The organism is Bifidobacterium sp. AGR2158, from assembly GCF_000424225.1.
Classification (GTDB): Bacteria; Actinomycetota; Actinomycetes; order Actinomycetales; family Bifidobacteriaceae; genus Bifidobacterium; species Bifidobacterium anseris.
Map to the genome: position 1 here is coordinate 403,701 of NZ_AUJM01000012.1, position 57,671 is coordinate 461,371.

General features: G+C 64.4%; 43 protein-coding genes, 1 tRNA gene and 1 pseudogene (2 of these 45 cut by a window edge). 16 read left to right on the forward strand and 29 right to left on the reverse strand.

Going from position 1 to position 57,671, the window contains the following annotated elements; all coding sequences use genetic code 11:
• From gyrB to dnaA, 5 genes are all read right to left on the reverse strand, one after another.
• Positions 1 to 1,906: the 5' portion of a DNA topoisomerase (ATP-hydrolyzing) subunit B gene (gene gyrB, locus G606_RS0104415; protein WP_423734418.1), read on the reverse strand. The gene continues 146 nt to the left of window position 1, outside the view; the window shows 1,906 of its 2,052 coding nt (coding positions 1–1,906); its start codon is at positions 1,904 to 1,906; the stop codon falls past the left edge of the window.
• A 230-nt stretch (positions 1,907 to 2,136) separates the two neighbouring features.
• Entirely contained in the window at positions 2,137 to 2,637 is a 501-nt protein-coding gene (locus G606_RS0104420; protein ID WP_026644931.1) for a DUF721 domain-containing protein, read from the reverse strand.
• The gene (gene recF, locus G606_RS0104425) at positions 2,637 to 3,806 is read right to left on the reverse strand and encodes a DNA replication/repair protein RecF (RefSeq protein ID WP_026644932.1); all 1,170 of its coding nucleotides are present in this window, start codon (positions 3,804 to 3,806) and stop codon (positions 2,637 to 2,639) included. The genes G606_RS0104420 and recF overlap by 1 nt, the downstream gene beginning before the upstream one ends.
• Before the next feature lie 94 nt (positions 3,807 to 3,900).
• Positions 3,901 to 5,025, reverse strand: coding sequence for a DNA polymerase III subunit beta (gene dnaN, locus G606_RS0104430; RefSeq protein WP_026644933.1), 1,125 nt, complete (start codon positions 5,023 to 5,025; stop codon positions 3,901 to 3,903).
• 524 nt (positions 5,026 to 5,549) lie between these two features.
• Positions 5,550 to 7,172, reverse strand: a complete 1,623-nt coding sequence (gene dnaA, locus G606_RS0104435; protein ID WP_026644934.1) for a chromosomal replication initiator protein DnaA — start codon at positions 7,170 to 7,172, stop codon at positions 5,550 to 5,552.
• Positions 7,173 to 7,524: 352 nt separating this feature from the next.
• Here dnaA and rpmH point away from each other — a divergent pair, with 352 nt between their 5' ends.
• From rpmH to G606_RS0104460, 5 genes are all read left to right on the forward strand, one after another.
• Positions 7,525 to 7,659 (forward strand): 50S ribosomal protein L34, encoded by a 135-nt coding sequence (gene rpmH, locus G606_RS0104440; RefSeq protein WP_024540161.1) that lies wholly within the window; start codon positions 7,525 to 7,527, stop codon positions 7,657 to 7,659.
• A 23-nt stretch (positions 7,660 to 7,682) separates the two neighbouring features.
• On the forward strand, positions 7,683 to 8,039 hold the full coding sequence (gene rnpA / locus G606_RS0104445; RefSeq protein WP_026644935.1) for a ribonuclease P protein component: 357 nt from the start codon (positions 7,683 to 7,685) through the stop codon (positions 8,037 to 8,039).
• 23 nt (positions 8,040 to 8,062) lie between these two features.
• Positions 8,063 to 8,347 carry a membrane protein insertion efficiency factor YidD gene (gene yidD / locus G606_RS0104450; RefSeq protein ID WP_034523712.1) on the forward strand — a complete coding sequence of 95 codons (285 nt, stop codon included), beginning with the start codon at positions 8,063 to 8,065 and terminating at the stop codon, positions 8,345 to 8,347.
• A 10-nt stretch (positions 8,348 to 8,357) separates the two neighbouring features.
• A complete protein-coding gene (gene yidC / locus G606_RS0104455) occupies positions 8,358 to 9,362 on the forward strand; it encodes a membrane protein insertase YidC (protein WP_026644937.1) in 1,005 nt (334 codons plus the stop codon).
• Positions 9,363 to 9,570: 208 nt separating this feature from the next.
• The gene (locus G606_RS0104460) at positions 9,571 to 10,113 is read left to right on the forward strand and encodes a Jag family protein (RefSeq protein ID WP_026644938.1); all 543 of its coding nucleotides are present in this window, start codon (positions 9,571 to 9,573) and stop codon (positions 10,111 to 10,113) included.
• Positions 10,114 to 10,298: 185 nt separating this feature from the next.
• Here G606_RS0104460 and G606_RS0104465 read toward each other — a convergent pair whose 3' ends face one another.
• From G606_RS0104465 to G606_RS0104510, 10 genes are all read right to left on the reverse strand, one after another.
• On the reverse strand, positions 10,299 to 11,588 hold the full coding sequence (locus tag G606_RS0104465) for a metallophosphoesterase family protein (RefSeq protein WP_081664030.1): 1,290 nt from the start codon (positions 11,586 to 11,588) through the stop codon (positions 10,299 to 10,301).
• An 8-nt stretch (positions 11,589 to 11,596) separates the two neighbouring features.
• A complete protein-coding gene (locus G606_RS09920; RefSeq protein ID WP_081664018.1) occupies positions 11,597 to 12,730 on the reverse strand; it encodes an ABC transporter ATP-binding protein in 1,134 nt (377 codons plus the stop codon).
• 2 nt (positions 12,731 to 12,732) lie between these two features.
• A complete protein-coding gene (locus G606_RS09925; RefSeq protein ID WP_051198533.1) occupies positions 12,733 to 13,683 on the reverse strand; it encodes an ABC transporter permease in 951 nt (316 codons plus the stop codon).
• Positions 13,671 to 14,576: an ABC transporter permease gene (locus G606_RS0104480; protein WP_081664020.1), complete on the reverse strand. Its 906-nt coding sequence runs from the start codon at positions 14,574 to 14,576 to the stop codon at positions 13,671 to 13,673. The genes G606_RS09925 and G606_RS0104480 overlap by 13 nt, the downstream gene beginning before the upstream one ends.
• The gene (locus G606_RS0104485; RefSeq protein ID WP_231371409.1) at positions 14,573 to 15,715 is read right to left on the reverse strand and encodes an ABC transporter substrate-binding protein; all 1,143 of its coding nucleotides are present in this window, start codon (positions 15,713 to 15,715) and stop codon (positions 14,573 to 14,575) included. The genes G606_RS0104480 and G606_RS0104485 overlap by 4 nt, the downstream gene beginning before the upstream one ends.
• Positions 15,716 to 16,220: 505 nt before the next feature.
• Positions 16,221 to 16,835 carry an HAD family hydrolase gene (locus G606_RS0104490; RefSeq protein ID WP_026644942.1) on the reverse strand — a complete coding sequence of 205 codons (615 nt, stop codon included), beginning with the start codon at positions 16,833 to 16,835 and terminating at the stop codon, positions 16,221 to 16,223.
• Between the two features lie 161 nt (positions 16,836 to 16,996).
• Complete coding sequence (locus G606_RS0104495) at positions 16,997 to 17,746, reverse strand: GntR family transcriptional regulator (protein ID WP_026644943.1); 750 nt, start codon at positions 17,744 to 17,746, stop codon at positions 16,997 to 16,999.
• Positions 17,740 to 19,104 carry an aspartate aminotransferase family protein gene (locus tag G606_RS0104500; RefSeq protein WP_026644944.1) on the reverse strand — a complete coding sequence of 455 codons (1,365 nt, stop codon included), beginning with the start codon at positions 19,102 to 19,104 and terminating at the stop codon, positions 17,740 to 17,742. Before G606_RS0104500 ends, G606_RS0104495 begins: the two co-directional genes overlap by 7 nt.
• A 268-nt stretch (positions 19,105 to 19,372) precedes the next feature.
• Entirely contained in the window at positions 19,373 to 20,863 is a 1,491-nt protein-coding gene (locus tag G606_RS0104505; protein WP_026644945.1) for an amino acid permease, read from the reverse strand.
• A 125-nt stretch (positions 20,864 to 20,988) separates the two neighbouring features.
• Entirely contained in the window at positions 20,989 to 22,068 is a 1,080-nt protein-coding gene (locus G606_RS0104510) for a phosphotransferase enzyme family protein (RefSeq protein ID WP_034523605.1), read from the reverse strand.
• 232 nt (positions 22,069 to 22,300) lie between these two features.
• Here G606_RS0104510 and rsmG point away from each other — a divergent pair, with 232 nt between their 5' ends.
• The 3 genes from rsmG to G606_RS0104525 all read left to right on the forward strand — a co-directional run bounded on the left by rsmG (position 22,301) and on the right by G606_RS0104525 (position 25,674).
• Complete coding sequence (gene rsmG / locus G606_RS0104515; RefSeq protein ID WP_034523606.1) at positions 22,301 to 23,074, forward strand: 16S rRNA (guanine(527)-N(7))-methyltransferase RsmG; 774 nt, start codon at positions 22,301 to 22,303, stop codon at positions 23,072 to 23,074.
• 259 nt (positions 23,075 to 23,333) lie between these two features.
• Positions 23,334 to 24,278, forward strand: a complete 945-nt coding sequence (locus G606_RS0104520; RefSeq protein WP_034523608.1) for a ParA family protein — start codon at positions 23,334 to 23,336, stop codon at positions 24,276 to 24,278.
• Between the two features lies 1 nt (position 24,279).
• On the forward strand, positions 24,280 to 25,674 hold the full coding sequence (locus tag G606_RS0104525) for a ParB/RepB/Spo0J family partition protein (protein ID WP_026644949.1): 1,395 nt from the start codon (positions 24,280 to 24,282) through the stop codon (positions 25,672 to 25,674).
• Positions 25,675 to 25,678: 4 nt separating this feature from the next.
• Here the strand turns inward: G606_RS0104525 and trxB are convergent, their stop codons facing one another.
• The 4 genes and pseudogenes from trxB to G606_RS0104545 form a co-directional block, all read right to left on the reverse strand.
• Positions 25,679 to 26,629, reverse strand: a complete 951-nt coding sequence (trxB, locus tag G606_RS0104530) for a thioredoxin-disulfide reductase (RefSeq protein WP_026644950.1) — start codon at positions 26,627 to 26,629, stop codon at positions 25,679 to 25,681.
• A 138-nt stretch (positions 26,630 to 26,767) separates the two neighbouring features.
• Positions 26,768 to 30,757 (reverse strand): annotated as a pseudogene (locus tag G606_RS10695) (lipid II flippase MurJ).
• Positions 30,754 to 33,066 (reverse strand): DUF6049 family protein, encoded by a 2,313-nt coding sequence (locus G606_RS0104540; protein ID WP_026644951.1) that lies wholly within the window; start codon positions 33,064 to 33,066, stop codon positions 30,754 to 30,756. Before G606_RS0104540 ends, G606_RS10695 begins: the two are co-directional and overlap by 4 nt.
• 1 nt (position 33,067) lies before the next feature.
• A complete protein-coding gene (locus tag G606_RS0104545; protein ID WP_026644952.1) occupies positions 33,068 to 33,733 on the reverse strand; it encodes an NUDIX hydrolase in 666 nt (221 codons plus the stop codon).
• A 127-nt stretch (positions 33,734 to 33,860) separates the two neighbouring features.
• On the opposite strand from G606_RS0104545, the gene G606_RS0104550 reads away from it, so the two are divergent.
• Entirely contained in the window at positions 33,861 to 35,285 is a 1,425-nt protein-coding gene (locus G606_RS0104550) for a CCA tRNA nucleotidyltransferase (protein ID WP_026644953.1), read from the forward strand.
• A 120-nt stretch (positions 35,286 to 35,405) separates the two neighbouring features.
• Here the strand turns inward: G606_RS0104550 and G606_RS0104555 are convergent, their stop codons facing one another.
• From G606_RS0104555 to G606_RS09940, 8 genes are all read right to left on the reverse strand, one after another.
• Positions 35,406 to 36,032, reverse strand: coding sequence for a LytR C-terminal domain-containing protein (locus tag G606_RS0104555; RefSeq protein WP_026644954.1), 627 nt, complete (start codon positions 36,030 to 36,032; stop codon positions 35,406 to 35,408).
• A gap of 45 nt (positions 36,033 to 36,077) precedes the next feature.
• Entirely contained in the window at positions 36,078 to 37,010 is a 933-nt protein-coding gene (locus tag G606_RS09935) for a 4-(cytidine 5'-diphospho)-2-C-methyl-D-erythritol kinase (protein WP_051198535.1), read from the reverse strand.
• Positions 37,007 to 37,939 carry a 16S rRNA (adenine(1518)-N(6)/adenine(1519)-N(6))-dimethyltransferase RsmA gene (gene rsmA / locus G606_RS0104565; RefSeq protein ID WP_051198561.1) on the reverse strand — a complete coding sequence of 311 codons (933 nt, stop codon included), beginning with the start codon at positions 37,937 to 37,939 and terminating at the stop codon, positions 37,007 to 37,009. Before rsmA ends, G606_RS09935 begins: the two co-directional genes overlap by 4 nt.
• Positions 37,940 to 38,144: 205 nt before the next feature.
• Positions 38,145 to 39,713 carry a ubiquitin-like domain-containing protein gene (locus G606_RS0104570; RefSeq protein ID WP_026644956.1) on the reverse strand — a complete coding sequence of 523 codons (1,569 nt, stop codon included), beginning with the start codon at positions 39,711 to 39,713 and terminating at the stop codon, positions 38,145 to 38,147.
• Between the two features lie 440 nt (positions 39,714 to 40,153).
• Positions 40,154 to 40,227, reverse strand: a tRNA-Thr gene (locus G606_RS0104575).
• Positions 40,228 to 40,384: 157 nt separating this feature from the next.
• The gene (locus G606_RS0104580) at positions 40,385 to 41,347 is read right to left on the reverse strand and encodes a DsbA family protein (protein WP_026644957.1); all 963 of its coding nucleotides are present in this window, start codon (positions 41,345 to 41,347) and stop codon (positions 40,385 to 40,387) included.
• Positions 41,348 to 41,452: 105 nt separating this feature from the next.
• A complete protein-coding gene (locus G606_RS0104585) occupies positions 41,453 to 43,633 on the reverse strand; it encodes a serine/threonine-protein kinase (RefSeq protein ID WP_026644958.1) in 2,181 nt (726 codons plus the stop codon).
• 38 nt (positions 43,634 to 43,671) lie between these two features.
• A complete protein-coding gene (locus tag G606_RS09940) occupies positions 43,672 to 44,706 on the reverse strand; it encodes a potassium channel family protein (protein ID WP_081664021.1) in 1,035 nt (344 codons plus the stop codon).
• A 341-nt stretch (positions 44,707 to 45,047) separates the two neighbouring features.
• Here G606_RS09940 and G606_RS0104595 point away from each other — a divergent pair, with 341 nt between their 5' ends.
• The 4 genes from G606_RS0104595 to G606_RS0104610 all read left to right on the forward strand — a co-directional run bounded on the left by G606_RS0104595 (position 45,048) and on the right by G606_RS0104610 (position 50,250).
• On the forward strand, positions 45,048 to 46,184 hold the full coding sequence (locus tag G606_RS0104595; protein WP_026644959.1) for an ABC transporter ATP-binding protein: 1,137 nt from the start codon (positions 45,048 to 45,050) through the stop codon (positions 46,182 to 46,184).
• A gap of 140 nt (positions 46,185 to 46,324) precedes the next feature.
• Positions 46,325 to 47,752 carry a DUF4032 domain-containing protein gene (locus tag G606_RS0104600; RefSeq protein ID WP_026644960.1) on the forward strand — a complete coding sequence of 476 codons (1,428 nt, stop codon included), beginning with the start codon at positions 46,325 to 46,327 and terminating at the stop codon, positions 47,750 to 47,752.
• A gap of 135 nt (positions 47,753 to 47,887) precedes the next feature.
• On the forward strand, positions 47,888 to 49,321 hold the full coding sequence (locus G606_RS0104605) for an Eco57I restriction-modification methylase domain-containing protein (protein ID WP_231371411.1): 1,434 nt from the start codon (positions 47,888 to 47,890) through the stop codon (positions 49,319 to 49,321).
• Positions 49,303 to 50,250 (forward strand): BsuBI/PstI family type II restriction endonuclease, encoded by a 948-nt coding sequence (locus G606_RS0104610; RefSeq protein ID WP_026644962.1) that lies wholly within the window; start codon positions 49,303 to 49,305, stop codon positions 50,248 to 50,250. The genes G606_RS0104605 and G606_RS0104610 overlap by 19 nt, the downstream gene beginning before the upstream one ends.
• A gap of 53 nt (positions 50,251 to 50,303) precedes the next feature.
• Here G606_RS0104610 and rlmB read toward each other — a convergent pair whose 3' ends face one another.
• Positions 50,304 to 51,293: a 23S rRNA (guanosine(2251)-2'-O)-methyltransferase RlmB gene (gene rlmB / locus G606_RS0104615; protein ID WP_026644963.1), complete on the reverse strand. Its 990-nt coding sequence runs from the start codon at positions 51,291 to 51,293 to the stop codon at positions 50,304 to 50,306.
• Positions 51,294 to 51,563: 270 nt separating this feature from the next.
• On the opposite strand from rlmB, the gene G606_RS0104620 reads away from it, so the two are divergent.
• Positions 51,564 to 54,554: a cation-translocating P-type ATPase gene (locus G606_RS0104620; protein WP_026644964.1), complete on the forward strand. Its 2,991-nt coding sequence runs from the start codon at positions 51,564 to 51,566 to the stop codon at positions 54,552 to 54,554.
• 163 nt (positions 54,555 to 54,717) lie between these two features.
• On the opposite strand, the gene G606_RS0104625 is transcribed toward G606_RS0104620, so the two are convergent.
• On the reverse strand, positions 54,718 to 55,470 hold the full coding sequence (locus G606_RS0104625) for an alpha/beta hydrolase (protein WP_026644965.1): 753 nt from the start codon (positions 55,468 to 55,470) through the stop codon (positions 54,718 to 54,720).
• 183 nt (positions 55,471 to 55,653) lie between these two features.
• Here G606_RS0104625 and dcd point away from each other — a divergent pair, with 183 nt between their 5' ends.
• Positions 55,654 to 56,235, forward strand: a complete 582-nt coding sequence (gene dcd, locus G606_RS0104630) for a dCTP deaminase (protein WP_026644966.1) — start codon at positions 55,654 to 55,656, stop codon at positions 56,233 to 56,235.
• A 69-nt stretch (positions 56,236 to 56,304) separates the two neighbouring features.
• Positions 56,305 to 57,671, forward strand: the 5' portion of a protein-coding gene (locus tag G606_RS10700) for a hypothetical protein (RefSeq protein ID WP_026644967.1). Its footprint extends 382 nt past the window's final position; 1,367 of the gene's 1,749 nt are visible here — the first part of the coding sequence; its start codon is at positions 56,305 to 56,307; its stop codon lies off the right edge, out of view.

Genomic DNA, 57,671 nt, shown 5'->3' on the forward strand with positions numbered 1-57,671 from the left:
GATCCATCGTCGTCTCCCACAGCTCTTGGTAGCTCATCTCGCCGAGGCCCTTGTATCGCTGGATGCCTTCGCCCTTCGGTAGCTGGCGGCCGTTTTCGCGGCCCTCCGCAAGCACGCGGTCGCGTTCGGCGTCGGTGTACACGAAGTCGTGCGGTCCCTTCGTCCACTTGATGCGATACAGCGGCGGCATCGCCACGTAGACATAGCCGGCGTTGATCATTGGACGCATGTAGCGGAAGAACAGCGTCAGGTTGAGCGTCGCGATGTGCGCGCCGTCGACGTCGGCGTCGGCCATGATGATGACCTTGTGGTAGCGCACCTTGTCGAGGTCGAAGTCGTCGCCGTAGCCGCCGCCGATTGCCGTGATGAGCGATTCAATCGTGTCCGACTTCATCATGCGGTCGAGGCTCGCGCGCTCGGTGTTGAGAATCTTGCCGCGCAGCGGCAGAATCGCCTGCGTGTTCGGGTTGCGTCCCTGGATCGCCGAGCCGCCTGCCGAATCACCCTCGACGATGAACAGCTCGCACTCGCTCGGGTCGTTTGACTGGCAGTCCTTGAGCTTGTCCGGCATGCCCGCCGATTCGAAGATCGATTTGCGGCGCGTGTTCTCGCGCGCCTTCTTCGCGGCCATGCGCGCGCGGGACGCCTCGATCGCCTTCTGGATGATGTTCTTCGCCTCGTTCGGATGGGCGTCGAACCAGTCGCCGAGCCGGTCGTTCATGATGCGCTGCACGAAGGTCTTCGCCTCGGAATTGCCGAGCTTCGTCTTCGTCTGGCCTTCGAACTGCGGGTTCGTGAGCTTGACCGAGACGACGGCCGTCAGGCCTTCGCGCACGTCGTCGCCGGAGAGATTCTCGTCCTTGTCTTTGAGGATGTTCTTCTCGCGCGCGTAGCGGTTGACCATGCTCGTGAGCGCCGCGCGGAATCCTTCCTCGTGCGTGCCTCCCTCGGTCGTCGCAATCGTGTTCGCGAAGGTGTGCACCGACTCCGAATAGGCAGTCGTCCACTGCATCGCGATCTCGGCGGAGACGCCAATAGAGAGGTCCTCGGCCTCGATGTCGATGACGTCCGGCTCGATCGGCTGCGCCTTGCGCATCTTCACCATGTACGCGACGTAGTCCTTGATGCCGTTCGCGTACTGGTAGGTGACGCTCTGGTGCAGTTCGTCGCTCGCATCGCTTTCACCGGTGACCTCGTCGCCGGTCGGCTCGGTCTCGCGCATGTCGGTTAGCGACAGCTTGAGTCCTTTATTGAGGAAGGCCATCTGCTGGAAGCGCGCGCGCAGCGTCTCGAAGTCGTAGATCGTCGTCTCGAAGATCTTCGGATCCGGCCAGAACGTGACCGACGTGCCGGTGGATTCGCCGTCCTCCATCGCGCGTCCACGCTCGAGCGGCGCCGTCGGACGCTGGTTGATGTAGGTCTGCGTCCAGTAGTAGCCCTGGCGGCGCACTTCGATGTCGACGCGCGTCGAAAGCGCGTTGACGACCGAGATGCCGACGCCGTGCAGACCGCCGGAGACCGCGTAGCCGCCGCCGCCGAACTTGCCGCCCGCGTGCAGCTTCGTCATGACCGTTTCGACGCCGGAGACGCCTTCGCCGGGGACTTCGTCGACCGGGATGCCTCGGCCGTCGTCGACGACGCGGATGCCGTTGTCCGGCAGGATCGTCACCTCGATGTGCGTCGCGTAGCCGGCGAGCGCCTCATCGACCGAGTTGTCGACGATTTCGTAGACGAGATGGTGCAGGCCGCGCGGACCCGTCGAGCCGATGTACATGCCCGGGCGGATGCGGACCGCCTCAAGGCCTTCGAGGACACGCAGGTCGCTAGCGTCGTAATGTTCGGGGGAGAGGGTGTCGTCCAGCTGGCCGTCGATGACCTGACCGTCGTCGTTCGAGGATGCGTCCACCGCATCAGCCGTGAGATCTGCCACAGAGTATCCTTTCTGTGCTCGTCGCGAGGGTGTTTTCGCGATGCGATATGCCCTATAACACGAATAAAACGCCCTTGTAGGCGCTTGAGTACACTACTAGATATCTTACTCATGCTTAGGGACGGAATGCAATGGCGGCCCGTTCTGCATCGTTGTTCTCCTTCGGCGAACAACGGCGTCGCCGATGACGACTTTCGACGTCTCTATCAGCCGCGCGGACGTCGTGTATTCCGCTGCACGTATTTCATCATGCGCACGCCGCGGCCGTGTGTCTGCGGCCCGGTGACGCGCACCTCATCGATGCGCAGGCCGCCGAGGCGTTCGCGCAGCGTCTCAGTGAGCATCGGCGCGATCGCCGTGAGCTGTTGCGTCCACGACGGCGAATCGGCGGCAATCGTCAGCACGCCGTCCACGTAGCTGGCGACGCGAGAATGGCGCGCGTTGACTTCTCCGACGACGGACGCCCAATCCGATTCGAGCGATGCCATCTTGAGGTGCGGTCCCCATCCTGACTGTTCGACGATCTTTGTGAGCACGTCGCCGAGTTCGTGCGGGTCGCGTCCCGGTTTGCCGAAGTTGTCGAGCGCCTCCTCGCGGCGCACGCGCAGTTCCCTGATGAGGCCGGCCTTCGCTGCCACGCGTTGGAATTCCTGGGCGCCGAGCTTGCCCTCGTCAAGCTTGAGCGTCACGGCGATTGGCGTATGCATCAGCGTGCCTCCTCGTTGTATGACTGCTCGCGCAGCGTGGCCACGTCGATGATCCGCGCATCGGCGAAGGCGTCATCATCAGAGATGTCATCAGTAGGGATGTCGCTCGCCGCGGCGACGGTGATGAACACCTGCCGCTGCGCCGCCGCGAAGCGCAGAATCTGCGTGCGCCGCGTCTCGTCGAGCTGCGCAAAGACGTCGTCGAGGATGACGATCGGTTGCGTGCCGAAGCGTTCCTCGAGCAGCCGGTAGACGGCCATCTTCAGTGCAAGGCCGAGCGTCCACATCTCGCCGTTCGACGCGAATTCGCGCGCCGGGAAGCCGTTGAGTTCGATGAGCAGGTCGTCGCGCTGCGGACCGATGAGGTTGCGTCCGCGTGCCACCTCGCCGGCGTAGAGCCGTTGGAAATGCTCGCTGATGAGCCGCGGGGCGTCCCCGCCCTGCGCGATCTCGTCGAAGGAGGGTTCGTAGTCGAGCGTTGCGTCGTTGCCGGGGCCGGCGAGTTCGTGCACGAGCTTCCGGAACGGCTCGCGCACCCGCTCGACGACGGCCATGCGGTCGCGCGTCAGCTGCAGGCCAAGGTCGATGTACTGGCCGGTCCAGATTTCCAGACCGCTGAGCGTCGCGTCGCGGGACGCGTCGAAGCCTTCGGATGCGCCGAGCTGCTTGAGCAGCGTCGCACGCTGCTTGGCGACGTGCGTGAAGCGCTGCAACGTGTCGGCGTAGCCGCGTACAAGCAGCGAAGCCGTCTGGTTGAGGAACTGCCGTCGCGAGGCCGGATCGGCCGAGACGAGCCGCTGGTCATCGGGCGTGAACGCGACGAGGGGGATGTCACCGACGATGTCGCGAAGATACATCGACGGGCCGCCGTTGACGCGTGCGCGGTTCGCACCCTTCGCACGGATCGTCGCCTCATAGGTCGTCGTGCGGCCCGATTCGTCGTCGGTCAGGTTCGCGCGGATCGTCGCCGCGTCGAAGCCGCGTTCGACGAGCGGCGCCGACGACGAGGCGCGGTGGCTCGCGCCGGTCGCCAGGAACTCGATGGCTTCGACGATGTTCGTCTTGCCAAGCCCGTTCGCACCCTGCAGGATCGTCACGCCGGGCGCGAAGTCGAGCAGGCAATGGTCCCACGAACGGAAGTGGTCGAGGGCGAGGCGGGAGATGAACATCGGTTTCCAACGGTTCGGCGGGTGGATGGAAAAGGAAAGCGGAAGAAAAGGCGGCCGGGGCGTCTCCATGCGGCAAAGACGCCACGGCCATGACTCAGCTGTTGAAGCGCATCGGCACGAGCAGATAGCGGTAGGCGAGCGATTCCTCGGAATCCGCCTCCTGCTGGCCGTCGAACTCGACCGGCTTGACGGCCGTCGTCATCTTCATGCGGACAAACGGTTCGGTGATCGCGCTCAGGCCCTCGCGCAGATAGTTCGGGTTGAACGCGACGGTGATGTCCTCGCCGTCGAGGTCCACGTCGAGCACTTCGCTCGCCGAGGCTTCGTCGGTGGCGCCTGCCGTCAATGTGACTTCCTGGCCGGCGAAGACCATGCGGATCGGCGCGTTGCGTTCAGCGACGAGCGCGACGCGCTTGATCGCGTCGAGCAGGTTCTGCTTGTCGAGCACGGCGTGGATCGGGTAAGAGTCGGCGTACAGGCGGTCGACAGCCGGGAAGTCGCCGTCGATGAGCTGGACTGTGGATATGCGGCCAGCGTTTTCCACACCGAGCAGCGTCGGGTTCTCGACGTCCAGATACAGATTGACGTTCTGGCGTTCGTCGAGCGAACGGGAGATGTCGCGCAAATGAGTGCCCTTGACGAGCGCGACAGCGTCGAGGCCGTCGTCGGCCGGCGACCAGTGGAAGGTCGAGCGCGACAGGCGGAAGCGGTCAGTCGACGAGAGCGTCACCGTGTCGCCGACGAACTTCATCTGCACGGCCGTGAGCACCGGTCGGTCGTCGGTGCGCGCAATCGCTACTGCGGCCTGGATGATCGACTGTGTCAGCGTCGGCGCGTCCACCTGACCGAGCAGTGGCGGGAGCTGTGGCAGATCCGGGTATTCGCTTTCCGGCATGAGCTGCAGCGTGAACGTCGACTTGCCAGAGGAGATGCGCAGCGTCGAGCCGTCGGTCTGCAGGTAGGTCTTCTCGAAGGGCAGCGACTTGCTGATGTCGGCGAGCAGCTTGCCGGGCACAACGGCGGCGCCGGCTTCGTCGACGCCCGCCTCGATGTGGTCACGCGACGAAAGTTCATAGGTAAATGTGGACAGTTGGAGCGCACCATCCCGAGCCTCGAGTTTGATACCGGAGAGCAGTGGGTTGAGCTGCTTGGCGGACAGGATGCTGGTGGTCCAGGACACAGCATCGGCGAACGAGGTGGAATTAACTTCTACTTTCATGCGCTTTCCTTGACTGTTGACGATTGTGTGAGTCTGGCATTCATTCTAACTGCTTCTTGCTTGCTTCGTCGAGAGAAAGCGTGCTTCAGCGCGAACGTGCGTTGATGGTCATGATGATTACTTAAGTATGTAAGCTTTCATCACCATCATAAGGACGGTGGATATGTGGAAAACCTCTGGAAGCCTTACAGGCCAGCGGTTTATCCACAATTGGGGCATGTGGATAACTTCTGCATCGGCTGTGGATAAAGTGGCGGTTTTTCCACAGGATGATTGGGGACTACTCGCTATCCACATTTCGGCTGCTCCTCTCCACGAGTTATCCACAGCTGATTTCGGCGTTTTCCTCGCGTTGTCCACGAGCTTTGCCAACAATTGTGGATAACCATGTGGAAAACTTTGTTGCGAAATCGGCATGCTTGAGTGTGTCGCGCGTGTGCCGTATCCACACTGGACGCTGCCGAGATAGGCCCCGGCAGCTCGGCGAAACGCGGGCGCGCGTTCCGATTGCCGTGGGTTCCCGGCTACTTGTTATTGCGCTGGCGCAGCAGCACCGTCAGCTCGGTGACGTAGTTGTAGATCTCCTGCTTCTGCTTCATGCCGTCCGAGACGATCTTGATGTTGTGCATGACCGTCGTATGGTCACGGCCGCCGAACACCTGGCCGATGTTGACGAGGCTCATGCTCGTCAGATCGCGCGTCAGATACATCGCGATCTGCCGGGCGAGTGTGATGTTGCGGTTGCGCTGCGGGCCGACGATGTCGTCGAAGGTCAGATGGAAGTACTTCGCGACGCGTCCGATGATGTCGGTCGGCTTGACCTCGATATCGGTGGAGAAGAAGTCCTGCAGCGTCTGCTCGGCGAGCGCGACGGTGACCGGCTGCCCGTTGAGCGAGGCGAGCGCGGTGACGCGGTTGAGCGCCCCCTCGAGCTCGCGGATGTTCTCGGTGAAACGTTCGGCGATTAGGTCGAGGACGTCGTAGGGCACGCGCATCCCCGAATTCGACGCAATCATCCGCAGGATCGCGATGCGAGTCTCGAGGTCCGGCGGCTTGACATCAACGGTGATGCCCTGCTCGAAGCGTGAGATGAGTCGCGATTCGAAGTCCTTGAGGTTCTTCGGCGGCACGTCGGATGCGATGACGATGCGCTTGTTCGCCTGATAGAGGCTGTTGAAGGTGTGGAAGAACTGCTCGAGTGTCTCGGTCTTGCCGCCGAGGAACTGGATGTCGTCGATGAGCAGGACGTCGACCTCGCGGTATTTGCGGTTGAACGCCATCACGCGGCTCGAGCCGGACTTCGTGCCGGCGTCCATGCGCAGTGAATCGATGAACTCGTTCGTGAACTCCTCGCTCGTCACATAGCGCACGCGGGCGCCGGGCTGCTTGACGAGCGAATAGTTGCCGATCGCGTTGAGCAGATGCGTCTTGCCCAGGCCCGATCCGCCGTAGACGCACAACGGGTTGAAGTCGCTGCCGCCGCCTTCGGCCACGGCGAGCGCGACGGTGCGCGCGAATCGGTTCGAATCGCCCGGCACGAAGGTGTCGAAGGTGTCGGAGGGGTTGAGATGCGTCTCCGGATCGATCATCGGCTGCGGGGTGCGGCCGAAGCGTGCCTTGAAGACCTCGGGGACGCCGCTGAGCGCCGTCGGCATCGCCGCTGCCGGATCGAGGTCGTCGCCCATCGAATCCTCGAAGGTCTGCACGACGGCGTCATCGTAATGTGTCGTCTTCGGCTGCTGCTGCACGACGACCGGCTCAGGCTCCGGTTCAGGTTCGGGCACCGGCTGGCGTTTGCGCGTATCCCCGCGCGGCGCCTCCTCGCTCAGCGCGGTGACCGGCAGCACCGGCTGTTCGGGTTCGTTTGCGCGCACGGTGATCTTGAAGGCGGGGAAGAGGTCGATGCCGCCGTTCGCGATGCGCAGCGCCTGCAGCAGCTCGTCGTTGAGCTCCGTCTGCAGCACATGCTGCGTCTCGCTGTTCTCGACGGCGAGGATGATGTTGGTGCCGAAGAGCGCCTCGGGGACTACGCCCTCGAACCATCCCTTCTCGCGGGCGGTCAGCGACGAGTTCTTCCGAAGCAGTTCGAGCGCGTTCGACCATATGACGGTCGCTTTGGCCGCCGGGTCGTTGGATGCTTCGACCATGATTTCGTCTCCATCGGTTAGATGCACATGCGTAACAGGTCATTTTTACTCTGACTGATGGAAGTTATCCACAAGCTCGCGTGTTGGAAATGCTTGGTTTTGTAATTACAGCGGTGTGGTTTGTGTATAACTTCCCGCGGCTTTCCCCGCCATTCGCGACCGCGCTGTGGATGGCCGCGCGCAGCCGTCCACGACCGTGCGCCGGGCGTGTCGTGGATACGCCGTGCGAGGCTGGGCGTCGCTTGCACATGCGCGAGGTATAGGGGTATCGGTAAATTGGTAGAGATTGTCTCAAGCGAAGTCATGCATAAACGCATGACCCACCGACCTAACCTAACGGGAGCATGAAACTATGAAGAGGACATTCCAGCCGAACAACCGTCGTCGCCACATGAAGCACGGCTTCCGTGCCCGTATGCGCACGCGTTCCGGCCGCGCGCTGATCAACCGCCGCCGCGCTAAGGGCCGCAAGACCCTTTCCGCCTGAGTTTTCGATTCAGTCGGACGAACGTGGAACGGCTCAGAAGCCATCGCGATTTCGTCGCCGTGCTGCGTCGTCGCCGGAAGGTCTCCGGCGACGACGTCGTCGTGCATTATCTGATGCCCGACGACATGCCCGACGGCGGCGCCGGCGATGCATCCAGACATGTGGGGCTGGCCGTTTCCAAGGCGGTGGGGAACGCGGTCGTGCGCAACACGGTGAAACGCCGTTTCCGCGTGCTCGCGCAACGCTACGAGGACGAGCTCCCCGAGCGCTGCAGCGTCGTGCTGCGCGCCAAGCCGAGCGCGGCGCACGCGTCCTTCGCGTCGCTTGACGCGCAGATGGCGCAGCTGTTCCGTGCGGTGCGCCGTAAGACGGCACGTTGATGACGGGTCACGCAGGGCGGGCGATGATTCGCTGCATCCGCTGGTATCAGCGGCGGATTTCGGCGAACACCCCGCCCTCATGTCGTTATTACCCCAGTTGCTCGAACTACGCGATTCAGGCGATTCGCCGCTACGGCGCCGTACGCGGCGGCACGCTCGCCGCGTTGCGGCTGCTGCGCTGCCGCCCCTGGAGTGCGGGAGGCATCGACGATGTGCCGCAGCGGTTCTCCCTGTTCTACAGATTCTCTTGGTCGCGCGCGCACGAAGAGCCGCGGCTGACCCCCCTGCCCCACGACGAGAAGGAGTGAACGGCCAGATATGACGGATAATTTCTTATTGGATAGCGGATTCTGGGGATGGCTGTACAAGCTGCTGACCCCGGTCGAGTGGCTCATGACGCAGGTCATGTACTGGTTCCACAAACTGCTTACGCTCATCGGCATGCCGGCCGTGGGCCTTTCCTGGGTGCTGTCGATCATCTTCCTCGTGGTCGTCGTGCAAGCCTGCGTCTTCCCGCTGTTCTACAAGCAGATGAAGTCGATGCGCGGCATGCAGGCGATCCAGCCGAAGATGATGAAGATCCAGAACAAGTACAAGGGCAAGAACGATCCCGCGAGCAAGGAAGCGATGCAGCGCGAGATGATGAAGCTCTACAAGGACAACCACGCCAATCCGGCGGGGTCGTGCCTGCCGATGCTCATCCAGGGCCCGGTCTTCATGTGCATGTTCTACGTGCTTTCGGCGATCCCATACATCGCGCGCGGCAAGCGCGCCCCGCTCGGCGCCTTCGACGTGGCGACCGCGCAGGAATTCTCGGCGACGACGTTCTTCGGCACGAAGGTCTCCGACACCTTCACGACGGCTGGCACGAGCGGCAAGGTCGTCATCGCGATCTTCGTGTTCGCGATGTGCGCGTGCCTGTGGTACATGCAGTGGAACACGATGCGCCGCAACACGGCGCCGGCATCGATGAACAAGCAGACCGAACGCATGCAGAAGATGATGCTGTGGATCTTCCCGATCATGTACATCTTCTCCGGCGTCGCGATGCCGTTCGCCGTGCTCGTCTACTGGCTTGCGAACAACATCTGCAACCTGCTGCGCTCGTTCTGGCAGCTGCGCGAATTCCCGACCCCCGGCTCGCCGGCGGCGATCGACAAGGAGAAGCGCGACCACGACAACGAGAACAGGAAGCGCGCCCGCGAAGGTCGCCCCTCACTTGAGGAGGAGGAGCTGATCGAGGCGAAGAAGGAAGCGGAACGCAAGTCTGTGCAGGGCCATCAGCGCCAGCAGCCGCAGCGCAAGAACCGCAAGAAGAAGTAACGGCCGATTCTCCGGGCCGCCCGCGATTCCCACGACCGTCCGACGGTCGTGGGAATCGTCGTATCGGGGCCGTTGCCGCGCGCGGCGTGCCGGGTGACGTGGGACTGCCTTACACTGGTGTTCTGCAGGCGTGTATGTCCGGCGGCGCGTTCCCCGGACCGAACGATTTTTAGTATTGAGAACATTCCAATGCATGCAAGGAGTGCGTATGGTGCAGGACGAAGAACGAAGCGTGGAACAGCTGGACCGCGAGGCCGACATCGCAGCCGACTACCTCGAGGGTCTGCTCGACATCGCCGACTACGAGGGCGACATCGAGATGGGCGTGCGCAACGGTCGGCCGATGGTGCAGATCGTGGCCGACGACGACACCGACATCAAACATCTGATCGGCCGCAACGGCGAAGTGGTGGACGCGCTGCAGCAGCTGTGCCGCCTCGCCGTGCAGCAGGAGACCGGCGAACGTTCCCACCTGATCGTGGACGTCGACGGCTTCCTCAAGCGCAAGCGTCAGATTCTGCGTGACATGGCGCTCGACGCCGTCGACGACGTGCGTGAGACCGGCGAGCCGGTCGATCTCAAGCCGATGAATTCCTTCGAACGCAAGATTATCCACGACGTCGTGCGCGACGAGGGACTGCGTTCGCGTTCGCACGGCGAGGAGCCGAAGCGTTACGTGACGATCTACCTCAAGCACAACGACGCCGACGACGAAGAGCTCGAGGACGACGAGTACATCGTCGAGGACTGACGAACGCTGATCGCCTGATTCGCCGTGTCGTACAGACAGCGTACGCGGCGAATCAGCGCACATGTCAGTGCACACATGATGAGGGACGCGCGAACGATGCGGTTCGCGCGTCCCTCATGCGTTTTGCGATGTGCCGATGATTTGCGTGTGCTGACGATTTGTGTGCCGGCGGCAGTCGTCCGCGGTCACCGTCGCGACAGAGCGGCGACGGCGACGCCCGCGCCGCAGAGCGCCGCCAACGCGACGCGTATCTTCGGCTTGCGCAGCAGGTCGCCGATGCAACCCCAGTCGCACAGCGTCCGGTCGCCGAATGCGCGGTACCAACGGCGGCGCGGCGCACGGCCCAACAGATCGCCGTACGTGAGCAGTCGCGTGTCGTAGGCGGCCGGATCGTCCTCGTGGAATTCGAAGAGGCGCAGCGCATGGTCGCCGCCGCGCGGACCGTAGGATGTGAAGCCGCATGTGGGCGTATAGCCGATGTCGAGGCCGTCATGGCGGGTGACGAACGCATTGGTGTGGTCATGCCCGCAGAACAATGCGAAATAGCCGCCGGCGCGACGGATTGCGGACACCTCGCCGCTGTTGTGCTCGCTGCAGCACGGATGCTCGCGCAGGACGGAGCCGGGGCGGCTGTGCGCGGCGTCGAGGATATAGCAGGCGTCCGCATGCCTGCGATAGCCGCGGATCGCGTTCGCGGTGAAACGGCCCACCGGCAGCAGGCAGTCGTAGATCTCGGGCGGCGGAATGTGCTGGAACACGACCGACGGTGCTCCGAGCGACCCCGCCGCCTCGCCCAGCCATGCCACGGCCTTGTCCGATGGCGAGCCGTAGCCGCATTCGGGGGCGAAATCACCGGAATTGACCATCATGATGCCCATCGCCGGCCTTGTGTCATCGGAAGAATCGACGGCGAGGGCGAAGGTGCCCGGCTCCGGGGAATCGGCGGGATTAAGACAACCGGGGAACATGCGGTAGAGCTCGTCCTGTCTCGTCAGTGGCACGCCGCACTGGAAGTCGTGGTTGCCATAGGTGACGGCGAAGGGGACGCCGTGCGCGACGATCGGCCCCAGAAATCCCGACAGGCAGCGCCGCACGGCCACTTCAAGAGTCTGCGGTGTGACGGCATCGTCCGCAGATCGCCGGCTGATGCGGTTGATGGCGCGGACGACGGCCGCCTCGACGCGCATGCCCGGCGGCAACGGTGCGCCGGGAGCGTCGCCGCGCCGATGCATGTAGGTGGCGGCGAAGGTCGGGTCGTAGCCGCGGATCTGATCGCCGGTGAGCACGACGAGATCCGGGTCGGCCCGCTCAATCGCCGCCTCGATCAACGCGATCGCATGGCGATCCACGTCGGGGCCGTCCTGCACGTCCGCCAGCTGGAGCACGCGGAAGGTGCCGTCGGGACGGAAACGCAGATGGGCGTCGCGCGTTGCGGTCCCGTGATCGTCCACGCGGCCGCCGCGGCGTGAAGACATGGCCGCGGTCATGGGCGCGCGACCTCGTCGAGCGGGGTGGCGGCGACCGGGACCGGGCGGATCTCCAACGAGACATGGTCGCCGGGAAGGAAACGCATCGAGGAATCATGCTGGCTCACAAGCGGCGGCATCGTCGGCGCATCGTCGTGCGTTTCGACCTGCGTACGGCCGAAGGCGCCGAGGAACATGCTCGAACGCACGACGTAGCGGCCTTCGTCACGCCGATGCAACAGCACATGTTCGGGGCGTACGAACGCGGTGACCCGCGTGCCCGCGGGCAGCGGCCTGAGCGGCGGCACAGCGTGGCCGAGCACGTCGATCATGCCGTTGGGCAGCACATGCGTCTCCAGACGGTTCGATTGGCCGATGAAATCGGCGACGAACGGCGTCGCCGGCTTCGCATACAGCTCCTGCGGCGTGCCGATCTGCTCGAGACGGCCGTCCTTCATGACGGCTACGCGGTCGGCGATCGCGAGCGCCTCCTCCTGATCGTGCGTCACGAAGATCGCCGTGATGCCGAGCTCATGTTGGATCGAGCGGATCTCGTTGCGCAGCTGCACGCGGATCTTCGCGTCCAGAGCGCTCAGCGGCTCGTCGAGCAGCAGCACGCTTGGATTGACGATGAGTGCACGGGCGAGCGCGACGCGCTGCTGTTGGCCGCCCGACAGCTCGTTGGGGTAGCGTGAGGCGAAATCGGCGAGTCCCACCTGTTCGAGCATGCAACGCGCGCTGCCGAGGCGTTCGCGCCTGTCCACTTTCGCGATTTTGAGGCCGAACGCCACGTTCTGCAGCACCGTCATGTTCGGAAACAGCGAATAGTGCTGGAACACCATGCCCATGTTGCGTTTGCGAGGAGGCGTTCCGACGACCGACGTCCCGTCGACGAGGATGTCGCCGCGCGTGATTGTCTCGAAGCCGGCGAGGCAGCGCAGCGCCGTCGATTTTCCGCAGCCGGAGGGGCCGAGCAGGCAGATGAGTTCGCCCGGGCCGATTCGCAGATCGAAGTCGCGCAGCACCTCCTTCGCGCCGTAGGATTTCGAGACGCCGTCGAAGCACACGGTGCGCCCGAGGCCGTGCGCGTCGGCGACGTCGTCGCGGGAATGCCGGGCGGCGGTGTACGTGTCGCGATTTGTCTTATGCATGGTCAGTCCTTCCTTCGGGGTTTGCGATCGCCGCTCGTCATCGCGAACAGTGCGAACAGTGTGCACAGCAGCACGATTAACGTGACGATGACGGAACGGTAGACGTCGGTCTTCGAAATCGAGATGAGCGCCGTCTGCAGTGTTACGCGGTTGAGCAGCGAGGCTATCGTGAACTCGCCGAACGCGATCGCGGTGGTGATGAGCATCGACGCGACGATCGAACGGCGTAGACACGGCAACAGCACATCGATGAGTGTGCGCGGCCAGCCTGCCCCGAGTGATTCCGCCGCTTGGGAGAGCGTGCGGCAGTCGAGGCCGCGTAGGTCAGACGAGATCGTCGTATGCACGAACGGCAATGCGAGCACGCCGTAGGCGAGCGCGAGCGTCCACGTGTTCGTGCCGACAACGTCGCTGAGCACGGCGAGCACCGGGGCGAGTCCGACGACGAGGATGATCGCCGGAATCGCGATGGGCAGCAGCATCAGCATGTCCATCGCGCGGTCCAGCCGCGGGAAACGGACGGCGATGAGCACGAAGGAGGGGATGACGACAATCAGTTCGATGGCGAGCGTCACGGCGACGAGCATCAGCGAATTGAGCACGCCGTCAAGCAGTGTCGTAGAGGAGAAGTCGTGCGCATCGAACAACGTGAGCCAATGCTCGAGCGTAAATCCGCCGGTGGGGGAGCGGAACGTGAAGTACAGCATGCCGACGATCGGCAGCAGCAGGAAGAGCGCGAAAGCGGACAGGACGACCGTCTTCACGGCGCGGCCCGGACGGTCGTAGCGCCGCCATGCCGTGGCGGTCGCTGTATCTGCTTGGCGCGTTCGGTCGACGCCGCGGGCGGACGCGGCTGTGCTGCTGACGTCAGTGCCGCCGATGTCCGCGCGACTGCCGGCGTCCGTTTCGATGTCGGTCGCGTCGATCGCGATGGATGGGGTCAACGAAGCCATGACGAGGCCTTTCTGTCGATGACGGCGTAGAGGCAGACGACGAGCGTCATGATGGCCAGCATGCCGACGGCGAGCGCCCCCGAAGCGCCTTGTGATCCCAGTCCGGTTTCGCTGATCAATGCGGCACGCACCTGCAGCGGCGCGATCTGGGAGCCTTGGCTGATCAACGCGGCCGCCGTCGCATAGGCGGAGAACGCGTTGGCGAACAGCAGCAGGAAGCCGCTCATGAACGACGGCAGCAGCATCGGAATGCCCACATGCCGCCAGAAGCAGCCGGCGCTCGCGCCGAGTATCGCGACGGCTTCGGAAAGATGCCGCGGCAGCCGTGCCATCGCCGGGTAGAACGTGACGATCATCAACGGCATCTGGAAGAAGACGTAGGGCAGCACGAGGCCGATCGGCGTGTACAGCCATACGCCGTGCTCGTAGATGTCGAGATGCATCGTGTCGCGCAGGAACAGCGTGACCATGCCCTGATTGCCGAGCGTGGCGATGAAGGCGAAGGCCAGCATCACGCCGCCGAACTGGGAGAGCGTGCTCGCGGCGGCGTCCGCCAGACGGCGCACGGCGCCACTCTCCTTGCAGCCGAGCAGCGCGTAGCAGACGAGTGCGCCCAGGATCGCGCCGATCGCCGCGGTCAGCGCCGACAGCCACAGCGAATTGACGAAGGCGGCGGCCACGCCGGGGCGGCGGAAGATGGCGAAGTTCGCGATTGTCCATTCGCCGGAGGCGCCACGGAAGGCACTTGACACCACGAGGGCCGTCGGCAGCGCGAACATGGCCAGCACGTAGATTGCGAACGGCGCGAGCCCCATCGCGTTCGAGGCGCGGCGCATCGCCGTCGTCCCCCGTCGCGCATCGGCCGCGCCTGATGCAGCGGTTGCGCGGCTCATGATGCGGCGACGCCCGACCAACGTTCGGCAAGCAGCGTGTTCGCCTGCTCGGTCTGCTCCTGCGTCGCGAGGTGGATGTCCTCGGGCAGGCCGCCGGCCTGCTTGAGGGCCGCGTCGTCGATCGTGCCGTCGTCGGTCATCGCCTTGGCCATCACCGGCAGCGCGCCGGCCTTGAGGAACAGGTTCTGCGCGTCGGGCGTGTAGAGGAACTCCTCCCACAGGCGTGCGGCCGCCGGATGCGGCGCGTCCTTGTTGATCGCCTGGCTGTAATAGGAGCCGTAGGCGTTTTCGGGCAGCACGATCGTCTTGTAGTTGGGGTTCTGCTTGGCCGCGGCCACGTTGAGGTAGTTCCAGTCGATCACGACCGGCGTCTCACCCGAGGCGATCGTGGCGCTCGTCGCGTCGACCGGCAGGAAGTTGCCGTGCTGCTTGAGCTTCGCGAAGAAATCGATGCCCGGTGCGAAATCGTCGAGCGAGCCGCCCTCCTGCAGCGTCGCCCACGCCACCGCGGCGAAGGCGGCGCCGGCCTGCGTCGGATCGCCGTTGATGGCGACCTTGCCCGTGTAGTCCTTGCTGAGCAGATCGTTGAGGCTCTTGGGTTCCGGCGCCTTCGACGAGTCGTAGCCGATCGAGACGACGCCGGTGTAATCGTTGACGTAGAGGCCATCGGGCTGCTTGTTCTTCTGCGGGATCTTGTCCCACGCGCTCACCTTGTACGGGGCGAAGTAGTCGGTGCTCGACAACGCGACCGCCTGTCCCAGATCGAAGACGTCCGGCGCGTTCGCCTGTCCCTTGAGGTCCTGCGCCGCCTTGATCTCCTCGGCGCTCGAGGCTTCGGGGTTCGTCGAGTTCACCTGGATGCCGTACTTCGACTGGAATGTCTTGATGACCTCGCCCCAGTTGACCCAATCGTCGGGGCATGCGATGATCGTGAGCTGCCCCTCCTCCTTCGCCGCCTTGACGAGTCCGTCCATGCCGCCGAAATCGGCGACGCTCGTCGCCGTGCGCGATTTGTCATCGACCTTGCCCGACGAGGATCCGCAGGCGGCCGCCGTGGCCGCCAATGCCAGCGCGCACAGGACGGCCGTGGCGCGGCGCAGCGTCGACATGATGAAGCGAGATGTGCTATCGGTATTCATGCTATTCTTTTTCTCTCTATAGGAAAACAGATACTATGATTAAAAGGCATTATTGCGTATTGATAGCAATATTGTTTTTTTAACCTTTGGTTTAAGACTAGCATGTGCCGTTTGCCGTGTGGTGGGGTGCGGAAGCACGGTCGGGACGCTCGGAATTTTTCCGTCCTTTTGCTAGATTCAGACGGCCGTGTGATGTCGACAATACTTGGAAATACTACGTTTGCGGCAGGCGATGCCGCCGTCCCGACGACTGTTGGTTCGTATGCGCGTCGTCTGCGGTTCACCGATGATTCATGCGTGGTTCGCGGTGTATTCACCGTCGGTTGGTACACGGTTCAGCCGATGTTCGTCGGATGTTCATCCAAGTCAGTTGTGCGGCACTGCGTCGGACAAGGAGCGGAGGTCGGCGGCCGGAGCCGTGGATAGCCTGAAATACAACGGGGCGCGCACGAACCGTGTGGCTCGTGCGCGCCCCGTGATTCGTTTATGACGCTCGGCTCGACGCTCAGTGCGCGTCGCGCACGGCCTGCAGCGCCTGATCGGCGTTGAGGAACTGCACGCCGCGCATGCCGACCTCGGTCGCGGCGCGCGCATTCTCGAACTTGTCATCGAAGAACATCGCCTGCTCGGGCTTGAGTCCGAAGCGTTCGATCGCGATCTCGTAGATATGCGGATCGGGCTTCGCACAGCGTTCCTCGGAGGAGACGATCGTGTCGCCGAGCAGATGCATCGCCGGGAACTCGGCGTGCGCGAGCGTGACGAAGGGCGTGCTGAAGTTCGTCAGCCCCCACAGGCGGTAGCCGTCGTCGTGCAGATCATGCAGCAGCTGCGGCATTCCCGGCATCATGCCGGCGAAGGCGCGCCGGTAGTTCGCGAAGTACAGGCGCATCGCCTCGTTGAGCTCGTCGTCGTGCGGATGGTGGCGGCGGAAGTCGGACAGCACACGTTCCTCGCTCCAGCCCAGATCGCTCATCAGATCGTAATACCAGAAGCCGTAGGGGTCGGCACGATCGAGCACCCGGCGGATGACCGGCGTCGGCACGAGCCCCTCCATCGTCAGTTCGGGACGCCAGTCCAGCAGCACTCCGCAGTAATCGAATACGACGTCGGTAATCGGCATGATTCCTCGCTTCCCGCGCTCTACGCGTCCATGGTCTTCGCGGGCACAGCGTGGCCGCACATGCCCGGGCGTCTGCGACATCCACCATCCTAGCGTCGCGGCCGCGTTGCGCCCGCCGCTTCGCACGCGCAGCGGAAACGGCGGGCGCAACGCCGGCGTCGTCACTGCGCGCGCGTCGCGGAGAGCCGCACGAAGCCCGAATGATGCATCGTGAAGCGCATGCGGTCGGCGAGATACGTGTCGATCGCGCGCTCGCACGGCACGCTGTGCGCGTCTGCGGCGATGCGGTGGATGCACAGCAGCGGCGCGCCCTCCGCGGTGCCGAGGAGGTTCGCCTGCTCGCTGTCCGCGGCGGTCACGTCGAGCGTCTCGTCGACGAACTTCGGGTGGATGCCGTAGACGTCCTCGAAATGTCCGTAGAAGGACGTCGTCAGATCGAGGTCGAGGAAGCGCGCGAAGCGATACGCCGGCAGATGCGTCTCTTCAAGGGAGAGTGGCGTGCCGTTGAGCATGCGCAGACGGATGATCCTGTAGATCATCGAACGGTCCTCGGGCAGCCACAGCAGCCGGCGATCCGCCGCCGACCCGGGCGTGAGCGTTGCGCTGAGCACGGTCGACGTGAGCCGCCACCCCTGCCGCCGGGCGATCTGCGTGAGTGATTCCACCGTGTTCAGCGAACGCTCGAGTTTGCCGTCGGAGACGACGATGCCGCCGCTGCGGCCGATTCTGCGCACGATTTCGTGGGTCTGCTCGAGCTGTTCGAGCGCAAGCCTGAGCAGCGTGCGCGAGATGCCGAACGATTCCGCGAGCGCGCGCTCCGAGCCGAGTTTCTCGCCCGGCCGCAGCTCGCGCGCGCGGATGACGGCGCGTATCCTGCGCGCGACGTCGTCGGCGGTGGGATGGGTCAGCATCCGAGTTCCTCGAGCGTGGCGGTGAACGCGCTGATGAACATGTCGACGTCGTCCTCGGTGAAGACGAGCGGCGGCCGCAGCTTGAGGATGTTGCCGAAGCGTCCGCAGACGGAGGTGAGCACATGGTGGTCGCGCAGCGTCTCGAGGATGTCGAGCGCGGTCGGCTGGTCGGGGTCCTTCGTGCCCGGTTTCACAATCTCGCAGCCGATGTAGAGGCCGGCGCCGCGCACGTCGCCGATGCACGGATGCTCGGCCATCAGATCGGTCACCGCCTGCTTGAAGATCGCGCCGACGCGCTTCGCGTTGCCCATCGTGTCATCGTCGCGCATGACGTCGAGCGTGGCCTGTGCGGCGGCCATGCACACCGGGTTGCCGCCGAAGGTGTTGAAATACGGGATCGTGCCGGCGAAAGGTTCGAGCACTTCGTGACGCGCGGCCATCAACGATGTGGGCAGGCCGTTCGCCATCGGCTTGCCGCTCGTGACGATGTCCGGCACGATGCCCTGGCGTTCGAAGCCCCAGAACGCGTCGCCGGTGCGCGTGAAGCCGGGCTGCACCTCATCGGCGATCCATACGCCGCCGAGCTCGTGCACGGTGTCGATGACGGGCTTGAGATAGCCGACCGGATCGGGGTAGACGCCGTCGGAGGAGAAGATCGAATCGGCGAGCAGCGCGGCGAAGCGGATGCCGTGCCGTTCCATGTCCGCGACGGCCTTGCGCACCTCGCCGGCCATCCATCCGCCGAATTTCTCGGCCGTGCATTCGCTGGCCGGCTTGCCGTCGATGACGAGGCGGTAGGTGTCAGGCGTGGGGATCATGCGCATCGTCAGACCGAGTTCCTGCGCGGTGCCGAGCGCGGGGGAGAGCTTCGACGTGAGTGCCGAGTTGCCGTGGTACGCCTCGGCCGTCACGATGACGCCTTCGCCGCCGGTGTAGGCCTGCGCGACGCGCACGGCCAGGTCGTTCGCTTCCGAGCCGGTGCACTGGAACATGATCCGGTCGATTTCCTCGGGCATCGTCGAGAGGATATCCTCCGCGTAGTTGAGGATGTTCTCGTGCAGGTAGCGCGTATGGGTGTTGAGTGCGCTCGCTTGGCGGCTCATCGCGTCGACGACGCGCGGGTTCGCATGGCCGACCGACGCCACGTTGTTGTAGACGTCGAGATATTCGACGCCGTCCGCGTCCCACAGGCGCGCGCCCTGACCGCGCACGAGGTGCACGGGATTGCGGTAGAACAGGCGGTAGGCCGGGCCGAGCACGTTGCGTTCCTCGGTGAGCCTGCGCGTCTGCGGGTCGAGTGCCGCCGCCATCTCCGGGCGGAAGCTGTTCGTGTCCATGATGGTCGATCGTGTGGCCATGGGTGCTCCTTGACGTCTGCTGGTTGCTGATCGCTGTTGATGGCGAGCGTATCGCGGCAATGTAGCGGCGTCGGATACGTTCTGGAAATGAACCATTATGGCGCGAAGAGCCGTAAATGGTTGTGCGGAGCTGTGAAATGGTTGTGCACAGCGGCGAAATGATTGCGCACAGCGGCGGCGGATGACAAAGCGGGCGCCCGCCGCGACTGCGACGGGCGCCCGATATGCGCGCAATCAATCGAAATCAGCGATGATCAATCAACGATGATCAGTCGTGCGTCTTGTATGCGGCGGTGCCGCCGGAGGCCGCGAACTCCTCCTCGGGGGAGAGCACGAGGTGTTTGCGCCCGTAGGCGGCGAAGAACACGGTGGCGGCCAGATAGATGCCCACCATCACGTAGACGGCGAGTCGGTAGTCCGGGTTGAGCAGGACGGCCACGAAGATCGCGAACGACAGCAGGCCGGCGATGACGGCGCCCGGAACGCCGAAGCGGGAGACGAAGGGCCGCTTGATGTTCGGCATGTGCCTGCGCAGCAGCACATACGAGACCATCTGCAGCAGGTAGGCGAGCACGGCGCCCCAGACGGCGATGTTCAGCACGACCGAACCCGCGCCCTCGCCGCCGTAGGCGATGATGAACAGCGCCGCGAAGCCGATGACGGCGCCGACGACGAGACCCCAGTACGGCGTCTTCTTCTTGCCGGTCAGCGACAGGAACGCCGGATAGTAGCCGGCGCGGCTCAGCGAGTACAGGTTGCGGCCGTACGCGAAGGTGATGCCCTGCACCGAGGCGAGCAGGCCGATGAGCGCGAAGGCGGACAGGATGGCGGCGAGGTTGCCAGGCAGAATCGCACGGAATCCGTCAAGCAGCGGCTCGTCCGAACCGCCGAGCGCGGCAGCGCCCATCACCGACGGATTCAGGAAAACGACGATGATCGCGGACAGGCCGAGCGTCAGGATGCACAGGCGGGACGCCTTCGGGATGTTGCGCTCCGGGTCGCGCACCTCCTCGGCCGCGAGCGGCAGCTGTTCGATGCCGAGGAACAGCCACATCGCGAACGGCATCGCGAAGAAGATCGCGCCGACGCCGAAGGGCAGGAAGCTCGAATGGCCGGCGGTCGGCGTGATGTTGAACAGCGAGGCGAAATCGACCTTGCCGCTCAACAGCGCGCCGACGCCGAAGAACGCGACAATCGCGAGCGCGGCGATCGACACGACTTGCGCGAAGCGGAACGAGGTCTCGGCGCCCACCCAGTTGAGCGCGACGAAGATCGCGTAGATGGCGAGCCACCACACCCATTGGTAGCCGGCGTCGGTCAGCGAGAAGCCGGAGATGTCCATCAGGATCGAATCGGCGTAAGCGGACGAGAAGTAGACGATCGTGGCCGCCGTCATCACGTATTCGACGGTCTCGGCGAGGCCGGTGAAGAAGCCGCCCCACGGGCCCATCGCGGCACGGGCGAAGGAGTACGCGCCGCCGGTATGCGGCATCGCGCTCGCCATCTCGCTGATCGAGTTGAGCATGAGCACGTACATGACGTAGACGACGCCGGCGGCGATGAGGAAGCCGCCCCATCCGGCCTGCGCGATGCCGCCGTTCCAGCCGGAGAAGTCGCCGGAGACGACGGCGCTCACGCCGATCGCCCACAGTCCGAACGCGCCCGCCGTGCGTTTGAGCTGACGTTTCTTGAAGTAGTCCTTATCCGTGGCGACGTAGGTCACCGATCCGAGTCCTGATCCCGATACCGTACTGGACATGGTGTGCTCCTTTTGTGCTTCAGGTGTGCATCTGTTCGTTTCTTTGTTCTTTGTTGGTGAGGTTGGTTGATTGATGATTGGGGGAGAAGAGAATTGGTTGATGAGGGCGACCGCCCGCGTATCCGCTACCGCAGCAGCCAGCGCGAGTCCTGCAGATAGCGTTCGGCGCACATGACGCTGCCGGGCGCCTGCTCGCGCGCGAGGCCGCCGGGCAGCGCGTCCTCGCGGTGGTTGGTCGTCCATCCGAGCATCTGCAGACGGCGGATCATCGACAGCGCGGACATGATCTCGAGTTCGTCGGGTGTGAATCGGCCAGCGACCGATTCGTAGCCGCGCATCCACGCCTTCGCGAGATCGGGGGCGTACTCCTTGTGTTCGATGAAGCTCAGCGAGGCCGCGTAATCGTAGAGATACCAGCTGTAGCCGGCGTCGTCGAAGTCGATGACAGTGAGCGTGCCGTCGTCGCCGCGGATGATGTTGCTCGGGCGCAGATCGGCGTGGATGAGGCCCCACGACTGCGCGTCGCGCGGCGCGTGCGCCATGACCTTGAGCGCCTTGTCGAGCGCGGCGTCGCACAGGCGGCGCTGCAGCGCATTGAGGTTGGCGGTCTCCCAGCGGCCCCAGCGCGGTGCGGTGCCGACCATGTCCGAAAGATCCCACGTGAAGCGCTTGAATCCGTAGGGCTGCTTCCATGCGCGCGACTGCGCGTGGAACTTCGCCGCCCACGAGCCGATTGTCTCGTAGTACGCGCTCGGATCGTCGAGATCCTCGAGCACGGTGCCCTCGACGAACTTCGTCGAGACGACCATCCAACTCACGTCGTTGAGGTCGCGGATCTTCGTGACGAACATGCCGCGCACGGTCGGCACCGGGTTGATCAGATTCACGCCATCGATCTCGTGCAGCGCGTTGAGCCACGCGATCTCCGAGGCGACGGCTTCCGGCCCGCCGACGTATCCCGGCTGGGAGACGCGCACGACGCCTTCGGGCCGGCCGTCGATGATGAGCACGAAGGTCGCGTTCTCAGAGACGGTGATGAGATCGAGCCGCGCGCGCTCCGTTTCGATGCCCCACGCGCCGCACACGCCGCGGAACAGCCAGTACGGCGCCGGCGAGCCCTTCGTGAGCGAGCTGAATGCGTTGAGCGAGACGGAGGCGACGGGGTCGTCGAGCAGCGGTTCCGTCTCGATGTCCTGTTCCTGCATGGCCACAGCTCCTTTCCAGTCCTGAATGTTGTCTTCGATTGTGCGCGCCTGCGGGTTTCCGCGCGCCCATCTGCGGTTACGGCCCAGTAAATAAACCCTTCCGATTAATTAATGGTGCGTTACGTGCATATGCGATTCGTGCCATATATGTTTCACGTGGTGATAAAAGTTTCACGTGAAGATGAACTGAGACGGGGATGTTGCACGTGAAAACGGTATAGGATGGTGCGTTATGAGTGACGAGATCCATACCGACGAACAACTCGCCGATTCCCCGGTGCTTGAGGCGACCTTCGGTGATGCGCTGGGCGCGATGAAGGTGTTTCACGGGAAACTCGCGCAGGAAGGTGAACCGAGGGGGCTCATCGGGCCGCGCGACGTGGACATCCTGTGGGAGCGGCATCTGCTCAATTCCGCGGCGATCGTGCCGTTCATCCGCGAGGCGACGGAAGGCAAGCGCTTCCGCACCGTCGCTGACATCGGCAGCGGTGGCGGTTTTCCGGGCCTCGTGGCCGCCGCGATGCTGCCTGATTGCGCGTTCACGCTCATCGAGCCGATGGAGCGTCGCTGCGAGTGGCTCGCCGAATGCGTCGAGGCGATGGGGTTGTCCAATGTAATCGTCGTGCGGGGGCGCGCCGAGGAGGCGATTGCCGCGCTTGACGAACGTCAGCCGGAGGCGAAGCGTCACGTCAAGGCCTCCGTCGTCGTCCCCGAGGGGGTGCGCGACGCGATTCGGCATCCCTTCGCGGCTGTGACTTGCCGCGCCGTCGCGCCGTTGATGAAACTCGCCGGCTGGACGCTGCCGCTCGTCGAACCGGGGGGTGAGCTCATCGCGCTCAAGGGGCGCTCCGCGCAGACTGAGATCGACAAGGCGCGCAAGGTGATCGCCCAATACGGCGGTGTGCGCCCGCGCGTCGTGACGGCACCGGTCGCCGACGGCCTCGAGGATACGCGGGTCGTCATCATCAACAAGAAGGCGACCAGCAAAAAGGCGGCGAGGCGGTAGGTTATCCACATCGACTGTTGATTGGAAAAAGTTATCCACAATCTCGATGTGGATAACTTGATGGCCGCTGACAGCTTGTAAATCAACGATTTTCACAGTGGCAGGGCGTGGGGAAAACGGAAGTTATCCACAATCATCCACCGGTTATCCACATTGGGAATCGGGCGGACGCCCTGTCCAGACGGCTACACAGACTTGAAGACACTGCGACTCAACTAGGAGGACAGTCCTCGTGACAGATCAAGGGAACATCCCCGGCATGGAAAGCACAACGGAAACGCTCGCGCGCATCTTCAAAGGCAGCGATTCCGGCGTCGGCTCGCAGATCGCCGACGAATCTACGCGCTACGAACGCATCAACGCCGCGGAATTCAAACGTCCGGCACGTACACGCCGCATCGCCGTCGCCAATCAGAAGGGCGGCGTCGGCAAGACGAGCACGGCCGTCAACGTGGCCGCTGCATTCGCGCAGACGGGCATGAACGTGCTCGTCGTCGACATGGATCCGCAGGGCAACGCATCGACGGCGCTCGGCGCGAAGCACAACTCCGGCGACCCGTCGGTCTACGACGTCATCGAGGGCCGCGCGACGATCGCCGACGTCATGCAGGTCTGCCCCGATTACAAGACGCTGCACGTCGTGCCCGCGTCGATCGACTTGAGCGGCGCCGACCTCGAACTCGCCGACATGCCCGACCGCAACAACCTGATGCGGCACGCGCTCGACGAATTCCTCGCCAACAGCGACGTGCACTACGACTACGTGTTCGTCGACTGCCCGCCGAGCCTCGGCCTGCTCGTCATCAACGCGATGTGCGCGGTCTCCGAGATGCTGATCCCGATCCAGGCCGAATACTACGCGCTCGAAGGCCTCGGACAGCTCATCAACACGATCGGCCTCGTCCAGTCGAACTTCAACCCTGAACTGCTCGTCTCGACGATGCTCGTGACGATGTTCGACCGTCGCACGCTGCTCAGCCGCGAGGTGTACGAGGAAGTCAAGACGCACTACCCGAGCATCGTGCTCGACACGACGATTCCGCGCACCGTCAAGATCTCGGAGGCGCCGAGCTTCGCGCAGACCGTCGTCAGCTACGATCCGCGCGGCATGGGCGCGATTGCCTACCGCGAGGCCGCGCTCGAAATCAACAACCGGTCGGCCGTCGTACTGGAGACCATCGCATCGAGAAGAAACGAGGAGTGACATGGCATCGAAATCACGTTTGGGCCGAGGACTCGGTGCACTGTTCCCCTCACTGCCCGGCGAACAGCCCGACTCGGTGACGCCGCCCGAGCAGCCGAAGAAGCAGACGCCGAAGCAGCCGACACAGCCGACGCCGGCGAAGTCGCAGCCGAAGCCGGCGAAACAGCAGCAGACGCCGGCCGCCGCGTCAGCCGCCAGTGAGCAGCCGGCCACGCCGGTGTCGCCGCTGAGCTCGACGATTCCGTCGATGGGCACGATGACGCGCCACGGCGAGACCGTCTCGAAGCTCGCCGCGCCGATGACGCTGCAGCCGGAGGCAGCCGAGCATCGTCCTGCGGCACAGACCGCCGAACAGTCGTCGCAGTCGCGCTCGATGTCGGCAACGACCTCATCGTCGTCGCAGAAGCGCGCGACGATGCCGGCGATCGGCGACATGGCGCACCCGAGCGACATGTTCTTCGACGGCACGCCGATCGTCGCGAAGCACGACGCCGCGCCGCAGCAGGAGACAGCCGAGGACGGCCTCAAGCCGGTCGAAGGCGGCTACCTCGTCGAACTCGAGGTCACGCAGATCGGACCGAATCTGCATCAGCCGCGGACCGTCTTCGACGACGAGGAACTGCGCGAACTGTCCGAATCGATCAAGGAAGTCGGCGTGCTGCAGCCGATCGTCGTGCGCAAGCGCCCGGTCGAGCAGATCCGCGCCGCCCATGCGCAGCCGCAGCAGCCGAGCGGCGACCCCTTCGCCGACCGCATGGACAGTGAATACGAACTCATCATGGGCGAGCGTCGTTGGCGCGCGTCGCAGATCGCCGGCCTGACGAAGATCCCGGCGATCGTCAAGACGACGGCCGACGACTACATGCTGCGCGATGCACTGCTCGAGAACCTGCACCGCGTCGCGCTCAACCCGCTCGAGGAGGCGGCCGCCTATCAGCAGATGATCGACGAGTTCGGCCTCACGCAGATGCAGCTCGCACGTTCCGTCTCGAAGTCGCGTCCACAGATCGCCAATACGCTGCGCCTGATGAATCTGCCGGCGAGCGTGCAGAAGACGGTTGCCTCCGGCAAGATTTCGGCGGGACATGCGCGCGCGCTGCTCGGCCTGCCGGACGCCGCGTCGATGGAGGCGCTCGCCAAGCGCATCGTCGACGAAGGTCTGAGCGTGCGCAGCGTCGAGGAAATCGTTTCGATGCAGGCGAGCGACCATCCGAAGAAGCCGAAGACGAACAAGCACAACCCGTGGGCCGGTTCGCCGATTCAGGTCAGCCTCGAACAGCGCTACGGCACGAAGGTCTCGATCAAGGGGTCGGAGAAGCACGGCCGCATCGAGATCGTGTTCTCGTCGCCCGAGGAGATGGACCGTATCATCGGCCTGCTCAACCCGCAGCAGTAACGCCTTAGGCGTCGGCTTCCTCGGCGATCGATTCGAGATAGGTCTGCACGTCGATCGCTGCGCGGCAGCCGGTACCGGCTGCGCTGATCGCCTGCTGATAGACGGGGTCGGCGCAGTCGCCTGCCGCGAAGACGCCGGGCACGTTCGTGCGCGTGCTCGCGCCGTCGACGACGATGTAGCCGTGGTCGTCGAGCGTCAGCGCGCCGCCGAGGAACGCCGTCTGCGGGATCTGCCCGGCTGCGATGAACACGCCGTTTGCGTCGAGCTCACGCTCCTCGCCGGTCTTCACGTCGCGCACATCGATTGACGTGACGGCCTTGCCGTCACCGTTGATGCGCGTGACGACGGTGTTCGTCATCACATCGATCGCCGGATTCTCCATCGTGCGGTCGATCATGATGCGCGACGCGCGGAACTGGTCGCGCCGATGCAGCAGCGTCACCGACGAGCCGAAACGGCTCAGGAATCCGGCTTCCTCCATTGCCGAGTCGCCGCCGCCGACGACGACGATCGGCTTGCCGCGGAAGAAGAAACCGTCGCATGTCGCGCAGTACGAGACGCCCTTGCCGGCGTACTCCTCTTCGCCGGGCACGTCGAGATGGCGGTAATACGAGCCGGTCGCGACGATGACGGCGCGCGCACGGTAGACGTCGCCGCCGTTGCAGTGCACCGTCTTGATCGTCTCGTCAAGTTCGACCGATTCGACGTCGTCGTAGACGAGTTCGGCGTCGAAACGCTCCGCCTGACGCTGCATCGCCTCCATCAGATCAGGGCCGAGCACGCCGTCGGGGAAGCCGGGGAAGTTCTCGACTTCGGTCGTGTTGACGAGCTGCCCACCCGGCGTGAGGGCGCCCGCGATGACGAGGGGTTTGAGGCCCGCCCGTCCCAGATAGATGGCCGCCGTGTAGCCTGCGGGGCCCGAACCGATGATGATGACATCGCGAATTTCACTCATGTCTTCACAATAGATGCGCCCCGTCGATTATTTCGATGTATCTCTGTGGGCACATGCGCTCGTCCCGTGACGCAAGAACGCGGCGGGGCAAGCGACTGCTGCCGCTTGCCCCGCCACGTTGTAGCGACTCAGGTTTCCTTAGAACGCCTGCACCGAGTTGATGTACAGCTGATTGCCCGGCAAGCTGTCGAGCGGCACCCACATGATGATGTCCTGCGTCTCGATCGGCTTCGAGAACTTGACTTCGGTCGTGCCGCCCTCGGCGAAGGTGAATTCGGCCATCTTCTCGCCGCCGGTCGGGTTGTCGGCCGTCGCGTTCGCGTAGACGACACCCTTGCCGCCCGAGGACTGGATCTTGACGACGAGCCGGTCGACGTTTTCCTTGTTCTGCAGATGCAGATAGTAGCCGTAGCCCTGCTGTCCGGCCGGGCGGTCGAGGAACTGCTGCGAGGCGACCGGATAGGCGGTGTTGTTCGGCGCCTTCGACGGTGTCTCGGTCGGCTTCGGCGTCTCGCTCTGCCGATTCGCTGCCTCCGGGGCTTTCACGTCGCCGCCGTTGCGTTCGCCGAAGGGGACGTTGGACAGGTCGGCGTCCGGCCAGTACGTCGTGTCCTGCCTGCCGAAGCCGAACAGCGATCCGCTCGTCGCGATGCTGTGCACGGCGAAGCCGAGCGCGACGAGGATCGCGATGATGCCGACGATGATCGCGGCGCGCTTCTTGCCCTTCTTCTTCGGCTTCGGTTCGGTGACGTTCGACGTCGGCTGCGACTTCGGACGCTCCTGCGGCGCGAAGCTCGGCGGCAGCGCCGGCGCGCCCATAACATAGGTCGCGTCGATGTCCTCGTGCTCCTTGCGCAGTTCGCGCTGCGACTGTGAACCGTCGGGCACGACATTGCCGTTCTCGTCGATCGCCGGCAGATGGCCGGTCGACGACGTCGACGACGACGTGTCGACGGTACCGTCGCGCATCGAGGACACGTCGAGCGGCACCGTCAGACGCGACGGCGTCATCGGCGTCTCCTGGACGGCGTTCGGGTCGAAGGCCGTGAACATCTCGGTCGCGTTGTTCGGCGAGATCTCCGGGATCTTCGCGGCCGTGTCGTCGGTGCCGCCCATGATCGCCTTGCTCTTGTTCCACACCGCCTTGAACGAGCGGCCATTCGCCGCGTCCGCGTCGTCCTTCGCCTCTTGGGTCTCCTCTTCGAGTTCGGCGAGCGATTCGGGGTCGAGCTGCTGAGCCGGGAACATCATCGACGGCATCGTCTGCGACGAGACCATCGAATCGGGGATCGGCAGGATGTCGCCAGGCAGCGCTGGCTGGATCATCGCACGCACGATCGAACATTCGCCGTCGGCGCCGGTCAGCCGCAGATCGTGACGCGTCAGCGCATGCAGCGGCTTGCGCGCGCCGAGCAGCGCGTCCATTTCGGCCATCGTCACGAGCGGCACCGTCGGCTTGTCGCCCTCGTTCAGTTCGAGGCCGCGCTTGACGATGAGACGGAACTCGATCGGCGCGTCCTTGGGCAGCCGGTCGAGCGAGAATCGCGGATGCATCGTCGACGGCGTGCGCGTGAGCATGCCGTAGAGGACGCCGGCGAGTTGACGGATCGCACGGCGTTCGTCGTTATATGAGGCGGGCGTGTTCGCCGTGTCTGCGAGCGCGGCGCTCACCGGGGTATCGGCGAGCTGCACGCCGTTGCGCGTCAGGCGCACCGTGTCGGTCGACAGTGCGCGATGCGTCAGACGGTCGTGCTGCAGGAAACGGATCGCATCCATCGTCTCGCCGATGATCGTGCGCATCGCCTCGTAGCTGAGCGGCGGCGCGCCGGCACCATCGTCGCGCATGTATTCGGTGATTGAGACTCCGCCGTCGAGACGGGTGAGAATGACGGCGATGTCGCCGTCGTGCTGCAATTGGATGACCTGCGTGAAGCGCGGGTCGCGGGACGCGGCGAGCGTGCCGGCGAGCGCATTCGTGCTCGCGAGGACGGCGCGGTTGTTGACGATGAACAGCTGGCAGTCGCGCGACAGAACACGGTCGTTCGACTTCCACACCTGCAGGCCGGCCTCTTCACGCAGCGGTGACACGAGCGTGTATCGGTTGAGAATGGTATCTCCCAGATGAGGCTTCATGGTTTCCCCTGATTCGTAAGGCCGTGCGGATGTGTGCACCGTCATTCTACTGTTCGCGGTGGTCGTCGGCGCCGGCGTGCGCGGACGGTCGGCGGCGAGCGCAATCGGTGCTTCGGCGAGGCCTGCCGGCACCGGCGGGTCGAGCTGCACGAGCTCGTCGATCGGCACCGCCGGTGCGATGCGGCTGAGCTCGGGCATGACGCGCGTGCTGTCGTCGTCATAGGCGTCGGAATCGGCGGCGGCACCATTGGAATCATCAACGATGCCGTGGGCGGCGTCGAACGCGCGCTCCTCGCCGTCGACGGCGTCGACGACGGCCGGCGTTCCCGCCGCGCCCGCGCGGCGCGAAAGACGCGCGCGCAACGCGGCGACGCCCTGCGTGAGCTCCTCGCAGCGCAGCACCCACAGCACGGCCAGATAGACAGCGACGATGACGACGAACAGCACGATCGCCGCGCCGACCGACTCAAGCCAGCCGACGACGCCGGAGCTCGACGGATCGTTGACATGCAGCAGCCGGTAGATCGGCCCCTGCAACGCGAAGCCGATGACGACGCTGACGATCATCGCCGCGAAAGCCTTCAGATAGGTGAGTGCGATGCGGCGGCCGTCGAGCGAGCCGTCGAACCGTTTGCGCAGCATATGCACGAGCGGGATGAAGGACAGCAGATAACTCGCCGACGCGCACAGGCCGACGGCGGTTGCCCAATCGGTCGGCGGAAGGAAACGCGTGCACAGCAGACACGACGACAGCTGCAGCGCGTACATGATCGTCATGAAGACGAAGGGGGAGCGGCCGTCCTCGAAGGCGTAGAACGTGCGTTGGATGATCAGATACGCGCTCGCCAACGGCAGGCAGGCGCACAAGCCCATCAACGGGCCGCAGATGAGGATCGCCTGGTTGACGGAGACGGTCGGCAGCAGAGCGCGCGTGATCGCGAGCGGCATGACGAGGAAGAAGGCTGTGAACAGGAACATGATCGCGCCGACCGTGCGCAGCGCGCCGCTCAGATCGCCGCGCGCGCGTTCGATATCATGATCGGCGATTGCCGACGAGATCTGCGGGAAGATCGCTGTGGCGACCGAGACGGCGATGAGCGAATACGGCAGGATGTAGATCGTGTACGCGTTCTGATAAGTCGCGTTGCCGGCGACGTCGAACTCGCTGAGATGCATCGTACGTGCGGCGACGCCCGGCGCGCCCGTCAGAATGCGCGTGATGATGATGTTGGCGATCTGGTCGATCGCGACGATGCCCATGCTCCACGCGGCGATCGGTCCCATCGTGCGCAGGCCGATGCCGCGCACGCCGAAGCGCAGACGGAAGCGGAAGCCGGCGCGCAGCAGCGGCACGAACAGAATCAGCGCCTGGAACGTGACGCCAAGTGTCCACATGCCGGCCGTCAACGCGATTTTCGGCGTCGTCCACGCGCCGGCCGACGACTGCGAATGGTTGCCGTAGAGCACGATGAACAGGACGAAGCCGAGACAACTGATGAGGTTCGCGCCGACCGAACTCCACGCGTAGGCACCGAATTTGTTCTTCACGGCGAGGATCTGGCCGAGCACCGTGTACAGGCCGTAGAAGAAGATCTGCGGCGTGCACCACAGCGTGAACGCGCACGTCAGGCTGATCAGCTCGGGGCTGCCGCTGACGTACAACCGCGTGATCCACGGCGTGAGCGCGGCCATCAGCACGGTGACGCCGAGCAGCAGCGTGACGGCGAAGGTGACGATCTTGTTGAGCTGCTCCTCGGCGTTGTCGCTGTGCAACGTGCGCACGATGTGCGGCACGAGGACCGCGTTGAAGATGCCGCCGGAGACGAGCGTGTAGATGACCTGCGGGATCATCGAGCCGGCCTGATACGCGTTCGCCGCCAGACCGGTCGTGCCAATCGCCGCTGCGAGCAGAATCGTGCGGATCTGGCCGGTGATGCGGGACGCGGCCGTGCCGGAAGCCATGATCAGCGAATTGCGGCCTACGGAAGAACTCATTCGTCGGGATCCTTCTTGCGGTGGAACTGTCGCCACAGGCCGAGTAGGCCGAGCGCGACGGCGAAGATGATGATGACGAGACCGCTCTTGTCGCTGATCTGCAGCGAACTGGTGATCGACGTCTGCTGCACTGCGCCGAAGAGGTCGCCGTCCCTGTCGGCGAGCTGCTCGCGCGCGACCGCCGTGCCGGAGGTCGTCACGCGAATCGAAATCGACGCCTGCGCCTCGCCGTGCGCCGGCACCGTGATCGGCGTCATGCGCGCCGTGACGATCTCGATCGCGTCAGTGCGCGACGAGATGCGCACGTCGATCGGGAACGGCAGGCTGTTGCTCACCGTGATCGGCATCGACGCCGTCTCCGACAGCACGCTGACGTTGCCCGACGGGTTCAGCGTGATCGCGTCGAAGGCCGCGTCGGCGAGTTCGCGTGCGGCCGTACGCATCGCCGTGCACGACGTCGCATCGCCCTGCAGCGCGAACAGCGCGAGCAGGGCATGGGCATCGAGCAGCCGGCGCGCGTAGGCGGCCTCGGTCAGCCGGGACGTGTCGGAGGTCTCCTGCGGTGCGGGACTCGCGTCGACGGTCGCATGCGCCGTCGCCGTCGCTGCGTCGTCGTTCGATTTCGCTGTGTCGGTGGATGTCGCTGTGTCGGTGGATGTCGCTGCATCGTTCGGTGTCACGGCATCGTTTGGCGTCGCTGTGTCGTTTGATTTCGGCTCGGCCTTCGATTTCTTCGCGCCGCCGTCGCCGTCGCCGAGAATCGACGAGGCGAGTCGCGTCAGGTCATTGCGGCTCGCGCCGAGCTGCACGAGTGTCTCACGGACGGCGTCGACACGACCGCCGGACAGCCCGACGTTCTCATCGATCAGCTGCGGCATCAGATCGGAGGAGACGAGCGAATCCTGCGCCGCGAGGTCGGCAAGCGACGTCAGATCGATCCAGCTCGCGTCGCCGAGCGCATCCATCAGCATGCGCACCTCCTGCGCCGTCGCGTCTTCGCCGAAGCAGACGAGCAGCGTGCGCTGCGCGTACGGCTGCTCCATCTGATAGAACGCGCTCTGCGCGATGAAACGCGCGATGCGACCGGCGTCGGTGCGTTCGGCGCGCGCGTGCTGCGACGACGCGTGCGCGTTCGCGAGGGACGTGAGCAGCGGCTGTGTGCCGAGCACGGTGACGTCGCCATGTTCGGTCGGCGTGCGGTAGACGAGCGTCTGCGCCGTCGCATCGTCGGCGATGTTGAAGTCGCCGGTCGCGATCACCGTGTCATAGCCGGCCCCACGCGCCGCGTCAAGCGCATCCATCGTCCAGCTGTCGGAACCCTGCCATGCGATCGTCGGCGCATCGGCGGACGTGTCGCCGAGCGCGTCGCGCAGTCGTGCGACGGCGCTCGCGGCGCTCCAATCATCGTCGTCGACGCCGGCGCGCGCATAGGCCTGCGGATCGCCGACGCGCGCGTATGCGGTGATGTCGAAACGCGCAGGCTGCATCAGCGCCGTCAGATGCGGCGTGCCGAGCGTCGCGAGCACGGCGGGATCGGTGACGACCTGCAGTTTCGGATACTTCGTGCTCAGCTGATCTTTATCATGCAGCGCCTTGCGTTCGGCGTCGCCGAGCGTCGCGACGGCGGACGCCTGCACATCGCGCGCAGCCGATGTGATGAGCTGCTGCCGCGTCTTCGCATCGGCGTTCCAATCGTACGACGTGAGCGGCATGACGACGCTCATGCCGATTGATGGCGTGCGCACGCCGGCCGCGCCGTCCTGCGAACGCGTGACGTAGGTGTTGAGCGTCGCGCTCGTCGGCTGCGCGTCGCCGCTCTGCGCGGAGTAGAGGATGCGCAGCGGGCGCGGCCCCCACGTCGTGAGCGCGGCGAGCGCGGCGTTGTCGGCGGCGAGCGTGGCGTGCACGCGCACGCGGCCGCCGGCCGGGATCGCCGCGACGCCGACGTGCGCAAGCTCGTGCGTCGTGTCGATCTGCGCGGTGCCGTCCGCCCACTCCTGCACATCGGTGCGCGAGATGAAGTTGTAGTCGGGATTCGTCAGGATGTCGATTGCGCCGGCGTCCATCGGCTGCGTCGTGCGGTTTTCGACGGTGAGCGTCGCGGAGAATCCGGAGGTCGCGGTGATGACGGCGGTGAGCGATTCGACGGCGAGCGCGACGCCGGACGCGTCGTTCGCCGTGGCGTCGCGCTCGTCGGCGGCCGCTTGCGGGATGTGCACGTCAAGCACCGTCGCGATCGCGATGAGCAGCACCAGCAGCGCGCACCAAGCACGACGCCGGGCGTGCGTATTGGTGTGACGTCGATTCACGTTAGCCCTGCCTGTTCAGTTTCCTTGCATACAGCCAAGCTATCTTACGCTCGTTGGGGTAACTGAGCACGTCGTCCAGATCGGCGAAGTCCACCCAGATGGCGTCCTCGGCCTCATGGTCCGGGTCGCCCTCCACCGTCAGTTCGCCGCCGATCTGGCGCAGCGCGAAGTGGTGGACGAGCTTGTGGACGCGTTGGCTGGTTCCGGTAAACCAATAGTCTATCGTGGCGATCGAATCAACGACCTCACCGAGGATACCGGTCTCCTCATGCACTTCGCGCACGGCCGTCTGCTGAGGTGTTTCGCCTTTTTCTATATGGCCTTTCGGCAAACACCATTCGAGGTGGCCGCTGCGTGAATGCCTCGCGATGATTGCGACGCGGCCGCGCGCGTCGAAGACGAGGCCGCCGGCCGAGTATTCGCGCACGATCGGCAGTTCCTGGGCGTCGAGCGACGCGAAGGTCGTCGGACGGTCGCTCGTGCGGCGGCGCGGCATCATCGCCGGCGTCGGCGTGTGCGGGTCGGGTTTCGCCGGCGCCGTGTCCGTCGTGATGTGCAGCGTCTGCGTTTGCGACGTGTACATGAGCGCGTCCGGCTCAAGCGGACTGTGGGCATGGTTGGCCGCAGCGTTGGCAAGCATGCGTGCAACGTCTGCGGGTGTGGTCATGTAGTCCACCTTACTCATGTTTTGCCGCCGATGGGGTGCGGGTATGCTTGAAGGGCAGAAAAGTGCCGGCGGAAACGCCGATGGGACGCGTCCGACGCGTCATGACGATTGCCGGAAAGGGAAACCTGTGGACTTCGAAGTGTGGCCGGAAGCCATTGAGCTGGGAGAGATGTTTGCCGATGCCGGGTACGAGCTCGCGCTCGTCGGGGGTCCCGTGCGCGACCTGCTGCTGCATCGGCCTTCGCATGATCTTGATTTCTGCACGTCGGCGCGGCCCGAGGAGTTCGAGCCGATCCTCAAACGGTGGGGACATGACGGCTTCTGGGACATGGGACGCAAGTTCGGCACGCTCGGCGCGCTGCGTCGGCGTCCCGACGGCACCGAAGTCAAGGTGGAGGTGACGACCTACCGTTCGGATGTGTACGACCCCGATTCGCGCAAACCCGAGGTCAGCTACGGCGATTCGCTCGAGGGTGACCTGTCGCGCCGCGACTTCACCGTCAACGCGATGGCACTGCGTGTGCCGCAGCTCGAGTTCGTCGACCCCTTCGGCGGCGCGAACGACCTGCAGCGCAAGCTGTTGCGCACGCCCGTCGACCCCCGTCAATCCTTCGACGACGATCCGCTGCGCATGATGCGCGCCGTGCGTTTCGTCGCGCAGCTCGGTTTCACGATCGAGGCCGGGACCGCCGAGGCGATCTGCGACATGGGTTCGCGACTCGAGATCGTCTCCGCCGAGCGTGTGCGCGACGAACTGACGAAGATGCTGCTGTCCGACCGCCCGCGCGCCGGCATCGAGGCATTCGTCGATTCCGGACTCGCCGACATCGTCTTCCCTGAAATCCCGGCGCTGCAGCTCGAAATCGACGAACATCATCGCCACAAGGACGTCTTCGAACACACGATGATTGTCGTCGACCGCGCGGTCGCGCTCGAAACAGGTCCCGACGGCCCGGTGCCCGGACCCGACCTCGTGCTGCGCCTTGCCGCGCTCATGCATGACATCGGCAAGCCGAAGACGCGTAAGTTCGAAGCCGGCGGCAAGGTCACGTTCCGCCATCACGACGCCGTCGGCGCCAAGCTCACGCGCAAACGCCTCAAGGCGCTGCGCTTCGACCATCACATCGTCGACGACGTCAGCGAACTCGTCAATCTGCATCTGCGGTTCCACGGCTATGTGGACGAGCCGTGGACGGATGCGGCCGTGCGCCGCTACGTCAAGGACGCCGGGCCGCTCTACGAACGGCTCAACCGGCTCACGCGCGCCGATGTGACGACGCGGAACCGCCGCAAGGAGCTCGTGTTCAGCACGGCGATGGACGAGATGGAGGAACGCGTCCGCGAACTCAAGGAGCAGGAGGATCTCAAGGCGATCCGCCCGGACCTCAACGGCAACGAGATCATCGCCGAACTGGGGATCGAGCCGGGGCCGGAGGTCGGCGCCGCCTACCGGCACATGCTCGACTATCGTCTCGATCACGGCCCGGTCGAGCACGATGTGGCCGTCGCCGAGCTGCATCGCTGGTACGACGAGCGCACGGCCGACCGCTGACGGGCGCGTTTGCGAACATCACCGGGGCGGAACTGACACAGAACGATCGCCAGGACGCCGTTTTGCGAACGCCCCGCACACGACATGCGTGCGGGGCGTTCGCAAAACGGCTGGAGGGACTCAGCCGACCGCCGTATGGTCGGGCGCCTTCGGCAGCGACGTCATCTTGTCCGGCGCCTTGCAGCCTTCGATGTTCGGAATGTCGGAGCCGGTCTTCGGCAGATCCTCGGTCGGCACGAGATCCTTGAACGTTGCGCCGAGGACGACGTCGACGAGCTTGTCGGGACGGTCGTCCATGACCATCTGCGCGTCTTTGAAGTTGCTCGCGAGCGTGTACGCCTGCGGAATCGCGTTCTTGCCGAAGATGATGAGCGTGCGCTCCACCTTCGCGCTGTCGTAGTTGTCGACGCCCTGCACGACGAACTCGCGGTTCTCGAGCGCCTCGGCCACGGCCTGCGCGAAACCGGAGAACTGCGTACCGTTGAGCACGCGCACCGTCACCGAACGGTTGTCCACGTACTTCGGCGTCGAGCCGTCGGCCGCTGGGGACGCGCACGGCGCGGTGCGGCCGTAGTTTGCCGACTCTTTCGTTTGCGCCGTCTGGCCAAGGCCGCCCACATGGAAGAACACGAGCGTCGAGAAGACAAGCGCGACGACGAGCACGACGCCGACGATGCCGAACACGATCGACTGGCGCTTGCGTACGTATGCCTTGCGGGCCTCGCGCGCCCCGTTGTTCTGTGCCATACCTATCCCTTGTTGACGAGGTGTGTGTGGTCTCACCTTATCCCATTATGCTGACGCTGCCGGGTCATCCGCGGCCGCGTCAGCGCGACGTTCCGGCACATGCACGACCGGCGTCACCGGCGCCTGTGCGACGAAAAGTCGGTCGACGGCCTGCGCGTCTAGCCACGCCTGCTCGACCGCGTGCGCGGCGGCGTCGTCGGGCACGAAGGCGCACACCGACGGTCCCGATCCGGAGATGAAGGCGCGTGTCGCGCCGGCGGCCTTCGCCAGTTCGATCGCCACGCCCGAACGCGGATGCAGCGAGACGGCCGCCGCCTGCAGATCGTTCGGCGAACCGTCGCCGCCGAGCACATCGAAGGCCGCGTACACCTCCGGCGTGCTCAGCTGGGCGCGGTAGGCGCCGACGAGCACCCGGCCGTCGTAGCCGTCGGCCCGCAACGCCGTGATGCGCGGATCGTCGACCGACACCGGCGTGACGATCTCGCCGTAGCCCGAGCCGTGCGCGTAGCCGCCGACGAGGCAGAACGGCATGTCCGCGCCAAGCGTCGCCGCGATCGGCGCGAGTCGTTCAATCGGCCAATGCAGATCCCACAGTTCGTTGAGCGCGAGCAACGTGCCGGCCGCGTCCGCCGAACCGCCGCCGAGGCCGGCGCCTACGGGGATGTTCTTCTCGATTGTGACTGCGACGTCCGGGTCGCGTCCGCAGGCCTGCGCCATCGCGAACAACGCGAGCATCGCATGGTTGCGCAGCATGTCGCTGCTCGACGCGGCCAGATCGCCCAGATACTGCCCGGAGATCTCGAGCGAGCAGCCGGCGCCATCGGGACGCTGCTCGAGCGTGACCGTGTCGTAGACGCCGACGGCGCAGTACATCGTGTCGAGGGAGTGGCGGCCGCCCCACGCCTCATGCCGCTCGCCGACGTGCAGTGTCAGGTTCGTCTTCGCCGGGCAGTCGACGCTCACAATCGCGCCGCTCATGCGCCGAGCTCCTTCGCGGCGTCGGCGAGACGCACGAATTCGTCGACGGTCAGCGTTTCGCCACGTCGAGTCGCGTCGATTCCCGCTTTTTCGAACGTGCCTTCCGGCACGACCTTCTTGAGTGCCGCGTGCAGTGTCTTGCGGCGCTGCCCGAAGGCGGCGTCGATGAGCGCGAACACGTCCTCGCGGCTCGACTTCGCCGCCGGAGCCTCGCCCGGCGCGTAGCGGTCGAAGCGCACGAGCGCGGAATCGACATTCGGTGCCGGCCAGAAGACGTTGCGGCCGATCGTGCCGACCGATTTCGCGACGCCGTACCACGCGAGCTTCACGCTCGGCGTGCCGTAGATCTTCGATCCGGGTCGCGCGGACAGCCGATCGGCGACCTCCTTCTGCACCATGACGAGGAACGAACCAAGATTGTCAAATCGTTCAAGCAATGTCAGCAGAATCGGCGTCGCGACGTTGTACGGGAGGTTCGCGACGAGCGTGAACGACGCGTCGTCGGCGAAATCAGGCAGATTCTGCGGCGCGAGCGTCAACGCGTCGGCGCGCACGACGCGCAGACGATCGGCGGCCTGCGGCATGAATTCGCCAATCGTGCGCGGTAGCCGCTGCGCGACGGGCGGGTCGATTTCGACCGCCGTCATCTGCGCGCCGGTTTCGAGAATCGCGAGCGTGAGTGAACCGAGGCCCGGGCCGACTTCGAGCACATGGTCGTCGGCGCCGACGCCGGCTTCACGCACGATGCGGCGCACCGTGCCCGGGTCGATGACGAAGTTCTGTCCGAATTTCTTCGTCGGGCTGATGCCGGCGTCGGCGGCGATGCGGCGGATGTCGGCGGCGCCGAGCAGATGGCCTGCGGCGGATGTTGTTTCAGTGGATGTTGCTGCGGTGGATGTTGCGGACGTTGTCGTTGCCGCGTCGGCCATCGCGGCCGCGCGTTGTTCGTCGTCGTGTGCGCTCATGGGATCTGTCGTCTTTCCTCTGCATCGTCGTTCGTGATCGAACGAGGGTGGATGACTGCGGATGGATTACCTATCGGCTATGGCTGAATGGGGGATGAGTGGAATGGATGGCCGGAACAGGGGGGGGCGAGCCGCCGCCGGTCGCCAGACGGCGGCGCTCATAGGCGGTTTAGTACCAACCGACCCGTTCGGAATGCTCCCAGGCCTTCATCGGCGAGCCGTAGCGGCCGGCGATGTAGCTCAGGCCCCAGTCGATCTGCACGGCGGCGTCATTCTTCCAGTTCGAGCCGAAGGCGGCCATCTTGTTGCCGGGCAGCGACTGCGGGATGCCATAGGCGCCCGAATACGGGTTCTCGGCGTTCCAACGCCAACCCGATTCGCGGTTCCACAGCTTCACGAGGTCGGTCCAGTTCTGGCCGGTCCAGCCGTATTGCGCGGCCGCGCCGGCGGCATAGGCCTGCGCCGCCGAGGCCGACGGACGGCACAGACGGCAGCTCTCTGCAGGCGCGCTTGGCTGCGTCGGCTGCTGAGTAGGTTTCTGCGTCGGCTGCGGCTGCTGGGTTGGCTTCTGCGTAGGCTGTTGCGTCGGCTTCTGGGTTGGCTGCTGAGTAGGTTTCTGCGTGGGCTGCGGCTGCTGGGTAGGTTTCTGCGTCGGCTGCGCGCTTGGCTGTTGAGTCGGTTCGGCGCTCGGCTGCGGCTGTTGGGTAGGCTGCGCGCTCGGCTGCTCTGTCGGCTCATTCGTGCTCTCGCCGGCGTTCTCGTCAGGGCTGTTATCGCCAGTGGAATCGCTGCTATCGCCGCTGCCGTCAGCGTCCGTGCCGTCCGCCGTGTCAGCATCGTCATCATTCGCGCCGCCATTGCCGCCGTTGTCATCAGGCAGTTCGACCTTCTCCGGGCCGACTGCGACGACCTCGTCGAGCGCCGTCTTCGTCACGACTTCGTTCGTCTGCGTCTTGTCCACCGGCTTGCCGTCGACGTAGGTGACGCGATACGTGATCTTCTTCTCGCCGTTCTCGCCGGCCATGTCGACGCGCGTCGCGCCGGGGTCGAGCGTGTCGTCCTGCACAGTGCGTGTCGTGTACGGGATGACGACGGTCTCTGTTTCGTCGCCGTAGGTCACGCGCTGCACGCGCAGAATCGTCTTGCCGCCTTCCTTCTGCACGCTGACGCGGTCGTCCTTGCCGAGCGTGATGCCTTTCGAATCGAGGATCGACGCCGCCGGCAGCTTGCCATTCGGCGCGATCGACGTTTTGCCGTCGGCGATCACCGTGACCGGGCCGTCGGCGTTGATGACCATGCCTCCGGTGAGCTGGTTGTAGACGTTCTTGATGTCGACGGTGACGCGCGACGCGGCGACCTCGTTCTGTTCGAAGAAGTCGAGCAGCTGCTCGGCGCTGTCAGCGACCGTCCAGAACGGCATCTGCTGTCCGTCGATTGTGATCGTCGTCTGGTAGGCGCTTTTCACGGTGACGACGTCGTTGTTGACGAGCGTGCCGTCGCCGGTGTTCTTGACGAGGTCATGCGTTTTGACGTCGACGCCCTGCTCGCGCAGCAGACCGCTCACCGTGGTCGCGTACGTCGTCAGATAGCGCGTGTCACCGTTGACGTCGAGCGCGACCGATTTGCGCGCCGTGAACGCGAAGGTGAGACATGACGCCAGCACGAGCGCGACGGCGCAGACCATGACACGGATGCGGCGCAACGTCACGGTACGTCTCGGTGACCATCGCTTGGGCATGATTCCCCTTTTCCTGCTTTCCTGCACGTTGCTGTTCTGCCTTGATTGTACTGACGCGCGCCGCCATTTCGCCCTCGGTGTCCGCAAGGGTGTCCACGGCCGTCTCGCGATACCCCGACTGCGTCCCCCGCAGCGTCCCGTTTCGTCGCCCGCGCCGACACTTCGTCCCGCGGACAGACTCGGTAGGAGGGAAGAACGAGGAATCCCCCGGGGCTGATGCCTCGGGGGATTCCGCTGGAAGGGGTGGGGGCGAGAGAGAAGGGGATGTTCTCGCCCCCCGCGGGCGAAGCTGGTTGGGGGGATGCTTCACCCGCACCTGAGGGCTATGGTTGGGGGAGCCCTCAGGATTTGCTTACTCGGAGGTAAGTATTCCTTTGCATGAGGCCAAACTTCTCATACACAATATGAGTATATGGATTCTTCGTCCTCAATGCAAATCGAGCCTCCTGTCGGGATCGAACCGACGACCTGCCGCTTACAAGGCGGCCGCTCTGGCCATCTGAGCTAAGGAGGCTGACACTATTGCGTCGGGCGCGTCGCGCGCCAACCGTGAACAGCATAGCAGTTCATCTGGAATGGTCAAGACCGTGGATGCGCCGCGTGCCGAATGCACACGCCATCTTCACGCCGAAGCCGGGCGCGTCGCTCGCACCGAGCATCAGCACGCGTCATCACGGAATGAGCGCCTTGCCCTTCGCACCGATCGACGGCAGATCGCCCTTGACGCCGATATCCGCCGGCTTGAGGCCGATTGCGTCGCACAGCGCGTCAGTGAGCGATTCCTTCGCCGTGACCTTCGAGTCGTGGATGTCCCAGTACTGGCCGTTGATCGTCACCGTCGGCGTCGACATCGAACCCTTCATCGATCCGCTCGTGCTCCACAGCTCCTCGCGTGTCGGCGTATAGGTGTTGACGGCGTCGAGATAGTCGTCGTACTGGCGCGTGATCGCCTTGTTCGCCACATCCTTGTCCACGCCGGCGTCGATGGCGCGTTCGGCGATCTTCTCATCGCTGATCGGCACGTAGTTCGACTCATCCGGCTGGAAGTCGGAAGCGTAGAGGTTGGACATGAACTTGAGTAGATGGTCCGGATTCGGATCGTGGTCGGCAATGTACAGCGCCGCGTTTGCCGTGCGCGTCGAATACTGATCAGTCGAGAAACGATCCATGAAGGACATGAAATGCAGATCCAGATTGATCTGCCCGGCGTCCGCCATCTTCACGAGGTCCTTGTCGAGGTTCTGGTTGAGGCTGCCGCAGCCCGGGCACATGAAGTCCATGTAGATGCCGATGGTCGGCACGTCCGCGACCGGCTTGTCGTAGCCGTTCGCCGAAATGAGGATGCCGCCCTGCTCATCGGCGACCGACGGCTTCGATGGCGACGTCGCGAGCGTCGTCTTCGCGTCCTTCGCCTCCTCGGTCGTCGTCGTGGACGCATTGGTCGACGCCGGGCGGGTGCTGCGATAGACGGCGATGCCGGCGATGACGATGAGCACGACGAGCACGGCTGCCACGATGGCGCCGATGATCGTCTGCTGCTTGCGTTCCTTCGCCACTTTTGCCGCCTGCGCGGCCTGCGCGGCAGCTTCGGCTTCGCGCCGGCGTTCGCGTTTGGATGGGGTGTTTCGAGCCATCGGGGTCCTTTCCTGAATCTGTCTCGAGTGTAGGTTGCCGTGCCGCCAAAATCCACCATTTGCGCACATCCGTTACGAAGCACGCACATCATCGCCGCCGCGGCGTTACCACGGCAGCAGCGGCCACCATGCGACGGCCGGCGACACCTCGATGTTGATCGCGGCTGCGCACACGCCGATGACGGCGAGCGCAAGCCACACCCATTGACGCCGATTCTGCTGCGGCGGCAACTGCGCGCGTTCACGCTCGCGTCGTGTCAGCCCGAGCAGATGTCCAGCGCCGAGCCGCACTGGCGACGACCACGGGCCGAGCACGGCGAGCAGCCCGCCGGCCGCGAACGCAATTGCGCAGCTTGCGCCAGTCAGCGACGCCGGCGCTGCGTCCGGCACGGCGACCGTCAGCGAGCCGCCGAAGATCGGCAGCGGCATCTCATAGCGCGGCAGCGCGCAGACGAGCGTCGCGAGCGCGACGACGAGGGTGTCCATGAGCCACAGCGCGAGCATCGTCGGAATGATGAAGACGATTGATTTAAGCAGATGCCAGGGGAACGAGATCGCGCGGATCGCCGTGTCGCTGCCGCGGCGTTCACCCTGACGGCGGCGCACGCGCGCGTTCTGCGCGGCCGCGTTGTAGCCGACCGCCATCAGCGTCCACAATATGAACGATGCGACGATGAGCGCGACGATCGGCAGACTCGCGGCGAGTGCGGCGAGCGGCACGAGCGGCAGCAGACACGCGAGCCGTCCGCGCGACGCCCAGATTGGCGTCGTGTCTTGCGGAGGCTGTGCATACGTCGACTGCGCCAGCGGCTGTTGTGGCTGCTGCGACTGCGCGTTCTCTTGCGCCGGCGCGGCCTGCTCCGGCGCTGTTTGTGCTGTTGTGTGCGCAGCCGCTTGTGCCGGCACCGTGCGCCACGACGGCGCCGCCGTCGCCGGACGAAGCGCCTGCGTGGCGCCCTCCTGCTCGGGCATTGCTGATTGCGGCGGCGCGAGCGCCATCGTCGGCTGTTCGATCGGCCCGATCACCTGCGTCGCCTCGACGTCGGCCGCGTCGACCGGCATCACGCGCGTTCCTGTGGGCGTCGATGGCGTCGATTGTGTCGATGACATGGGCGTGGCCGTCGCAAGCGGTGTCGTCGCCGCTTCGAGTGGCCGTGTCGCCGTCGGCGGACGTGGCGGATCGAGAGGTTTCGCGACAGCCGCGTCACCGTACGCCTGCGCTGTCTCAACTGGCCGAACGTCGCCGCCACCCACCTGCGCAACTCCCGCGCTGCCGGCCGCCTGCACGCCGGCGCGCGGACGGCCGCCGGGGAACAGGATCGAGGCGGTCGGCATCGACTGCGCGCGCCACAACGTGCGCGGGTTGTTCACGCTCTCGTTTCTCCTGAAGGTCGCTCCGGTGGCTGGAGCGACGGCCTCAAAAGGGAGTTGTGATTCCGCCTCCCATGCATCCGCGGAGATCGCGTCGAGCAGTTCGTCGGGCGTGCAGCGTTCTTCGGGATGCGGTGAAAGTGCCGCGCGGAACGCCTGCATCGTGCGCGGCGGCAGCCCCTGTAGATTCGCATTGCCGGTCGCCTCGCGCTGCAGTACGGCGAGCATCGGCTGCGTGCCGAACACCGGCGCGCCGGTTGCCGCAAACGCGAGCACCGAGGCCGTCGACCACCAGTCGGTCGCCTCGTTCGCTTCCTGACCTTCGATGATTTCGGGGGCGATGAATCCCGGCGTGCCCATGACGAGGCCTGTGCTCGTCACGTGGCTTTCGCCTTCGCCCATCGCGATGCCGAAGTCGACGAGAATCGGCCCGGTGACCGAGACCATGACGTTCGTCGGCTTGATGTCGCGGTGGACGATGCCGGCCGCATGCACGGCGTGCACCGCGGCGATGAGTTTCTCGGCGAGTCGTTCGAGGTCGCTGCCGGTGTAGCGTCCGTTCTGCGCGACGTCCTGCCGTAGGTTGTCGCCTTCGATGAGTTCGGTGACGATGAACGCGAGCGAATCGTCGAGTTCCATGTCGACGATGCTGCACACGCCCGGATCCTTGATTCGTTTGAGAGCCATCGCCTCGCGGCGCAGCCGTTCGCGCGCCGTCGTCTGCGCGCGCCGACCCTCCTCGTCGACGGCTTCGTCGTTGAGCGAATCCCTCAGTATCTTCATCGCGTAGCTTGTGCCGCCGCCGTCCGTCACACGCCACACCGACCCCATCGCGCCGGCGCCGAGGCGTGCGTCGAGCGTGTATCCGCCGACGATGTCGCCGGGCTGGAGGTTCAAAGCGTGCAGATCACTCATGATTCCTATCGTAAGGTCGTTGCGGTGTCGATGGGCAATTATTGTCCTGTGGCCGGATTCGGCGCATCGCCGGACTGCGTCTGCGGCGCGTCGCCCGCGTGGTGCGGCGCGTCGCGTTGTTCGCGCACGCCGCGTCCGACGTCGTGCGGCGCCGCGTGCGTGTCATGATCGCCGACCGGCGTCGACGTCGTGGTCGTCGTGTCGATGTCGACGAGGCCGCCCGACGATTCGCGGCGCAGCTGTCCGTTCTCGTCGAGGTACACGTTGCCGTGGTGCTCCTGGACGCGTCGATGCGCGCGTTTCGTCAGGCGGTGCGTGCGCTGCAGTTCGTGGTTGAGCTGGCCGACAGTGTCCGTCAGACGCAGGATCTCCGCGCGCATCAGGCGGATGTCCGCGGAGTTGTAGTCGTTGTCGGACTGCGCGTGTGTGCCCGTCGTCTGCGCGGTGTCCTTCGTGATGTTGCGCGCGCCGCCGTTGACCTGATCGATGATCCACGACGAGATCATCGCGCTGACGATACCGATGAGTGCGATGCCGGTGAGCATCAGCGCGACGGCGATGAAGCGGCCGGTGAGCGTGACCGGGTAGACGTCGCCGTAGCCGACCGTCGTCACAGTGACGAAGGCCCACCACAACGACAGCGGGAACGTCGTGATCGTCGCGCCCGGAGCCAGATGCTCGGCCGAGTATTCGGCGAGCGCGGCGACGTAGATGAGCAGCGCTATCGCGCTCGTCGCGTAGACGGTGATGCGTCCGCGTGTCGCCGCGCCGGCGGAACGGTTGAAGATGTGCAGCATCGGGATGAGTCGCAGCAGTCGCAGCGGACGGAAGATCGGCAGCGCGAGCGTCAGCAGCAGCAGAATGTTCCTGCGGAACCAGAGCCATTTCTTCTCGGCGAGGAGGAAGGAGACGAGATAATCGACGCCGTAGGTCACCCACACGACGTTGATCGCGATGAAGCATGCGGTCAAATGCGTCTGCGCGAGGATCTGCCACGAGTACGCGAACAGGAACACGGCCGACAGTACGAACAACGGTATGTTGGAGATGCGTTCCCATTTCTCAAGCGTCATACCGTCGATTGTACGGAGGGTGTATGCGTGGCGCGACGCGCGGTGCGATGAATGTCGCGCAGAACGAAAACGGCTGGTATCGTTGGCGCAGGCGAGGCCGCCCGCGCAATCGACGATGTTGACGCGGGGCGTGGAGGGAGCGACACGTGCGGCACGCCTGAGGAATTGATAAGTTGAGAGGACCGTGTATAGTGTGGAACAGCTTGGCGGGGAGAGATTCCTGCCGGGCGAACGTAGAAGTCTGTTGCCGCGTCGAAGTCGACGGCTGCAGGCGGACACGCCACAAGTAATCCCCTCACAACGGATCGTTCGGCACGTACCTGCCGATGAAAGGATGAATAATGGCAGAAGTCATTTTCGACCACGTCACGCGAATCTACCCGGGCAACGACAAGCCGTCGGTGGATGATCTCAATCTTGATATCAAGGATGGCGAGTTCCTCGTGCTCGTCGGCCCCTCCGGCTGCGGCAAGTCGACGACACTGCGCATGCTCGCGGGCCTTGAGGAGGTCAACAAGGGCCGCATCCTGATCGGTGGCAAGGACGTCACCACGATGCAGCCGAAGGATCGCGACATCGCGATGGTGTTCCAGAACTACGCGCTGTATCCGCACATGACCGTCGCCGACAACATGGGCTTCGCGCTGAAGATCGCCGGCACCCCGAAGGAAGAGATCCGCAAGCGTGTCGAGAAGGCCGCCGAGATCCTCGACCTCACCGAGTTCCTCGACCGCAAGCCGAAGGCGCTTTCCGGTGGTCAGCGCCAGCGCGTCGCGATGGGCCGTGCAATCGTCCGTGAACCGAAGGTCTTCCTGATGGATGAGCCGCTGTCGAACCTCGACGCGAAGCTGCGTGTGCAGACCCGTACGCAGATTGCGGCGCTCCAGCGCCAGCTCGGCGTCACGACGCTGTACGTCACGCACGATCAGACCGAGGCCCTGACGATGGGCGACCGCATTGCCGTCATCAAGCTCGGCATCCTGCAGCAGGTCGGCGCGCCGACCGAGCTGTACGATCGCCCGGCCAACGTCTTCGTCGCGGGCTTCATCGGCTCGCCGTCGATGAACATCAACACGCACCCGGTCGTCAACGGCAAGGCTAAGATCGGCCAGGATACGATGGAGCTGCCGAAGGAAGCGCTTGACAAGCTCACGCCGGAAGACAACAACGAGATCGTCGTCGGCTTCCGCCCGGAGGATGCTTCGCTCGCCGGCCCGGATGATGCGAATGCGTTCTCGCTCAAGGTCGTCAACGTCGAGGATCTCGGCTCCGACGGCTACATCTACGGCAACATCCTCACCGATGACGCGATCGCCCAGCAGGATGAGCACGCGTCGATGATGTCCGACCAGAACAAGCTCACGACGATTCGCGTGAACCCGCGTGCGCTGCCGAAGGTCGGCGACACCGTCAAGATCAAGGTCAACCCGGCCAAGATGCATCTCTTCGCCCCGTCGACCGAGCTGCGCATCAACTGATGCCGGCAGGACGCCAGTCCTGATCCGAAGCTGTGAACAGGAACCCCGCCCATCCGCGGGGTTCCTGCGTATCTTGGGTCGTATCTTGGGCCTATCGTGCCAAAGCACATCCGGAAAACCTATGAGGTAAAGTGGCGACTATGAGCTTCAATGACAATCCGCAGTTGGATCCGCGCGCGTTGAAGGCGACGAGCGTGAAGGCCGAGGATCCGGCCACCCCTTCCGAAGAGCCACCGTCGCTCAAGATCACTTCGGCAAGCGCCGACCCGAAGATGTTCACGCTGCCGTGGGAGCAGCCGCTGTCCACATGGCCGAAGGACATCCTCGTCAACCTGCCGCGAGGCATCTCCCGGCATATCGTGCGCTTTGTGCGCGTCGGCGACGAGGTCTATGCGATGAAGGAGATCACGCGCAATGTCGCGGAACGCGAATATGAGCTGCTGCGCCAGCTGCAGAAGCTGAACCTGCCGACCGTGCAGCCGATCGCCGTTGTCACCGGTCGTCATGACGAGAACGGCGAGCCGCTCGAAGCGATTCTCGTGACAAAGCATCTGCGTTTCTCGCTGCCGTACCGTGCGCTGTTCGCGCGCACGTTGCGTCCGGATACGGCGGAGCGGCTTATCGACGCGCTTGCCGTGCTCATGGTGCGGCTGCACCTCGCCGGCTTCTACTGGGGTGACGTGTCGCTGTCCAACGTCCTGTTCCTCAAGGATGCCGACGCATTCTCCGCGTTCCTTGTCGACGCGGAGACCGGCGACCTGCAGGTTGAGCTGACGCAGGGCCAGCGCGAGTACGACATCGACCTGGCTCGCACGAATATCATCGGCGAACTGATGGATCTGAGCTCTGGCGCGCTGCTGCCGCCGGATGTCGACGAGATCGAGGTCGGCAACCGTCTCGTCGACCGCTACCATTCGCTGTGGAGCGCGCTGACCGACACTGACAAGTTCAACCCGAACGAGATGTGGAAGATCGAGAAGCGCGTCAATCGCCTCAACGAGCTCGGCTTCGACGTCGACGAGCTCGAGGTGACGACGACCGAGGATGGCAAGCGTGTGCTCGTCCGTCCGCGCGTCGTCGACGCCGGCTATGCGAACCGCAAGCTACTGCGCCTGACCGGTCTGGACGTGCAGGAGAACCAGGCGCGTCGTCTGCTCAACGATCTCGACGCCTACCGCGCATCGACGTGGCGTGACGGCGAGGATCTCGAGATCGTCGCGACTGACTGGATGCGCGAGGTCTTCGAGCCGACGGTGCGTATGATCCCGCCGGAGTACCGTTCGCAGATCGAGCCGGCGCAGTTCTTCCACGAGGTGCTCGACCATCGCTGGTTCATGGCGGAGAAGGCCGGTCATGACGTGCCGATGGCCGACGCCGTGCAGAGCTACGTGAAGGACATCCTGCCCAAGCAGATGATGGACGCGAAGACCGTCGACGATCTCAACGCCGAAGCTGATTCCGGCGTCATCGACGACGAATCCACCTACGACGACGCGTCCGTGCATCACGACGAGGACGACGACTACGACCCGGAGTTCGACCAGGACGCGGCCGTCTGGTCGCATTGAGCGGAGACGATTGTAGGAGCTAACGCCCTGAAACTGGAGTGCCCCGGCTTGTAAGGCCGGGGCATTCGTGTATTGGCGGTGGTGGCACGCCGTCCCGAACGCCGATGCGTGGAGAGTCCGTCCAACAAGGGTGGCATGACGACAGAGATGGCTATTCTTGGGCACATGAGTAGGACCATTGCCGAGATTCGTAATGAGGCTGCGACTGCACTGTCTGCCGAACGGCAACAGCAACTGGAGCAGTTCTTCACGCCGATGCCGGTGGCTGAACAGGCGGCAGGGCTGTTCAGCCATACGGATGCTCCTGTCCGCATCCTCGATCTTGGTTCTGGTACGGGCATTCTCGGCGCGGTGGTAGCCGGTCAATCGGCTCGTGGCTCCAGTGTCACGGCCATTGAGAAGGATCCCGATCTCATCGCATACTCGGAGGATTCCCTGCAGCAGGTGTGTGACGATGTCCGTGTCATCAACGCTTCGGTCTTTGACGTATGGCTGGATGCCGAGTTTGATCGGGTTATCCTCAATCCGCCATACAAGAAGATCAAGCCGATGGTGATTGGAACTGCCAGCGGTGGGGTGAAGGTCACCAATCTGTATACGGCGTTTCTGGTGATTGCGATTCAGGCGCTTGCCGACGGAGGCGAGTGTGTGGCGATTGTTCCTCGGTCGTGGATGAACGGTGAGTACTTCAAGGATTTCCGCAAGTGGTTGCTCGCCGAATGCAGTCTCGACGCGGTGGCCGTATACGGTTCCCGTCAGGAGCATTTCAAGGATATGGACATCCTTCAGGAAATCATGTTGCTGAAGGTGTCCAAGCGTCCACAAGTGGATACGGTGACGATATATGATGATGCGTCGCCCACCACGCCGTTGTCGGAGCAGCATGCCGACAGCATGCCGCTCGCTTCGTTGTTGCTGGGACGTGACCATATGCTGCGTATACGGCAGCAGGACGATCGTTTGATAGATTTCAAACCGTTGTGCGAGAGAGGGTTATGGGTGTCGACCGGGAAACTGGTCTGGTTCCGTAACCGCGATATCCTGTCGGATACCGATACGCCCGGCGGATATCCTCTGTATTGGATGGACAATCAGGATGGGCTCGTCACCGAGCACCCCGTCCAATGCGAACGTCCTCAATGGACGACCGAGGAGGCGGCCAATCGTAATATTGTGCTCCCTGCCGGCAGCTACTGCTTTGTCGGTCGGTTTTCCGCCAAGGAACAGTTGCGACGCATCCATGCCTCCTACCTCGGCAGTGAGGTTCCTTTCGTCGTCGACAACAAGCTGAATTACATCCATCGTGGCACGTCGCGTACGACAGTGCCTCTCGACGATGCCGTCGCGCGCGGCCTGACGCTGTGGCTTTCTACGAGCATCGTCGACGAATGGTATCGTCAGATATCCGGCAGCACGCAGGTCAATGCCACCGATCTGCGCCAACTGCCCTGTCCGGAGCAGCGGCAGTTGGCTGCATTGGCTGATCTGCTGCCCATCGACGGCCATATGGATCAGATGAGGGTCGATCAGACCGTGGGGAGAATGTTTTCATGGGTAGAGACGAGCTGATCGCCGACGCCATCGCAGTGCTTTGCGAATTCGGGGTGGGCAAAGAGCAGCAGAATGAGCGCAGCGCAATGACATTGCTCGCATTGCTGCAGCTCAAACCGGGCGATGATTGGCAGAACGCCTCCGCGCCGATGCTGACGACGCGGGATATCATGGATTGGATTCGTGATTGGTATGGCGTCGACTACAAGCCGAACACGCGTGAGACGATTCGCAGGTTCACGCTGCATCAATTCATCATCGCCAAGCTCGTCGAGGAGAATGCGGATAGGCCTGATAGACCAATCAACTCACCCAAATGGAACTATCGTGTGACCGCCGATGCGCTTGCGGCATTGCGCCGGCGCAATGAGCAGGTATTCGAGAAGCTGATCGAACGTTTCCTCGCGGAGCACGAATCATATCAGTCGCTTGCGGCGGAGCGCAAAGCCATGCCTAAGACCCCCGTCAGTCTGCCGTCTGGTGCCACTCTGCAGCTATCTCCAAGCGGGCAATCTGTCCTCATCAAGGCGATTGTGGAGGAAATGCTTCCTCGGTTCGTGCCTCATTGCCGGATTGCCTATATCGATGACACCGATCATCAGCATGGAACCGTCGATGCCGATTTGATGGATGAGCTGGGAATCAGTCTCAGGGCACGCGACAAGGCTCCGGATGTCATCGCGTGGGATGTTGCACGCCGCTGGCTGTTCCTCATCGAAGCCGCCAGTACGCACGGGCCTGTGGATGTGACGCGGAAGCAGGAACTGCGCAGTCTCTTCTCCGACCAATGGGAGGAAGTTGTGCTGGTCTCCGCATTTCCTACTCGGAAAGTCATGCGCAAATACCTTGCCGTACTCGCATGGGAGACCGAAGCATGGTGCGCCGACGCCCCGGAACATATGATCCATTTTGACGGATCCCGCTTCATGGGACCCTACGGTGAGTAAGTAACGATGATGGCCGTGCGTGGCGCATGAGCGCCCGTACGGCCATCATCAGCTCAGTCCTCGGCGGCCTCGCGGCGGGCGCGGTCGGCCGCGTACATCGCGATGCCTGCGGCCACCGACGCGTTGAGCGATTCGACGGCATTCGTCATCGGGATGCTCGCGATGCAGTCACAGGCCTCGCGTGTGAGCCTGCTCAGGCCTTTGCCTTCCGAACCGAGCACGATGACGAGCGGATCGGTCTCAAAACCGGTCTCGCCGACGAGTTTGCTGCCGCCCCCATCGAGGCCGACGCTGTAGTAGCCGCGTTCCTTGAGCGCTTCGATCGCCTTTGTCAGATTGACGACGCGTGCGACCGGCATATGTGCGGCGGCGCCCGCCGACACCTTCCATGCGGTCGCGTTCACCGACGCGGAACGGCGCTCCGGCAGAATGACGCCGTTCGCGCCGAAGGCGGCTGCCGAACGGATGACGGCACCGAGGTTCTGCGGATCGGTGATGCCGTCGAGCGCGATGAACAGCGGGCGCGCGGCGAGGCGTGCGGCCTTCGAATTCGCGGCCTCCATCGCGCGCGCCTTGCGTTCGGCACGTTCGGCGAGTTCGATGAGCGACGAATACTGGAAGGGCTGCGCCTTCATGATGATGCCCTGATGATGATCGGAGCGTGCGATGCGATCCATCTCCAGACGGTCCGCCTCGAGCAGGTTGAGACCATGCTGGCCGGCGAGACGGATGATCTCGCGCGTGCGGTCGTCCGGTTCGATGCGCGCGGCCACATAGAGCGTGCTCGCTGGCACACCGACGCGCAGCGCCTCGAGGACGGCGTTGCGGCCGATGACCAGATCGTCGGAATCGTTCGTGAACTTGGCGGCGCGGCGACGTGCGGCCAGACGCGGATCGGAACGCTGACGCTTCTGCGCCTCCTTCTTCGCCTTGTATGCCTTGTGATAGACGCGGTCCTCGGCCTTGGGCGTCGGGCCCTTGCCTCGCAACGCGTTGCGGTGCTTGCCGCCCGACCCCTTGGTCGGGCCTTTCTTCGTAACCATGGGCACAATTATGGCAGCGCCCCGCGCCAAAGCGCGCTGTGCGCGAAGCCGTGGGGAGCCGCCCGGGTTTTCGCTGATTGTGTGTAGTTCGTAGCAAACGGTCGCATGATGGTCATCGCTATGGAATAATGGCAGACGTATGAGGCGCCATGCCAACGTGGCGCCGGAAATAACCGCGCAGTCCGGCGCCCGTTTCCCGGTCCACCCATACCGGGCCGGGGGAGGAACGCCTGACTGACTACTCCGCGGCTGACCGAGGAGAAATAACCTATGGATGATCGCATCATTGATCCATCCGCGCTGTCCAACGAGCCCCATGTGGAGACCGAGGACGCCCAAGAGAGCCGGGAGGTGAAGGCGCAGGAGGCGTTGCTGCGCGACGTCGATCCGTCGCTCGTCGACGCCACCGAAGTGGCGGCCGCGCTCGACGTGGATCCGCGCACTGGCCTGAGTGCCGCCGAAGCCAAGCGACGACTCGAGAAATTCGGCCCCAACGAGCTTGCGAGCGCGCCGCCGGTGCCGAAATGGAAGAAGTTCCTGCAGCAGTTCCAGGATCCGCTCGTCTACCTGCTGCTCGCCGCGACGGCGATCTCGCTCGTCGCGTGGATCATCGAGAAAGTCAACGCGGCACCCGGTGCCGAAGGCGGCGAAGCGCTGCCATTTGACGCCATCGTCATCGTGCTGATCCTCATCGTCAACGCGATTCTCGGCTACGTGCAGGAGGCGAAGGCTGAGGAGGCCGTCAACGCGCTGTCCGAGATGACGGCACCGACGTCGAACGTGCTGCGCGACGGCCGCGTCGAGCGCATCAACACGACCGACATCGTCCCCGGCGATATTCTTGTGCTCGGTGAAGGCGACACGGTTCCGGCCGATGGCCGTCTGCTCGCCGCCGCGAGCCTGCGCATCGCCGAGGCTTCGCTGACCGGCGAATCCGTCCCGGTGGGTAAGAAGCCGGAGACACTCGAGAAGGCGAAGGCGCTTGGCGACCGTACGAACATGGTCTTCAACGGCACCTCCGTTACGCAGGGCACCGGCCGCGCGATCGTGACCGGCACTGGCATGAACACGCAGGTCGGCAAGATCGCCGACCTGCTGCAGTCGACCGACGACGAGGCGACGCCGCTGCAGAAGGAAATGAACCACGTCTCGAAGATTCTCGGCATCGCCGTGTGCATCATCGCCGCCGTCGTGCTGCTCGCGCTCGCGATCCTCGAAGGGTTCCACAGCGTCCACGACGTCATCGATTCGCTGCTGCTCGCCGTCTCGCTCGCCGTTGCGGCCGTGCCGGAAGGCCTCGCCGCAATCCTCACCGTCGTTCTCGCGCTCGGCGTGCAGCGTATGGCCGCACACCACGCGATCGTCAAGAAGCTACATTCGGTCGAGACGCTCGGCTCCGCGTCCGTCATCTGCTCGGACAAGACCGGTACGCTCACGCGCAACGAGATGACCGTTGAACGCGTCGTCGTGCCGTCGGGCGAGGTCGAACTGACCGGCACCGGTTATGCGCCGGAAGGCGACATGGTCGCGCTCGACGGCGCCGCCGTCCCGGAGAACATCGCGAACGAGGTGCTCGCCACGCTCGGCGCCGGCACGCTCGCGAACGATGGCGAGCTGCGTGAGGGCGACAAGCCCGGCACGTGGGAGGTCGTCGGCGATCCGACCGAGGTTTCGCTCGTCGTGGCCGCGCGCAAGACGCATGCGGACAAGAAGTACGAGCACTTCCAGCGCGTCGCCGAAATCCCGTTCACGTCGGAGCGCAAGCGCATGTCCGTCATCGCGCGCAACGCGACCGACGCCGGCAAGCTCACCGTCTTCGCGAAGGGCGCACCGGACGTGCTCCTCGGCTACTGCGACCGCATCTACGTCAACGGCGCGATCCGCAAGCTCACCGAAGGTGACCGTCAGGACATCCTCGAAACGGTCGAACGACTCTCGCGTGAGGCGTACCGCACGCTCGGCGAGGCGTACCGTCCGCTCGAAACCGATTCGCTCGCGCAGATCCCTGGCATCCGTACGAACTCGGCCGGCGAAGTCTCCGATATCGCCGAACAGGCCGAAGTAATCGAAGCCCATCTGATCTGGAACGGCATGGTCGGCATCATCGATCCGCCGCGCACCGAAGTGCGTGACGCCGTCGCCGAGGCGCACCGCGCCGGCATCCGCACCGTCATGATCACCGGCGACCATCCGCTCACAGCTGCCCGCATCGCCTCCGACCTCGGCATCATCGCCAAGGACGGCAAGGCGCTCACCGGCGACGAGCTCGACGCGATGGACGAAAAACAGCTCGACAAGGCGACCTCCGAGGTCTCCGTCTACGCGCGCGTCGCGCCGGAGCATAAGCTCAAGATCGTCGAATCGCTGCAGCGTCAGGGCAACATCGCCGCGATGACCGGCGACGGCGTCAACGATGCCCCGGCAGTCAAGGCCGCGGACATCGGCGTCGCGATGGGCATCACCGGCACCGAAGTGACGAAGCAGTCGGCGAAGATGATTCTCGCCGATGACAACTTCTCGACGATCGTCGCCGCCGTACGCGAAGGCCGCGGCATCTTCGACAACATCCGCAAGTTCCTGCGCTACCTGCTCAGCTCGAACGTCGGTGAAGTCTTCACCGTCTTCTTCGGCGTTGTCTTTGCCGGCTGGCTCGGCATCAAGAACCCGGCTTCGGTCGGTGTCACCGTGCCGCTGCTTGCGACGCAGCTGCTGTGGATCAACCTGCTGACTGACGCGGCGCCGGCGCTCGCGATGGGCGTCGACCCGATGACCGAGGACGTCATGAACCGCAAGCCGCGCAAGCTCACCGACCGTGTCATCGACGGCGCGATGTGGGGCGATATCGTCTACATCGGCATCATCATGGCCGTCGTCACGCTCATCGGCATGGACATGCATCTGTCCGGCGGCCTATTCACCGACCGTTCAGTCAGTGCGATGGGTCATGACGCACAGATGGTCGAGGCGCGCACGATGGGCTTCACGATTCTCGTGTTCGCACAGCTGTTCAATGCGCTCGCGTCGCGTTCGCATCTGCAGAGCGCGTTCGTCGGCCTGTTCTCGAACAAGTGGCTGTGGGGTGCGATCGGCCTGTCCATTGCACTGCAGCTGCTCGTCATCTATGTGCCGTTCCTCAATACGGCCTTCGGCACGACGCCGCTGCCGCCGATGGCATGGCTTGAGTGCATCGGCCTGGCCTTCTTCGTGCTGCTTGCCTCGGAGATTCGCAAGATCTTCCTGCGCATGCGTGCGAAGCGCTGACACGTCGTCATCATCATCAATACTGAGTATTGATTGATTGTTGATTACAACTGATGGCCCGAGCGGGCGCCGACCTTGTGGACAAGGTCGGCGCCCGCTCGGGCCATCAGTTGTTTTCCAATCGTTCCGCGGCTGCGGACGGCCGTGGAGTCGTCAGATGATGTCACATGATGCCTGACGAGATGTCGTGGTCGAGCAGCCACTGACGCAGGTCGGCGAATTCGGCAAGGCTGACCGCATGGTCGAGACCGCGGTATTCGTGCGCGGTGAGCCACGTGTACTCCTCGAGCCATGCGAGCGTCTCGTAGATGTCGTACTTCGGCACGACGGTGTCGGCCGAACCGTAGCCGTAGAAGGTCGGGATATTGAGTTCGAGCAGTCGTTCGTCGGCGGGATGGGCGCCTTCGACGATGCCCGGCGCGAGGAATCCAGACAGGCTGATCGCCGCGCGGTAGCGTTCCGGATGCACGCGCAGCAGCTGGATCGCCAGCATGCCGCCCTGCGAGAAGCCGATCGGCACGACGTCGCGGCCGGCGTCGACATTCGCCATCACCCATGCGTCAATCGCCGTGGCCGCCGCGAAGGCGTCGCGGTCGAGATCCTCTCCGACGGGGATCGCATCATGCAGCCACGAGTACGCCCCCGGCTGCATGAGCGACGCCTCCTGCAGCACAAGCGGCGCGCGCAGCGAGACGTAATCGTTGTACGGCGCCACATAGCGCATCATGTCGGCCAGATCGTCCTCGTTGGAACCCCAGCCATGCAGGCACAGGAACAGCGGGCGGCCGCCGGCTGCGGTGGCGCCGTTGCGCGATGTGCGCGCGGAGGTGACGGTGAGCGGTTCGCCGAAACGGCCGGGCACGACCGTCGATGGGCGGCCGATGAGGGCGCCACGGTTCTCGGAAGCATCAGTCATACCGCCAATATACGCGCCCCATATGCGTGCGCATGTGTCCGTGCACACGAATCAGCCGCTGGCGTCGCGGCCGCTCGAACATTGCGAGTGCGTCGGCGTACGCAATTACACTGAATCGAGCATGACCATGTGCATACGGCCATGGCATGGGAACCGATCCGTCACGAAGGAGATGCCCCTAAGATGCTGCTGTCCGATCGCGATATCCTCGCCGCACAGGCCGAGGGCCATATCTCGCTCGATCCGTGGACGCCTGAAATGGTGCAGCCCGCATCGATCGACGTGCGTCTCGACCGTTTCTTCCGTCTGTTCAACAATCATGCGTACACTTATGTGGATCCGGCGGAGAATCAGGGGGAACTCACCGAACAGTTCGAAGTCAAGCCCGACGAGCCGTGGATTCTGCATCCGGGCGAGTTCGCGCTTGGTTCGACATGGGAATACGTCAAGCTCGACGCGACGCTCGCCGCACGCCTCGAAGGCAAGAGCTCGCTCGGCCGTCTCGGCATCCTGACGCATTCGACGGCCGGTTTCATCGATCCCGGCTTCGAAGGCCACATCACGCTCGAGCTATCCAACGTCTCGACGCTGCCGGTGAAACTGTGGCCCGGCATGAAGATCGGTCAGATGTGCTTCTTCCAGCTGAGTTCGCCGGCCGAGCATCCGTACGGCTCGGCGACGACCGGCTCCCACTATCAGGGACAGCGCGGCCCGACGCCGTCGCGCTCCTACGTGAACTTCTACCGCGCGCAGATCAACGACTAGTGGTCGGCGCCGCCGGACGTGCCCACGCCGCACGCACGTCCGCATGAGATGAAGAGAGGATGACGGCCTATGGCGAACAATTCCAATCCTTCCAATTCCGATTTGCAGTTCCCGAGCGACCCCGCCGGCGACATCGACCACAGTCTGCAGCCGATTGACGAACGCGTCGACAGCGCCGCGCTGCGTTTCCCCTCCTTCGACGACGCGCCGAAGCCGAAGCACAACGCGAACGCGCAGCAGACGACCGTACAGTCGTCGATCGCGCAGAACACTGCGTCGTTGACTACTCAGAACACCGCACAGAACACTGCATCGTCGACTACGCCCGCTGAAACGCCGGCCACTGCATCGTCGACTATGCCGTCGACTACGCCATCCGAGACGCAGGCGATGCCGACCTTCACGTTCGCGAATTCGAATACCGAAGCACCGACGCAGGCGATGCCGACGTCCCGCACGGCGCCGCTGAGTGCCGACGCGGCCTCCGACGATTTCAATGTGCCGGTGTGGGGAGCCGCCGAAGGCAGCGCCGCCGCGGCCGACGACGAACAGACCGAACTGTTCCCGCCGGCGCCGACACCCACATCGGTCAACACCTATACGCAGCAGATGATGCAGGATTCAGCGACGACGGCGACCTTGCCGCCGATCAATCTGCGTTCCGATGATGACACCGCCGCCGACGGCACGCATGTGCTCGGACGGACGGCGTCGTCCTACACGAACACCGTTATCAAGACGGTCACGGCAAGCGAACCGAACTCCTTCGAACCCCTCGAAGAGGTCTCCGACGAGGACGACGGCGCCGCCGAGCCGGGCGAACCCGGCAACGGTCGACATGGCCGCGATGACGGTGACGGCGGCTCCAACAAGAAGAAGATCATCATCGCCATCGTCGCCGCGATCGTCGTCATCGCGCTCATCGTCGTCGGCATCGTGATCTGGTGGCATGGCAAGTCGGCCGACGCGAAGGACGCCGCGCTCGCCTCCTGCAAGCGCTCGCAGGAGCTCGTACAGACCGTGTCGGCGGCGCTCGACAAGGAGGTGAAGGCGGACGGTGACCTCGCCTCGACGTCGCAGGACGCCGTCGCCGACGCGTCGACGGTCACGAAGTTTGCCGATGCGCTGCAGCAGGCGACGGCATTGCAGAAGGACACGCAGAACATCGACCAGATGTGCGCGGCGTCGCTCGCACAGCCCGCGCTCGAACAGGCGGCGCACAAGCTTGACGCGCAGGCCACACAGATCGAGGACGCGACGAAGTCGCTCAAGGACGCCGCCTCTGCCGTCAACGCGTCAAAGGACGCGCGCACGAAGTCGGATGGTGTCAGGAAGGATCTGCAGTCGGCAATCGACGAAGCGCAGACGCTGTACGACGAATCGGCCGGCCTCGTCGCCGACGAGGCGACGCGCGAGGCACTACGGACGGCGATCGA

Excerpts from the sequence above, each read along its gene's own strand:
- rpmH (WP_024540161.1), top strand. The coding sequence starts at position 7,525 with ATGAAGAGGACATTCCAGCCGAACAACCGTCGTCGCCACATGAAGCAC.
- rsmA (WP_051198561.1), bottom strand. The coding sequence starts at position 37,939 with ATGGCCGACGCGGCAACGACAACGTCCGCAACATCCACCGCAGCAACA.
- G606_RS0104500 (WP_026644944.1), bottom strand. The coding sequence starts at position 19,104 with ATGGCCACACGATCGACCATCATGGACACGAACAGCTTCCGCCCGGAG.
- G606_RS0104600 (WP_026644960.1), top strand. The coding sequence starts at position 46,325 with ATGAGCTTCAATGACAATCCGCAGTTGGATCCGCGCGCGTTGAAGGCG.
- yidD (WP_034523712.1), top strand. The coding sequence starts at position 8,063 with ATGATTCGCTGCATCCGCTGGTATCAGCGGCGGATTTCGGCGAACACC.
- G606_RS0104620 (WP_026644964.1), top strand. The coding sequence starts at position 51,564 with ATGGATGATCGCATCATTGATCCATCCGCGCTGTCCAACGAGCCCCAT.
- trxB (WP_026644950.1), bottom strand. The coding sequence starts at position 26,629 with ATGAGTGAAATTCGCGATGTCATCATCATCGGTTCGGGCCCCGCAGGC.
- G606_RS0104420 (WP_026644931.1), bottom strand. The coding sequence starts at position 2,637 with ATGCATACGCCAATCGCCGTGACGCTCAAGCTTGACGAGGGCAAGCTC.
- G606_RS0104485 (WP_231371409.1), bottom strand. The coding sequence starts at position 15,715 with ATGAATACCGATAGCACATCTCGCTTCATCATGTCGACGCTGCGCCGC.
- G606_RS0104555 (WP_026644954.1), bottom strand. The coding sequence starts at position 36,032 with ATGGCACAGAACAACGGGGCGCGCGAGGCCCGCAAGGCATACGTACGC.
- G606_RS0104610 (WP_026644962.1), top strand. The coding sequence starts at position 49,303 with ATGGGTAGAGACGAGCTGATCGCCGACGCCATCGCAGTGCTTTGCGAA.
- rlmB (WP_026644963.1), bottom strand. The coding sequence starts at position 51,293 with ATGGTTACGAAGAAAGGCCCGACCAAGGGGTCGGGCGGCAAGCACCGC.
- G606_RS0104480 (WP_081664020.1), bottom strand. The coding sequence starts at position 14,576 with ATGAGCCGCGCAACCGCTGCATCAGGCGCGGCCGATGCGCGACGGGGG.
- yidC (WP_026644937.1), top strand. The coding sequence starts at position 8,358 with ATGACGGATAATTTCTTATTGGATAGCGGATTCTGGGGATGGCTGTAC.
- G606_RS0104520 (WP_034523608.1), top strand. The coding sequence starts at position 23,334 with ATGGAAAGCACAACGGAAACGCTCGCGCGCATCTTCAAAGGCAGCGAT.
- G606_RS0104505 (WP_026644945.1), bottom strand. The coding sequence starts at position 20,863 with ATGTCCAGTACGGTATCGGGATCAGGACTCGGATCGGTGACCTACGTC.
- G606_RS0104595 (WP_026644959.1), top strand. The coding sequence starts at position 45,048 with ATGGCAGAAGTCATTTTCGACCACGTCACGCGAATCTACCCGGGCAAC.
- G606_RS0104545 (WP_026644952.1), bottom strand. The coding sequence starts at position 33,733 with ATGACCACACCCGCAGACGTTGCACGCATGCTTGCCAACGCTGCGGCC.
- dnaN (WP_026644933.1), bottom strand. The coding sequence starts at position 5,025 with ATGAAAGTAGAAGTTAATTCCACCTCGTTCGCCGATGCTGTGTCCTGG.
- G606_RS0104580 (WP_026644957.1), bottom strand. The coding sequence starts at position 41,347 with ATGGCTCGAAACACCCCATCCAAACGCGAACGCCGGCGCGAAGCCGAA.
- dnaA (WP_026644934.1), bottom strand. The coding sequence starts at position 7,172 with ATGGTCGAAGCATCCAACGACCCGGCGGCCAAAGCGACCGTCATATGG.
- G606_RS09925 (WP_051198533.1), bottom strand. The coding sequence starts at position 13,683 with ATGGCTTCGTTGACCCCATCCATCGCGATCGACGCGACCGACATCGAA.
- G606_RS0104625 (WP_026644965.1), bottom strand. The coding sequence starts at position 55,470 with ATGACTGATGCTTCCGAGAACCGTGGCGCCCTCATCGGCCGCCCATCG.
- G606_RS0104570 (WP_026644956.1), bottom strand. The coding sequence starts at position 39,713 with ATGCCCAAGCGATGGTCACCGAGACGTACCGTGACGTTGCGCCGCATC.
- G606_RS09920 (WP_081664018.1), bottom strand. The coding sequence starts at position 12,730 with ATGCATAAGACAAATCGCGACACGTACACCGCCGCCCGGCATTCCCGC.
- G606_RS0104585 (WP_026644958.1), bottom strand. The coding sequence starts at position 43,633 with ATGAGTGATCTGCACGCTTTGAACCTCCAGCCCGGCGACATCGTCGGC.
- G606_RS0104495 (WP_026644943.1), bottom strand. The coding sequence starts at position 17,746 with ATGCTGACCCATCCCACCGCCGACGACGTCGCGCGCAGGATACGCGCC.
- G606_RS0104465 (WP_081664030.1), bottom strand. The coding sequence starts at position 11,588 with ATGTCTTCACGCCGCGGCGGCCGCGTGGACGATCACGGGACCGCAACG.
- G606_RS0104490 (WP_026644942.1), bottom strand. The coding sequence starts at position 16,835 with ATGCCGATTACCGACGTCGTATTCGATTACTGCGGAGTGCTGCTGGAC.
- dcd (WP_026644966.1), top strand. The coding sequence starts at position 55,654 with ATGCTGCTGTCCGATCGCGATATCCTCGCCGCACAGGCCGAGGGCCAT.
- G606_RS0104460 (WP_026644938.1), top strand. The coding sequence starts at position 9,571 with ATGGTGCAGGACGAAGAACGAAGCGTGGAACAGCTGGACCGCGAGGCC.
- G606_RS09935 (WP_051198535.1), bottom strand. The coding sequence starts at position 37,010 with ATGAGCGGCGCGATTGTGAGCGTCGACTGCCCGGCGAAGACGAACCTG.
- G606_RS0104525 (WP_026644949.1), top strand. The coding sequence starts at position 24,280 with ATGGCATCGAAATCACGTTTGGGCCGAGGACTCGGTGCACTGTTCCCC.
- G606_RS09940 (WP_081664021.1), bottom strand. The coding sequence starts at position 44,706 with ATGACGCTTGAGAAATGGGAACGCATCTCCAACATACCGTTGTTCGTA.
- G606_RS0104510 (WP_034523605.1), bottom strand. The coding sequence starts at position 22,068 with ATGCAGGAACAGGACATCGAGACGGAACCGCTGCTCGACGACCCCGTC.
- rsmG (WP_034523606.1), top strand. The coding sequence starts at position 22,301 with ATGAGTGACGAGATCCATACCGACGAACAACTCGCCGATTCCCCGGTG.
- G606_RS0104605 (WP_231371411.1), top strand. The coding sequence starts at position 47,888 with ATGACGACAGAGATGGCTATTCTTGGGCACATGAGTAGGACCATTGCC.
- recF (WP_026644932.1), bottom strand. The coding sequence starts at position 3,806 with ATGTTCATCTCCCGCCTCGCCCTCGACCACTTCCGTTCGTGGGACCAT.